This is a genomic window from Aeromonas sp. ASNIH1, from assembly GCF_002934285.1.
Classification (GTDB): Bacteria; Pseudomonadota; Gammaproteobacteria; order Enterobacterales; family Aeromonadaceae; genus Aeromonas; species Aeromonas caviae.
Genome location: NZ_CP026228.1, coordinates 4397723 through 4453155 on the forward strand (window position 1 = coordinate 4397723; position 55433 = coordinate 4453155).

General features: G+C 61.5%; 55 protein-coding genes, 1 tRNA gene, 1 other RNA gene and 1 riboswitch (2 of these 58 running past the window's edge). Of the genes, 31 read left to right on the plus strand and 26 right to left on the minus strand.

The window, feature by feature from the left end:
• Positions 1-663, plus strand: the final stretch of a protein-coding gene (locus C2U37_RS21280; protein ID WP_010674988.1) for a flavohemoglobin expression-modulating QEGLA motif protein. Its footprint begins 675 nt before the window's first position; only the last 663 of its 1338 coding nucleotides appear in the window; its start codon lies beyond the left edge, outside the window; the stop codon is at positions 661-663.
• A 70-nt stretch (positions 664-733) separates the two neighbouring features.
• On the opposite strand, the gene C2U37_RS21285 is transcribed toward C2U37_RS21280, so the two are convergent.
• Both C2U37_RS21285 and C2U37_RS21290 read right to left on the minus strand, forming a co-directional pair.
• Positions 734-1315, minus strand: coding sequence for a thymidine kinase (locus C2U37_RS21285; protein ID WP_010674989.1), 582 nt, complete (start codon positions 1313-1315; stop codon positions 734-736).
• Positions 1316-1400: 85 nt separating this feature from the next.
• Entirely contained in the window at positions 1401-2981 is a 1581-nt protein-coding gene (locus C2U37_RS21290; protein WP_041211545.1) for a Na+/H+ antiporter NhaC family protein, read from the minus strand.
• Positions 2982-3068: 87 nt separating this feature from the next.
• Positions 3069-3240: riboswitch (Lysine riboswitch) on the minus strand.
• A 317-nt stretch (positions 3241-3557) separates the two neighbouring features.
• Between C2U37_RS21290 and C2U37_RS21295 the strand changes: the two genes are divergently transcribed.
• Positions 3558-3956, plus strand: a complete 399-nt coding sequence (locus C2U37_RS21295; protein ID WP_041215041.1) for an H-NS family histone-like protein — start codon at positions 3558-3560, stop codon at positions 3954-3956.
• A gap of 77 nt (positions 3957-4033) precedes the next feature.
• Here the strand turns inward: C2U37_RS21295 and C2U37_RS21300 are convergent, their stop codons facing one another.
• The 6 genes from C2U37_RS21300 to C2U37_RS21325 all read right to left on the minus strand — a co-directional run bounded on the left by C2U37_RS21300 (position 4034) and on the right by C2U37_RS21325 (position 7981).
• Entirely contained in the window at positions 4034-4597 is a 564-nt protein-coding gene (locus C2U37_RS21300) for a cob(I)yrinic acid a,c-diamide adenosyltransferase (RefSeq protein ID WP_104453012.1), read from the minus strand.
• 58 nt (positions 4598-4655) lie between these two features.
• Positions 4656-5606 (minus strand): IS1595-like element ISKpn3 family transposase, encoded by a 951-nt coding sequence (locus C2U37_RS21305; protein WP_005342491.1) that lies wholly within the window; start codon positions 5604-5606, stop codon positions 4656-4658.
• 56 nt (positions 5607-5662) lie between these two features.
• Positions 5663-5863, minus strand: a complete 201-nt coding sequence (locus C2U37_RS21310; RefSeq protein ID WP_104453013.1) for a DUF3820 family protein — start codon at positions 5861-5863, stop codon at positions 5663-5665.
• 1 nt (position 5864) lies between these two features.
• Entirely contained in the window at positions 5865-6536 is a 672-nt protein-coding gene (queE, locus tag C2U37_RS21315) for a 7-carboxy-7-deazaguanine synthase QueE (RefSeq protein ID WP_010674994.1), read from the minus strand.
• 61 nt (positions 6537-6597) lie between these two features.
• Positions 6598-7305 (minus strand): 7-cyano-7-deazaguanine synthase QueC, encoded by a 708-nt coding sequence (gene queC, locus C2U37_RS21320; protein WP_069785129.1) that lies wholly within the window; start codon positions 7303-7305, stop codon positions 6598-6600.
• Positions 7306-7327: 22 nt separating this feature from the next.
• The gene (locus tag C2U37_RS21325; protein ID WP_175429526.1) at positions 7328-7981 is read right to left on the minus strand and encodes a tRNA-uridine aminocarboxypropyltransferase; all 654 of its coding nucleotides are present in this window, start codon (positions 7979-7981) and stop codon (positions 7328-7330) included.
• Here C2U37_RS21325 and rrtA point away from each other — a divergent pair.
• Positions 7947-8525, plus strand: a complete 579-nt coding sequence (gene rrtA, locus C2U37_RS21330) for a rhombosortase (protein ID WP_233768436.1) — start codon at positions 7947-7949, stop codon at positions 8523-8525. The genes C2U37_RS21325 and rrtA overlap by 35 nt on opposite strands.
• A gap of 86 nt (positions 8526-8611) precedes the next feature.
• On the opposite strand, the gene pyrF is transcribed toward rrtA, so the two are convergent.
• From pyrF to cmk, 6 genes are all read right to left on the minus strand, one after another.
• Complete coding sequence (gene pyrF / locus C2U37_RS21335; RefSeq protein ID WP_069785130.1) at positions 8612-9310, minus strand: orotidine-5'-phosphate decarboxylase; 699 nt, start codon at positions 9308-9310, stop codon at positions 8612-8614.
• Between the two features lie 121 nt (positions 9311-9431).
• The gene (lapB, locus tag C2U37_RS21340; RefSeq protein WP_010674999.1) at positions 9432-10598 is read right to left on the minus strand and encodes a lipopolysaccharide assembly protein LapB; all 1167 of its coding nucleotides are present in this window, start codon (positions 10596-10598) and stop codon (positions 9432-9434) included.
• Between the two features lie 9 nt (positions 10599-10607).
• Positions 10608-10892 carry a lipopolysaccharide assembly protein LapA domain-containing protein gene (locus C2U37_RS21345; RefSeq protein WP_104453014.1) on the minus strand — a complete coding sequence of 95 codons (285 nt, stop codon included), beginning with the start codon at positions 10890-10892 and terminating at the stop codon, positions 10608-10610.
• A 156-nt stretch (positions 10893-11048) separates the two neighbouring features.
• Positions 11049-11333, minus strand: a complete 285-nt coding sequence (gene ihfB, locus C2U37_RS21350) for an integration host factor subunit beta (RefSeq protein ID WP_005299934.1) — start codon at positions 11331-11333, stop codon at positions 11049-11051.
• 92 nt (positions 11334-11425) lie between these two features.
• Positions 11426-13096 (minus strand): 30S ribosomal protein S1, encoded by a 1671-nt coding sequence (gene rpsA, locus C2U37_RS21355; RefSeq protein WP_010675001.1) that lies wholly within the window; start codon positions 13094-13096, stop codon positions 11426-11428.
• Positions 13097-13189: 93 nt separating this feature from the next.
• Positions 13190-13882, minus strand: coding sequence for a (d)CMP kinase (gene cmk, locus C2U37_RS21360; RefSeq protein WP_041215039.1), 693 nt, complete (start codon positions 13880-13882; stop codon positions 13190-13192).
• 263 nt (positions 13883-14145) lie between these two features.
• Between cmk and ribA the strand changes: the two genes are divergently transcribed.
• Positions 14146-14739: a GTP cyclohydrolase II gene (ribA, locus tag C2U37_RS21365; RefSeq protein WP_010675003.1), complete on the plus strand. Its 594-nt coding sequence runs from the start codon at positions 14146-14148 to the stop codon at positions 14737-14739.
• Between the two features lie 66 nt (positions 14740-14805).
• Here the strand turns inward: ribA and C2U37_RS21370 are convergent, their stop codons facing one another.
• On the minus strand, positions 14806-15708 hold the full coding sequence (locus C2U37_RS21370) for a LysR family transcriptional regulator (RefSeq protein ID WP_104453015.1): 903 nt from the start codon (positions 15706-15708) through the stop codon (positions 14806-14808).
• Between the two features lie 93 nt (positions 15709-15801).
• Between C2U37_RS21370 and C2U37_RS21375 the strand changes: the two genes are divergently transcribed.
• The gene (locus tag C2U37_RS21375; protein ID WP_104453016.1) at positions 15802-17055 is read left to right on the plus strand and encodes an MFS transporter; all 1254 of its coding nucleotides are present in this window, start codon (positions 15802-15804) and stop codon (positions 17053-17055) included.
• Here C2U37_RS21375 and C2U37_RS21380 read toward each other — a convergent pair.
• The 5 genes from C2U37_RS21380 to C2U37_RS21400 all read right to left on the minus strand — a co-directional run bounded on the left by C2U37_RS21380 (position 17040) and on the right by C2U37_RS21400 (position 22956).
• Positions 17040-17594, minus strand: coding sequence for a VOC family protein (locus tag C2U37_RS21380; RefSeq protein ID WP_199770479.1), 555 nt, complete (start codon positions 17592-17594; stop codon positions 17040-17042). The two genes, C2U37_RS21375 and C2U37_RS21380, sit on opposite strands and share 16 nt — an antisense overlap.
• The gene (locus C2U37_RS21385) at positions 17588-18352 is read right to left on the minus strand and encodes a DNA repair protein (RefSeq protein WP_104453017.1); all 765 of its coding nucleotides are present in this window, start codon (positions 18350-18352) and stop codon (positions 17588-17590) included. Before C2U37_RS21385 ends, C2U37_RS21380 begins: the two co-directional genes overlap by 7 nt.
• Positions 18353-18505: 153 nt before the next feature.
• Positions 18506-19231, minus strand: coding sequence for an oxygen-insensitive NADPH nitroreductase (gene nfsA, locus C2U37_RS21390; protein ID WP_010675008.1), 726 nt, complete (start codon positions 19229-19231; stop codon positions 18506-18508).
• 67 nt (positions 19232-19298) lie between these two features.
• Positions 19299-20861 (minus strand): AbgT family transporter, encoded by a 1563-nt coding sequence (locus C2U37_RS21395; protein ID WP_104453018.1) that lies wholly within the window; start codon positions 20859-20861, stop codon positions 19299-19301.
• 154 nt (positions 20862-21015) lie between these two features.
• Positions 21016-22956: a putative bifunctional diguanylate cyclase/phosphodiesterase gene (locus tag C2U37_RS21400; RefSeq protein ID WP_039038812.1), complete on the minus strand. Its 1941-nt coding sequence runs from the start codon at positions 22954-22956 to the stop codon at positions 21016-21018.
• A 322-nt stretch (positions 22957-23278) separates the two neighbouring features.
• Here C2U37_RS21400 and C2U37_RS21405 point away from each other — a divergent pair, with 322 nt between their 5' ends.
• The 4 genes from C2U37_RS21405 (at position 23279) to C2U37_RS21420 (ending at position 26387) form a co-directional block, all read left to right on the plus strand.
• Complete coding sequence (locus C2U37_RS21405; RefSeq protein WP_223924600.1) at positions 23279-23827, plus strand: DUF2982 domain-containing protein; 549 nt, start codon at positions 23279-23281, stop codon at positions 23825-23827.
• Positions 23828-23910: 83 nt separating this feature from the next.
• Positions 23911-24855 carry a LysR family transcriptional regulator gene (locus C2U37_RS21410; RefSeq protein ID WP_104453020.1) on the plus strand — a complete coding sequence of 315 codons (945 nt, stop codon included), beginning with the start codon at positions 23911-23913 and terminating at the stop codon, positions 24853-24855.
• A gap of 46 nt (positions 24856-24901) precedes the next feature.
• The gene (locus tag C2U37_RS21415; protein WP_104453021.1) at positions 24902-25924 is read left to right on the plus strand and encodes a response regulator; all 1023 of its coding nucleotides are present in this window, start codon (positions 24902-24904) and stop codon (positions 25922-25924) included.
• 31 nt (positions 25925-25955) lie between these two features.
• Positions 25956-26387, plus strand: coding sequence for a PAS domain-containing protein (locus C2U37_RS21420; protein WP_199770480.1), 432 nt, complete (start codon positions 25956-25958; stop codon positions 26385-26387).
• 63 nt (positions 26388-26450) lie between these two features.
• On the opposite strand, the gene ltaE is transcribed toward C2U37_RS21420, so the two are convergent.
• From ltaE to C2U37_RS21435, 3 genes are all read right to left on the minus strand, one after another.
• On the minus strand, positions 26451-27467 hold the full coding sequence (gene ltaE / locus C2U37_RS21425) for a low-specificity L-threonine aldolase (protein ID WP_104453023.1): 1017 nt from the start codon (positions 27465-27467) through the stop codon (positions 26451-26453).
• 86 nt (positions 27468-27553) lie between these two features.
• A complete protein-coding gene (locus C2U37_RS21430; RefSeq protein ID WP_104453024.1) occupies positions 27554-28261 on the minus strand; it encodes a short-chain dehydrogenase in 708 nt (235 codons plus the stop codon).
• Between the two features lie 75 nt (positions 28262-28336).
• A complete protein-coding gene (locus C2U37_RS21435; protein WP_039038703.1) occupies positions 28337-28744 on the minus strand; it encodes a transcriptional regulator in 408 nt (135 codons plus the stop codon).
• 166 nt (positions 28745-28910) lie between these two features.
• Here C2U37_RS21435 and C2U37_RS21440 point away from each other — a divergent pair, with 166 nt between their 5' ends.
• A complete protein-coding gene (locus C2U37_RS21440; RefSeq protein ID WP_103243005.1) occupies positions 28911-29810 on the plus strand; it encodes an aldo/keto reductase in 900 nt (299 codons plus the stop codon).
• A gap of 69 nt (positions 29811-29879) precedes the next feature.
• On the opposite strand, the gene C2U37_RS21445 is transcribed toward C2U37_RS21440, so the two are convergent.
• Together C2U37_RS21445 and C2U37_RS21450 are read right to left on the minus strand one after the other, a co-directional pair.
• Positions 29880-30125, minus strand: coding sequence for an RNA recognition motif domain-containing protein (locus C2U37_RS21445; RefSeq protein WP_010675019.1), 246 nt, complete (start codon positions 30123-30125; stop codon positions 29880-29882).
• Between the two features lie 245 nt (positions 30126-30370).
• On the minus strand, positions 30371-30913 hold the full coding sequence (locus tag C2U37_RS21450) for a hypothetical protein (protein WP_104453025.1): 543 nt from the start codon (positions 30911-30913) through the stop codon (positions 30371-30373).
• Positions 30914-31087: 174 nt separating this feature from the next.
• Between C2U37_RS21450 and mepA the strand changes: the two genes are divergently transcribed.
• From mepA to nuoN, 21 genes are all read left to right on the plus strand, one after another.
• On the plus strand, positions 31088-31831 hold the full coding sequence (mepA, locus tag C2U37_RS21455) for a penicillin-insensitive murein endopeptidase (protein ID WP_069785143.1): 744 nt from the start codon (positions 31088-31090) through the stop codon (positions 31829-31831).
• 42 nt (positions 31832-31873) lie between these two features.
• Positions 31874-32479: a LemA family protein gene (locus tag C2U37_RS21460; protein WP_010675022.1), complete on the plus strand. Its 606-nt coding sequence runs from the start codon at positions 31874-31876 to the stop codon at positions 32477-32479.
• A complete protein-coding gene (locus tag C2U37_RS21465) occupies positions 32476-33207 on the plus strand; it encodes a TPM domain-containing protein (protein ID WP_104453026.1) in 732 nt (243 codons plus the stop codon). The genes C2U37_RS21460 and C2U37_RS21465 overlap by 4 nt, the downstream gene beginning before the upstream one ends.
• A 22-nt stretch (positions 33208-33229) precedes the next feature.
• The gene (locus C2U37_RS21470) at positions 33230-33847 is read left to right on the plus strand and encodes a TPM domain-containing protein (RefSeq protein WP_010675024.1); all 618 of its coding nucleotides are present in this window, start codon (positions 33230-33232) and stop codon (positions 33845-33847) included.
• Between the two features lie 265 nt (positions 33848-34112).
• A tRNA-Ser gene (locus C2U37_RS21475) sits at positions 34113-34200 on the plus strand.
• Between the two features lie 55 nt (positions 34201-34255).
• A non-coding RNA gene (locus C2U37_RS21480) (RtT sRNA) lies at positions 34256-34384 on the plus strand.
• Between the two features lie 665 nt (positions 34385-35049).
• Positions 35050-35808, plus strand: coding sequence for a flagellar motor protein (locus tag C2U37_RS21485; RefSeq protein ID WP_029314677.1), 759 nt, complete (start codon positions 35050-35052; stop codon positions 35806-35808).
• The gene (locus tag C2U37_RS21490; protein WP_010675026.1) at positions 35786-36661 is read left to right on the plus strand and encodes a flagellar motor protein MotB; all 876 of its coding nucleotides are present in this window, start codon (positions 35786-35788) and stop codon (positions 36659-36661) included. The genes C2U37_RS21485 and C2U37_RS21490 overlap by 23 nt, the downstream gene beginning before the upstream one ends.
• A gap of 256 nt (positions 36662-36917) precedes the next feature.
• Complete coding sequence (locus tag C2U37_RS21495; protein ID WP_104453027.1) at positions 36918-37322, plus strand: NADH-quinone oxidoreductase subunit A; 405 nt, start codon at positions 36918-36920, stop codon at positions 37320-37322.
• A 29-nt stretch (positions 37323-37351) separates the two neighbouring features.
• Positions 37352-38026 carry a NuoB/complex I 20 kDa subunit family protein gene (locus C2U37_RS21500; protein WP_010675028.1) on the plus strand — a complete coding sequence of 225 codons (675 nt, stop codon included), beginning with the start codon at positions 37352-37354 and terminating at the stop codon, positions 38024-38026.
• Between the two features lie 2 nt (positions 38027-38028).
• The gene (gene nuoC, locus C2U37_RS21505; RefSeq protein ID WP_041211563.1) at positions 38029-39834 is read left to right on the plus strand and encodes an NADH-quinone oxidoreductase subunit C/D; all 1806 of its coding nucleotides are present in this window, start codon (positions 38029-38031) and stop codon (positions 39832-39834) included.
• 72 nt (positions 39835-39906) lie between these two features.
• Positions 39907-40446: an NADH-quinone oxidoreductase subunit NuoE gene (gene nuoE, locus C2U37_RS21510; protein ID WP_080990002.1), complete on the plus strand. Its 540-nt coding sequence runs from the start codon at positions 39907-39909 to the stop codon at positions 40444-40446.
• A complete protein-coding gene (gene nuoF, locus C2U37_RS21515) occupies positions 40443-41828 on the plus strand; it encodes an NADH-quinone oxidoreductase subunit NuoF (protein ID WP_042016644.1) in 1386 nt (461 codons plus the stop codon). Before nuoE ends, nuoF begins: the two co-directional genes overlap by 4 nt.
• Before the next feature lie 57 nt (positions 41829-41885).
• Positions 41886-44615, plus strand: coding sequence for an NADH-quinone oxidoreductase subunit NuoG (nuoG, locus tag C2U37_RS21520; protein ID WP_104453028.1), 2730 nt, complete (start codon positions 41886-41888; stop codon positions 44613-44615).
• Positions 44612-45577, plus strand: a complete 966-nt coding sequence (nuoH, locus tag C2U37_RS21525; protein WP_010675033.1) for an NADH-quinone oxidoreductase subunit NuoH — start codon at positions 44612-44614, stop codon at positions 45575-45577. Before nuoG ends, nuoH begins: the two co-directional genes overlap by 4 nt.
• Positions 45578-45667: 90 nt before the next feature.
• Entirely contained in the window at positions 45668-46210 is a 543-nt protein-coding gene (gene nuoI, locus C2U37_RS21530; RefSeq protein ID WP_010675034.1) for an NADH-quinone oxidoreductase subunit NuoI, read from the plus strand.
• A gap of 9 nt (positions 46211-46219) precedes the next feature.
• Positions 46220-46759: an NADH-quinone oxidoreductase subunit J gene (gene nuoJ, locus C2U37_RS21535; RefSeq protein ID WP_010675035.1), complete on the plus strand. Its 540-nt coding sequence runs from the start codon at positions 46220-46222 to the stop codon at positions 46757-46759.
• A gap of 79 nt (positions 46760-46838) precedes the next feature.
• Positions 46839-47147 (plus strand): NADH-quinone oxidoreductase subunit NuoK, encoded by a 309-nt coding sequence (gene nuoK, locus C2U37_RS21540; RefSeq protein ID WP_010675036.1) that lies wholly within the window; start codon positions 46839-46841, stop codon positions 47145-47147.
• Positions 47144-48991, plus strand: a complete 1848-nt coding sequence (nuoL, locus tag C2U37_RS21545) for an NADH-quinone oxidoreductase subunit L (protein ID WP_039038714.1) — start codon at positions 47144-47146, stop codon at positions 48989-48991. Before nuoK ends, nuoL begins: the two co-directional genes overlap by 4 nt.
• A 69-nt stretch (positions 48992-49060) precedes the next feature.
• Positions 49061-50578, plus strand: a complete 1518-nt coding sequence (gene nuoM, locus C2U37_RS21550) for an NADH-quinone oxidoreductase subunit M (protein WP_010675038.1) — start codon at positions 49061-49063, stop codon at positions 50576-50578.
• A 43-nt stretch (positions 50579-50621) separates the two neighbouring features.
• Complete coding sequence (nuoN, locus tag C2U37_RS21555) at positions 50622-52085, plus strand: NADH-quinone oxidoreductase subunit NuoN (protein WP_104453029.1); 1464 nt, start codon at positions 50622-50624, stop codon at positions 52083-52085.
• 268 nt (positions 52086-52353) lie between these two features.
• Here the strand turns inward: nuoN and purL are convergent, their stop codons facing one another.
• A protein-coding gene (gene purL, locus C2U37_RS21560) for a phosphoribosylformylglycinamidine synthase (RefSeq protein WP_104453030.1) crosses the window boundary here: on the minus strand, positions 52354-55433 show its 3' portion. Its footprint extends 814 nt past the window's final position; the window shows 3080 of its 3894 coding nt (coding positions 815-3894); its start codon lies beyond the right edge, outside the window; it ends in the stop codon at positions 52354-52356.

Sequence of the window (55433 nt, forward strand, 5' to 3'; positions counted from 1 at the left end):
GAAGGCTGGGTTCACGTCGGCACCACCCTCAACGGCCGCCAGCAATCTTACGCCACCTGGCTCGGCGCCGGCTCGCCCCGCATCACCGCCTGTCAGGAGGGGCTGGCGGTACTCATCGAGACCCTCACCTTCAGCTCCTTCCCGGACAGGGCCAAGCGCATCTCGGATCGGGTCATGGCCATCGACATGGCGGAGCGTGGCGCCGATTTCATCGAGGTGTTCCGCCACTTCGTGGCCAAAGGGGCCAGCGAGCACGACGCCTACAAGATCACCCAGCGGGTGTTTCGCGGAGGCATGGTCGAAGGGGGCGCCTGCTTTACCAAGGATCTCTCCTATGTGAAGGGCTATGTGGAGACGGTGAACTTCATTCGCAGCGCCGTGCTGGAGGGGGTGCCGGAGATCCTGCCCATGCTGTTCGTCGGCAAGGTGACCCTGGACGACATCCCCGTGCTCTATCAGCACTATCTGGAGGGGCTCATCGACGCCCCTCGCTACCTCCCTCCCATGTTTCGCGACCTCACCGGGCTCTACGTCTGGTTCGGCTTCGCCTCCGGCATGTCCCTGGTGGACATAGGCCGGGTACAGCAGCATTTTCGCCAGCTCTTCCACCGCCTGCCGGCGGCAGACCCCATCATCGCCCCTGTGGACATCGAGATCGACTGACCTCCACAGACAAAGAGGGCGCCAGATAGGCGCCCTCTTTGGTGTCCAGGCTGCACGAGCCAGCCACGGGTTACTTGAAGGCACGTCCTTCCAGATAGTGCTTGCGGCAGAGCGACACATAGCGATCGTTGCCGCCGATCTCCACCTGCTCACCGTCGCGCATCACCTGCCCCGCCTCGTTGACCCGCGAGTTCATGTGGGCCTTGTTGCCGCACCAGCAGATGCTTTTTAGCTCCTCGAACTTGTCCGCCAGACAGAGCAGGTGGTAGGAGCCGGGAAACAGTTCGCCGCGAAAATCGGTCTTGAGACCATAGGCGATCACCGGAATGTCCTGCTCGTCGACGATGCGGGCAAGCTGGTAGACCTGCTCACGGGTCAGGAACTGCGCCTCGTCAACGATGAAGACATCGATGTGCCGCTTTGCGTGACGCGCCTTGACCATCTCGAAGAGATCGCAGCTGTCGCTGAACACCTCCACTTTCAGCTCAAGGCCGACCCTGGCACTGATGACACCGGCACCGAAGCGATCGTCGATGGCGGGCGTCATGGCCAGCGGATACATGCCACGCTCCAGATAGTTGAAGTGGGCCTGGATGAGCTGGGTCGATTTGCCTGAGTTCATGGTGGCAAATTTGTAGTGCAGTGAAGCCATGATGGGGTTCCGAAACGGGAGTGATGGGGCGCATGCTAACCAAAGCCCCTGCCAAAACCAAGGGGCCCGCAGGCCCCTTGTTCTCTTATGCGACTGCCACGGCGCTATACGCCCGGGCTTTGCGCAAATGGTAACCGGAGAAGATCAGGAACCAGAGCCCGCTCACGGTGAAACCGGCCAGCGCGGAGTGCATCAGCCCCATCACCAGGTAGCCGAGCGCAGCGCCAAAGGCGATGGCCAGGGCATAGGGCAGTTGGGTCATCACGTGATCGATGTGATGGCAACCGGCCCCGGTGGCAGACAGGATGCTGGTGCTGGAGATGGGGGAGCTGTGATCCCCGAACACGGACCCTGCCAGTACAGCGGCCAGCATGGGCAGCATCAGACTGATGTCGCTGGCGGCCGCCATGTCGCCGGCGAGCGGCAGCATGATGCCGAAGGTGCCCCAGCTGGTGCCGGTGGCAAACGCCATGGCGCAGGAGAGCACGAAGACCACGGCGGGCAGCACTTCCACCGGCAGATTGCCATTGGCCAGGGAGGCCAGGTATTTGCCGGTTTCCACATCGCGCACCACGGCGCCTATGGTCCAGGCGAACAGCAGGATGTTGATGGCGGGCAGCATGGCCATGATCCCCTGCGGAGCCGCCTTCATCCAGTTGCTTGCCCCGAGCTTGAGGCGCATGGCCAGACCGATGGAGACCACCAGGCTGCACAGGGCACCATAGACTAGGGAGGAGCCGACATTGGTGTTCTCGAAGGAGCCGAGCACGCTGAACGGCAGCCCCTTGTCGGCCAGCACCGCAGCCCCGGAGTCAATCATGAAATAGACGGTGGCCAGGGTCAGGGTCAGGATGGGCAGCACCATGTCAATCATGCCGCCATTGCTCTCTTCCGGACTCTCCATGTCGAGCCCGATGGGGCGCCCCTTGGACTCGTCCCACAGCTTGCCCTCCAGTGCCCACTGCTCATGCTGACGCATGGGGCCGATGTCGAGCTGGAAGGCGATCACCACCAGCACCATGATCAGGGTGAACACCGCATAGAGGTTCATGGGGATCATTTCGACGAAGGCGGAGATGGGGCTCTGGTCGGTCAGACCATGAGCCGCCATGATGCCGCCGACGAGGGCGATGATGTAGGCCCCCCAGGAGGAGATCGGCATCAGCACACAGACCGGCGCGGCGGTGGAGTCCAGCAGATAAGCCAGCTTGGCGCGGGAGATCTGGAAGCGATCGGTCACCGGACGGCAGATGGCCCCCACCGACAGGCTGTGGAAGAAGTCGTCGATGAAGAAGGCGAACACCATCAGACCGGTCAGGGACTTGGCACCCTTGCGGGTCTTGGCGCGGCGCTCCGCCCACTCGGCAAACGCCCGGGTCGCACCGGAGACGCTCATCAGGCTGATGAGGCCGCCCAGCAGCAACATGAAGAGGATCATGTTGACGTTGTCACGATTGAGCGCACCGTCGACCCAGAAGATCCTGAGCACGGTATCGAGCATGTAATGCAGGGACGCAAGGGGAGAAAACTGGTTGAGCAGCAGGCTGCCTGCGACTATGCCCACCCCCAGCGACACCAGGACGCGGCGAGTGATGATCGCCAGCGCAACGGCCAACAGGGGGGGAACGACGGACCAACCGGAGTCGGCGTAATGAACGATGTCCATGATCTCTTTGCACCTAAAGACAACAGGTGGAGATCTACCGAGAGGATCAAAGAAACAAAACCCATGGGGAGGGTATACTCCTCAGCCCCTTCAGGTAGCGCTCCATAGTGGATGACTATGGCAGTCCTGCACCTATTAGATGCAGAACCAGCAACCCGGTATGATGGCCTGGTCACTTCGGCGCCGACTCCTTTCATCGAGCATCGCAGGCATCACCCTCCACTCGGTTACTCATAGGCAGCGCGCCTCTACTTAAAGGTATTCGCGGCACATTTTATCGAGCCGCCGGGTGATAGCAAGTTTTTTGATTAAATTTCGAGGTTTCTGAGGCGCCCACATCTTCAAAGATAGTCAAATGGTTCATCAAAGACTCCGCTGGCGATATTTTCATCTGACACGAGCCCATTCGAAGATGTTGGCCCGTCAAAGGGATAAAAATACCCTTCATATCTATTTCAAGACTTAATTTATCAGCCTAATTAATTATTTTGGCAGGCTTGACTTGGTGCCAATCACCCCTATAAATTATCGAAAAACCAGTTCTTCCCTTAATATTTTGCTCGCGTGGTAGCCAATATGAACGAATTTCTGAAAGTGCTGTTGAATATCCGTAGCCTGCGTGCAGCTTGCCGCGATTTGACGCTGGAACAACTGGAAGAAGGCTTGGAAAAGCTCTCCGCCATCGTCGATGAACGTCGGCAAGATGAATCCGCCGAACGCCAGGCCCGTGAAGAGCATCAAAAGAAAATTGCCGAATATGCCGAAATGCTGAAGGCCGCAGGGATCGATCCCGCCGAATTGGTCAACACCGTGGTTCCCGAGAATACCAAGGTCAGCAAACGTGCGCCCCGCCCCGCCAAATATCGTTATCTGGACAATGGCGTGGAAAAAACCTGGACCGGTCAGGGCCGCATGCCCTCGGTCATTGCCAAGGCCGTTGCTGAAGGCAAATCCGTGGAAGCCTTTGCCATCTGACAGCAATATCAGGCCCCTTTCCACAGCAATAAAAAACCTCGCAAGGCGAGGTTTTTTATTGCCGCTTCGAGCGTTGGTCAGCCTCTGTCAGCCGCCTTGACCCAGAGGATCTCCGGGGTACCCGACGATACCAGCAGGTATCGGGCGATGGTGAAAAACCAGTCGCTCAGCCGGTTGAGGTAGGGCAAAACGGCCGGATTCACCCGCTCTACGCGGCTCAACCCAAGCAGCAGGCGCTCGCAGCGACGGGTCAGGGTACGTACCACATGTGCCTGGGCCGCCGCCCGCGAACCGCTCGGCAAAATAAAATTGCGCAGCACCGGCAACCCGGCACTGTAGGCATCGATCTGTTGCTCGAGCCTGTTTGTCCAAGCCTCATTCACCTGCCACAGCGTATCCGTTTGTGATTCACTGGAAAATGCCAGCTCCCCGCCCAGATCAAACAGCTCCTGCTGCAACAATATGAGATCGGCCAGAAGTGTACTCTCCCCGGCGGGTATTTCAGCCATCAACAAGCCTATTTGGGAATTCAGCTCGTCGATGGCACCATAGGTCTCGACACGTTTATCGTCTTTGGCCAGGGAAGTGCCATCGGCCAGTCGCGTGAGCCCCTTGTCCCCTTGCCTTGTATATATTCTCATTCTGACATCCTGTTAATAATGGGAATAATCATGGACTCGAGTCCATTGAGCTTCCTGATTACCCATGACCCTCAGCCAGCTTCAAGAGCCGATATGGCATCGGAGGGCTTGCCACGACTGCATGCCCCAATTCAACCAACATGCTCTTGAGGTCAAAACGATGATTAAACCGGAAGCAGTATTCCGCAAGATGCCTTGGTAAATGCTTCGCTCCGAGCGTATGGCAACTGCCCCGCAGCGAGTTTTTCACATTTCCTATCATCGTGTTTACCCAGTTGAATGCCGGATGATCCAGCCAGTCCAGGTTGCCCCCGGTGACAACACCCAGGTGCTCACAATTGGCCTCCTTGACCGCTTTGAAACAGGCCAATCCATCGGATATCACCGCGCTACCACTGGCAATATGCCGTTTTGCCCAATCAGCAACGGACTTGGTTTTGAAACCATCGACCACCGTCATCCGCATCTTGATTGGATGTCCTTCCTTGTTCAGGGCCACTGCTGCCACAAACGGCGTCTTGCCTGCCGCGCCCCGACCCCGTTTACCACCACGGCGCTCGCCACCCCAGTAGACATCATCGAGCTGAATGATGCCGCTGATGGGCTGCTTGTCATCGGACTCTTTCATGGCTTGCAGCAGCTTGTGCTTGAGCATCCAGGCGGTGTCATATTTGACGCCCAACTGGCGCTTTAGCTCCATCGCTGACAAGCCTGTTTTGGTTTGTGACAACAGGTGCATTGCCAGAAACCACTTGGTCAGTGGGAGCTTGGTGTTTGCGAAAATCGTGTTTCCAGTCAATGACATCTGGTGACGGCAGTGATTGCATTGCCACACACGTGGCCGCCTTCTCAGGCGACAACAGGTCTTGTTGGCACATTCAGGGCAGACAAAGCCGTTAGGAAAACGCCAAGTGAACAGCGCGTTTTCGCACTGAGCCTCAGTGCCATAGTCCTTGAGAAACTCAAACAGGCTGTAGCCTTTCTGGAATTGGATTTTGCTTTTGGCCATGATCTCGCACCTCGATAACTGTACGTAAGATCAGTATAGTTCGTGGTAACTGACTGCTAATCATGGGTAATCAGGTTGAGCTTTATCTCGTAGGCCAGTGCCAGAGACTGGCCCAGGGTATCGGCCAGAAAACCGCTTCGCGCCATCCATACCAGATAGGGTTCGGGAATATCGATGATGCGCCGCCCCTTGTATTTCCCGTAAGGCATCTTGCTGGCCAGCGTCAGCAAGATGCGCTCATCGCTGAGTCCATCCATATCAATCGATATTCAGGTATTTATGGGTCTGGATGGAGAGTCGCCAGTTACGGGCGATGCAGGTCGCCATGGCCAGCTCCGTGGCCCTGGCTTTCTGGCTGATGGGTTGCAGCGCAATCATCACATCGGGGCGCAGCCGGGCGGTGGCCAGCAGGGCATCCAGCTCCTCGATATGGTGCTCGGTGGCCACCGGATGCTTGATCTCGTTGGCCCGTTCGAGGGCAGAGACCAGCACCGGCAACCCACCCTTCATGCCGATCTTGGGGGAAACAGTCACCCAGGTCTGCTCATGGGTCAGCACCTCGCTGGTCCCGCTGGTTTCGATCTGCACCTGATAACCCGATGCCACCAGGGCCGAAGAGAGCTCGCGCAAGTCGTAGAGGCAGGGCTCACCACCGGTCAACACCACGTGACGGGCCCGGTAACCGAGCCGGGTAAAGCTGGCCAGGATATCTTCCGTGCTCATCTTGCTCCAGCCGTCGGACTCATTGGAACGATCGAGCACCTCGCCAGGGGCCACCTCACGCTCGGGGTCCACCACCCAGGTGTGGCGGGTATCGCACCAGGGGCAGCCCACCGGGCAGCCCTGAAGGCGAACGAAGATGGCGGGCAGGCCGGTAAATACCCCCTCCCCCTGGATGGTCTGGAAGATCTCGTTGATTGGGTAATGCATCTTGGTCACGACTTGCTGCAAAAGGGGCGGATTATACCCCAAACCCGGGCTAGGCACAGGCTCAGGATCCGCTTTTCTCGCCCAGTCCGCTCTTCTCGTAAAGTCTGGCACGGATGCCGGTCTTGTCAGCCAGATAGTGATCCAGGCCACGGCGACGCAGCTCGCAGGCCGGACAGGCCCCGCAACCATCTCCCTGGATTCCGTTGTAGCAAGTGAGCGTCTGGTGACGCACGGTATCGAGGTGACCGTGATGATCCGCCAGCGCCCAGGTTTCGGCCTTGTCGAGCCACATCAGGGGGGTTTCGAAGCGGATGGGGCGATCCAGCCCCAGGGAGACCGCCTGATTGAGCGCCTTTACGAAGTCGTCGCGGCAATCGGGATAACCGGAAAAGTCGGTCTCGCACACCCCGGTGATCACCGCTTCGGCGCCCACCTGATAGGCATAGATGGCCGCCAGGGTCAGGAACAGGATGTTGCGTCCCGGTACGAAGGTGTTGGGCAGGCCGTTCTCCTGAAGCTCGAAGCTCACCGGTATGTCGTCCCGGGTCAGCGCAGAGATGGCCAGCTCCCCGAGCATGGTCACATCCATTACCTTGTGGGCGGCGATCCCGAGCGCCGTCGCCAGATGGCGGGCGGTGTCAATCTCCGCCCGATGGCGCTGGCCGTAATCGAAGGTGATGGCATGCACTTCGTCATAGCGGGCCTGTGCCTGCACCAGACAGGTGGTGCTGTCCTGCCCGCCACTGAAGACCACGACGGCTTTTTTCATGTTTTTCACTCCTCTGGGCAACTCAACGGCGGCGGCCTTGTGCAAAGTCATGCCACTGCCGGTTCAAATGGGTAAACAGGGTCATCAGCGGGGCGAAGCGCTCAGGCTCTCCTTCCCACCGGGACAACAGATGGTAGCCCGCTTCCAGGGTGGACAATGCCTCCTCAAAGGGCTTCTTGCGAATGGAATATTGTCCGGCAATGGCGCCGAGGGTGATCCGCGGCAACCCGAGCAGTGCAGGCGAGCTGTGCAACATGCGATAGGCTTTGCGCCAGGTACCATCGAGGAGGATGAAGTGGGCTCGCACGGTGCGTCCACGCCTCAGGAGATGCTCCCTTGCCTGTATCAGGGTCAGGGCCTCCTCATCGGGCCACAGCACGTAGCACTGGACAGCGGGGTCGGCAAGCAGGACATTGAGCCCTTCGTCGTCGGAAAAGTCCTCCCCCACATGGATGCGCACATCGGTCAGGGACGCCGCCAGCAACGCAGCCGTCCCCTTGGGGTGACCTACTTCGGCAGGGTGTTGCAGGATATGGAGCGCAGCCAGGTTCGGCACCCGCTGAATATAATCGCACAGGCACGCTTTGAGGGCCCGGGTACAGCGTGTACAGTATCGGCTCTCTTTGTCGTTGGGCTGCTTCATGTTGTCAGGAAAATCGGGTCTGCTCTGGGTCATCGCGCTTTCGCTCGTCACTGCCTTGCTCTTTTTCACCGTGCCAAATCATCAGCTCGCCTTCGATCGCGACCTGATCGCCCAGGGCGAAGGGTGGCGCATCATAACAGGCAATCTGGCACACACCAATGGATGGCATCTGCTGCTCAACCTGAGCGGTCTGGCCGTGCTCTACAGCCTGTTTCAGGAGTACCTGACGAGATGGCGCCTGCCCGTGCTGTTGCTGCTGCTGGGAACGGCGGTCGGACTCGGCATCTGGTGGGGCTGCCCGCAAACCCAGTGGTACATGGGACTCTCCGGCCTGCTGCACGGCTTGTTCGTATGGGGTGCCATGCAGGACATCCGCTTTCGCCGTCACTCCGGCTGGCTGATGCTGGCGGGCGTCGCCATCAAGCTCGGTGTGGACTTTTACAGTGCCGGCGAGAGCCCTGTCTCCGCCTTGATCGGTGCCAGGGTACACATCGAGTCACACTTCATCGGTGCACTCGCCGGCCTGCTGCTCGGTTTCTTCCCCATTCGTCTGGACGCCCAGGCCGTCCACTCCTGAGCTCCCCATAGGCAAGGCAAGCCCACGGCCAAAATGCAGCAGGCCGGATCTGGGATCCGGCCTGCGCTCATTCGCCCATTACGCCGTTACCGGCAAAGCTCGGCATTGATCGCCCCAAGCACGGCGGCGGGATCCGAGGACTGGGTGATGGGACGCCCGATCACCAGATAATCCGCCCCCGCCTCCACCGCTGCCAGCGGCGTCATGACGCGGCGCTGATCACCGGCAGCCGATCCGCTCGGACGAATGCCCGGCGTCACCAGCTTGAATTCGGCTCCCAGCAGCCCCTTCAGCACACTCGCCTCTTCCGCGGAGCAGACCACACCATCCAGCCCGGCCGTCTTGGCAAGGGTGGCCAGGCGGATCACCTGTTCTGCCGGCGTCACATCCAGACCCAGGGGCGCCATGTCGGACTGCTCCATACTGGTCAGCACTGTTACCCCGATGAGCAGGGGCGCCTTGTCGCCGTATGGCAGCAACGCCTCTCTGGCGGCACGCATCATGCGTTCGCCACCGCTGGCATGGACATTCACCATCCAGACGCCCAGTTCCGCACTGGCCGCCACCGCCTTGGCGACGGTGTTGGGAATGTCGTGAAATTTCAGATCCAGGAAGACGTCGAACCCCTTGGCCACCAGTTGACGAACGAACTGGGGACCAAACAGGGTAAACATCTCCTTGCCTACCTTGAGGCGGCACTGGGCCGGTGAGATCTGCTCAATGAAGGCAAAGGCGTCGGCTTCGTGCTGATAATCCAGCGCGACCAGTACTTTGGGGTCTTGCATGTCACTTCCTATGGATTGTTATGCCACAGCCAGGCACAGCAGAGCCGGGGCCCGGTTGCACGCTGGCATCTGAAATTCTTGGGTATCCGTGCTCGCCCGGGCGTGCTGGCCTCGCTGGCGTTTACTCTCCATCCAGCCCTCGGATCGGCTTGATGGTGCCCCACTGCCGGCAGGAAGGGCATTGCCAGAACAGCGAATGGGTGGCAAAGCCGCACTGGCGGCACTTGTGGGTCGACTTGATCTTGATCTGCTCACCGACCAACTGTTGCAGCAGCTCCAGGCTCTCCTTGGCAGGCCCCTCCTCGGCACTGGCCAACTGGAAACCGACCAGCTGATAAAACCCCTTCATGGAGGGGTGGCGACGCAGTTGGCGCAGCACCAGCGCACGGGCCTGACTCAACCCATCGCGTGCCTCCACCAGATTGGCCAGCGCCAGGGTCACGCTGACCCCCGCATGATCCTCTACCGCTTTTTCAAGCAGCGGGATAAGCTCCTGGCTGCGACCAAGCTGGCGATAGCATTCGAGCAGTTTTGGCATGGCTTCGGAGGCAAAGTCGATGTCCTGCTCGAACACCCGCAGGAGCTCCTTGGCCGCATCCTCGAACCTGCCCTCCTCCATCGCCAGATCGGCCAGCCGCAAGCTGGCGCGGGCACAGGCCGGGTGGGCACCGAGCGCACGCTTGAGCTTGGCGATCCCCGCAGGCTTGTCGCCATCGCGCAAGGCACTCTCCGCCTGTTCGCAATAGAAGTGGGAAATGGGCTCGGCCAGCTTCTTGCCCTGGAATTTCTGCAGACGCACCGCCACGGCGATGGCATTGTCCCAGTCACGCAACTGCTGATGAATGATCAGGAGCTGTGCCAGAGCCGTCTCTTCGAAATCGCTGTCATCACACAGCTCTTTCCAGAGTGCTTCGGCCCGATCGAGCAAGCCGGCAGCCAGAAAGTCACGGGCCAGCTCCTGCAAGGCAAGCTGACGCTGCTCACGGGTCAGCTGACGGGCGACCAGGTTCTGGTGGATCTTGATGGCGCGATCGACCTCGCCCCGTTGACGGAACAAGTTGCCGAGGGAGAGGTGGGTTTCGATGGTTTCGCTGTCGACTTCCAGCAGCTGGATAAAGAGATCCACCGCCTTGTCCGACTCGTCAGAGAGCAAATAGTTGAGGCCCGCCACGTACTGACGGGAAAACTGGTTACTCTGTTGCTGGGTGTCCTGGCGAACACTCCTGCGGCCCATGTACCAGCCATAACCGGCGGCGATGGGCAACAGCAGGAAAAGCAGTTCAAGCATCGAGGGACATTATTCCTTGGCTGTCGACCGGGCAAGCTCCAACTCGCGAGATTGACGACGCATGGTTCGGTTCAGGGTGCGATTTTGCAGTTTGAGACGCAGGAACAGCAGACCAAACACCAGCAAGCCCAGCAGAAAACCGCCGGCGAAGAAGAACCCCAGCAACATGGAGAGCGAGAACTCCCCCTGGGCAATCAGGTAGTTGAACTGCACCAGCTGACCATTTTGAGAACCGATGGCAAGGGTCAGGACAAACACCAGCACCAGTGGAATGAGGGCCAAGATACGCTTCATGGGAGCTCCCTGTCTGTAGCGAATGAGTGACTGATTATCCTTAAAATCACAGGCAGACTCTAGCGCGAATGGGAAAAGAGTGTGAGAAACCCGACAACGGGCAGACTCCAAAACATAAAAATGAAAAAGGCATACTCAGGTATGCCGTTTTCTGCATTATTCGATGATGTTGACGCGTTCGCGCAACTCTTTGCCAGGTTTGAAGTGCGGGACATATTTCCCGGTCAGTTCAACCTTGTCCCCGGTCTTGGGGTTGCGACCCACGCGGGGCGCACGATAGTGCAGCGAGAAACTGCCAAATCCTCGGATTTCAATCCGGTCGCCGTTTTGCAAGGTCGATGCCATCTGCTCAAGGATCTCCTTGATGGCGGCTTCGACATCCTTGGCCGGCATATGCATGCGGCTGGCTGCCAGTTGTTCGATGAGATCTGATTTGGTCATAAGGTTAAATCTCCTTCCCCGATCACATGCAATAATCATTTTGCCAAGATAAAAAAGGGCGGCGCAATGCCGCCCTTTTCTTGCATCAAGGATTACTCACCCTTGGCGGCTTTGAACGCTTCCATCATGGCATTGCTGAACACAACTTCTTCTTGTTGGTTCAGGCTGTCGATGGCAACACGCTCATCAGCCTCGTCCTTGGCACGGACAGACAGGCTTACGGTGCGGTTCTTGCGATCAACGCCCATGAATTTGGCTTCAACTTCGTCACCAACAGACAGCACCAGAGTGGCGTCTTCTACGCGGTCACGAGCAGCGTCGGAGGCACGCAGGTAGCCTTCTACGCCGTCAGCCAGTTCGATCACGGCACCCTTGGCATCAACCTCGGTAACCTTGCCCTTCACAATAGCACCTTTCTTGTTGTCAGACAGGTACTTATTGAACGGGTCTTCTTCGATCTGCTTGACGCCCAGGGAGATGCGCTCACGCTCCGGGTCCACTTGCAGAACAACGGCTTCGATTTCGTCGCCCTTCTTGAATTCACGCACGGCTTCTTCGCCCTGGTTGTTCCAAGAGATGTCAGACAGGTGAACCAGGCCGTCGATGCCGCCATCCAGACCGATGAAGATACCGAAGTCAGTGATGGACTTGATCTTGCCGGAAACACGGTCGCCCTTGGCGTGAGTTTCGGCAAACAGCTGCCACGGGTTGGATTTGCACTGCTTCAGACCCAGGGAGATACGACGACGCTCTTCGTCGATGTCGAGAACCATCACGTCAACCACGTCGCCAACGTTGACAACCTTGGACGGGTGGATGTTCTTGTTGGTCCAATCCATCTCGGATACGTGTACCAGGCCTTCCACGCCTTCTTCGATTTCAACGAAGCAGCCGTAGTCGGTCAGGTTGGTCACGCGGCCAGACAGACGGGTGGTCTCCGGGTAACGCTTGGCGATAGCAACCCAGGGATCTTCGCCCAGCTGCTTCAGGCCCAGGGATACACGGGTACGCTCGCGGTCGAACTTCAGAACCTTGACAGCGATCTCGTCGCCAACGTTGACGATTTCGGAAGGATGCTTAACGCGCTTCCACGCCATGTCGGTGATGTGCAGCAGGCCGTCAACACCGCCCAGATCTACGAATGCACCGTAGTCGGTCAGGTTCTTGACGATACCCTTAACTTCTTGACCTTCTTGCAGGTTGGCCAGCAGGCTTTCACGCTCGGAGGTGTTCTCGGTCTCGATCACGGCACGACGGGAAACAACAACGTTGTTGCGCTTCTGGTCCAGCTTGATGACTTTGAACTCGAGTTCTTTGTTTTCCAGGTGAGCGGTGTCACGGATCGGACGCACGTCAACCAGAGAACCCGGCAGGAAGGCACGGATGCCATTCAGTTCAACGGTGAAACCACCCTTGACCTTGCCGTTGATGATACCGATAACGGTAGCTTGCTCTTCGTAAGCTTTTTCAAGCTGCAGCCAGGCTTCGTGGCGCTTGGCTTTTTCGCGGGACAGCTTGGTTTCGCCGAAACCATCTTCGATAGAGTCCAGAGCCACGTCAACGGAGTCACCTACGTTGATTTCCAGCTCGCCCATGGCGTTCTTGAATTCTTCAGCCGGGATAGCAGACTCGGATTTCAGACCGGCATCAACCAGTACGAAACCGTTCTCGATAGCAACGACAGTGCCCTTGACGATGGAACCTTGACGGGTTTCAACGGCGTTCAGGGACTCTTCAAAGAGTTGAGCAAAAGATTCGATCATTGTTTATGTCACAAATGAAACATCCACTTGCAATCCGGCACAAGCGGGGTTGTTTTAAATTATCTGCGCCATCCTTGGTGCAGACGACTGACATCAGTTTGCGCTGACATCACCAAGTTGTTGCTCTGCATAGGCAAGCACCGTTGCCAGCACTTCATCTATGGTCATGGACGTTGAGTCTACAACAAGAGCATCTTCCGCGGGTTTCAGAGGAGCGACGGCGCGATTTCTGTCGCGATCGTCACGTTCCCGAATCTCGGTTAAAAGACGCTCAAAGTTAACATCAAAGCCCTTATCTTGCAACTGCTTATAGCGGCGCTGGGCCCGCTCCTCGGCGCTGGCGTCGAGGAAAATCTTCACATCCGCCTCGGGGAAAACCACGGTGCCCATGTCGCGACCGTCGGCGATGAGACCGGGGGCTTGGCGAAATGCTCGCTGACGGCGCAGCAGGGCTTCACGTACCCGGGGAAACGCCGCAATTTTGCTGGCCGCGTTGCCCACTTCTTCAGTACGAATGGTGCGGGAAACATCCTCCCCTTCGAGGATCACCTTGACCAGCTCCCCTTCTACCTGGAATTGCACATCCAGATTGGCGGCCAGGGGAACCAATGCGGCTTCGGAATCGAGCTCCACATCGTGATGCAGGGCTGCCAGGGAGAGCACCCGGTAGATGGCACCGGAATCGAGCAGGTGCCAGCCCAGTTTTTCAGCCAGCAACTGGCACAAGGTGCCTTTTCCTGCTCCACTTGGGCCATCAATAGTCATCACGGGGGCCATCTGAGCCATAACGTTTCTCCTGCGCATTCGGCATCTTGACTGGTTGCACACATCCCTGTCGGGATGGGTTAATGGGCGCCGATTATACCCGAATGCGCCGTCGCTGGCAGTTGTCAGGGCACACAATTGCGCAAAAGTCGTCGTGATTGCACCTATTCTGACCAATCGGGTTAACCCACTTCTCACGCAAGGTTTTGTTCTTATGGTTGTTCCGGACAATGCGCGCTAAACTGGCCGCCCTTTTTTAAGCAGCTGTAGTCAGGAGCAACCATATGAGCAGCGTTACCCTCGTGGCCAAATCCAAGTTGCCGACCCCCTGGGGCACTTTCACGCTGGTTGGTTTTCAGGAAACCGGCACTGGCAAGGATCATGCCGCGCTGGTGATGGGCGATATCGCAGACGGCGAACCCGTGCTGGGACGCATTCATTCCGAGTGTCTGACCGGGGATGCCCTGTTCAGTCTGCGTTGTGACTGCGGCTTCCAATTGCAGGCCGCGCTGGAAAACATCGCCAAGGCGGGCCGCGGCGTCCTGCTGTATGTCCGTCAAGAAGGGCGAGGCATCGGCTTGCTCAACAAGATCCGGGCCTATCATCTGCAGGATCAGGGGGCCGATACCGTGGAGGCCAACGTGGCGCTTGGTTTTGCCGCCGACATGCGCGACTACACCATCTGCGCCGACATGCTCAAGGCGCTCGAGGTCAAGTCACTGCGCCTGATGACCAACAACCCACGCAAGTTGAAGGCGATGGAATCCTTTGGCATCCCGGTGGCGGAGCGCGTGCCCCTTCAGGAAGGTCGCAATCCCCACAACGAGTTTTATCTCTCCACCAAGGCAAACAAGCTGGATCACCTGTTCAAGAAATAAGGTTGCATCCACCTTGTCAGCATACGCCTCCAGATTGGAGGCGTTTTTATTGGTGATACCACTGAATCATTCAGTATCTGTAGCGCAATGATGAGACACATCCCCTTGCGCCAGCAAAAAATCCCGCAATGCCCGGTTCGCCATGGAGAGCGGATCCCCCCGCCGCCAGGCTACGCAGAGATCCAGGAAGATGGGGGGTGAAAAAGGGATGCCGGTGAGGGCCGGCTCCTCTTCCAGCGCCATGCGCAGGAAGGTGGTCACGGCGAATCCCTGGCGCACCACCGCCTTGAGCAGCGGGATGAGATTGCTTTCGAACGCGATGTCAGGCTCTACCCCCAGCCCCTGCGCCAACACCTCCATGTGTTCCCTGTGGTAGAAGCCTCGCCGGAACATGGCGAGCTCCTGGCCGAAGAACTGTGGCAGCGAGACCGCCTCAGCGCCACGCAGGGGGTGCTCCTCCCCCACCACCATCAGCATCTCTTCCCGCAGCAGCTGCGCCCCCTCGAGGGCCGGTGGCAGATCGCTGGTGATGAGGATGGCGAGATCCAGACTGCCATCCACCATGCGGCTGAGCAGCTCCCGGGTGCCCGCCTCCTCCACCCGGATCTTCAAACCGGGGTAGCGATGCTTGAACGCCATCAGGATTGGCGGGAAGTAATAGGATCCCATCATGTAGGGGATGCCGATGCGCACCTCCCCCCGCTCCAGCCCCTTGAGCTCGGCCATCTCGGCCTCGGCCTGGTGCATCTGGCGCAGCAGCCGTTCGGCGTGGCGGCAAAGGACCTCTCCCTCCGGGGTGAGGCGCACGCTGCGATCCTGTCGGTCAAACAGCCGCAGATCGAGCTGCTGCTCCAGCTTGGCGATGGCCATGCTGACAGCAGGCTGGGCCACGTTCAGCCCCTGGGCCGCCCTGGTGAAGGAGCCGGCATCGCGCACCGCCAGCAGGTATCCGAGCTGTTTCAGATCCATATCAATTTCATTTATCAGGGTAATAACTTAAATATATTATATTTATACGTTTCGTCGCACTACCCTGCACAAAAGTCGTCGGGACAACTCCATATGATCGAAGTAGGCAGTCGCGAATGGATACGTGCCACCCTGGCTCTCAGCCTGGGCTCCTTCCTGGTATTCCTCAATCTCTACCAGACCCATCCCCTGCTGCCACTCCTGGCAGAGGTTTTCTCCGTCAGCGCCCTGTCCGCCAGCTGGACGCTGGCAGGCTGCACCGCAGGGCTTGCAGGCTCCCTGCTCGTCTGTGCCCGTCTGGCTGATCGGTTCGGACGGCGGCGGATCATGCTGTGGACCCTGGCGGCCGCCATCCTGCTCTCCCTGTGCATCCCCTGGGTCACCCACTTTGATGTGCTGGTGAGCCTGCGCATCCTGCAAGGCGTCCTGCTGGCAGGGCTGCCCGCCACCGCCATTGCCTACATGGGGGAAGAGTTCAGCAAACGTGCCCTCATCGTAGCCGTCGGCGTCTATATCGCGGCCAACTCCCTGGGGGGCATCGCGGGCCGGGTGGTCGGCGGTCTGCTGGCTGGCTGGTTTGGTGACTGGCAGCACACCTTCCTCGGTATCGGGATCATCAGCCTCGCCCTGCTGCCACTGGTCATCTGGCTGCTGCCCGCCCAGCGCTGCTTCGTGGCCGTGGAGGCAGCGCCTGGGCAACTGCGCCGCGCCATCCAGAGTCACCTTGGCAATCCCCTGCTGGTGGGGGCCTATCTCATCGGCGGCCTCAACTTCATGGTCTTCCTGAATCAGTACAGCTATCTCACCTTCCTGCTGGCCAAGGCCCCCTTCTCCCTGCCGACCCAGTGGCTCGGCATGCTGTTTCTGACCTACCTCACCGGCACCGTCGCCTCTTCACTGAGCGGCCGCGGGGCCCATCGCTGGGGAGCACATCGTCTGCTGCTGGCGGGAATAACCTTGATGGCACTCGGCAGTCTGGCCCTGCTGCAGGGGAGCCTTGTCGCCATCATCGGGGGATTGCTTGTCTCGAGCTTCGGCTTCTTCCTGGCCCACGCCTGCGCCAGCGCCTGGGTCGGCCAGCACGTGGAGCACAACCGGGCGCTCGCCTCGTCGCTCTATCTGGTGGGGTACTACCTGGGAGCCAGTCTGGGTGGGCTTTATCTGCACCCCTTCTGGGAGCAGGGGGGGCTCTGGGGTCTGGTGCTCGGCATCGAGCTGGTGTTGATGATCACCGCGGGGTTGAGCCTCTGGCTCGGTCACTTGAAAGGACGTGTGGCGCCCGCTTGTACGTTGACGCCACAGGGTCAGGCTCCCGTCAACGGGCTCTCCCCTCACAGACCGTCATAATAGTCCGCCGGTACCGGCACCACGGCGCCGGTGCAGAGCTCTTCGTCTATCACCTCCTCAAGCGGGCGCAGATGAAACTTGATCTGCCCAGAGGGCAGCATCAATCCTATATCCGGATTGCGTTCGTCATCGATGTTGCCGGTCTTGAAGGGGACATCGGGATGCGTCGCCACCAAGGCCGTGAGCGAGGGCACCACCAGCTCGATATGTTCGAGCCCGGCCTGATGGCTTCGGCCCGCCTTGGGGGCGGCCAGTTCGATGCAGGGGACGGTCACCTGCTCCCAGCAGACAGGCTGGTGCAAGCGATAGGTGGCGATGGGACGACCGCCTATCATCCCCTCCACCAGCAAGACTCCGTGGGCGGCCAGCACCGCTTTCAACTCCAGATATTCCGGCAGGGTGGCGGCGCGGTAGCAGAGGTGATCCACCACGGGGGAGCCATTGACTCCCATGACGGCATGCATTTCCGTGAGTAGTTGACAAACAAATGGGGCCATGGGCCCCAGTGTGGAATCCAGGGGATGTGACATGATCACCATTTCTTCTTGGGTTGGAACAGGACGTCCAGTTCGTCCGTCTCTTTGTCCTTGATGTTTTGCAGCTCCTTCTCGCTGTGCTGCTGCAGGTGTTCTTCCAGCTGGCGCATCCCCTGACGCATGTCCTCTTCCCGCGCCAGCAGGTAGGGATCCTTGTCGGTGACATTGGCCAGCGCCCCCAGCCCCTTGGTGTAGAGCTGGCGGCAGGTGCCGTACTGCCCCTGGATCTGGGCATCCATGGCACGCTTGAGCAGGTTGGCGATGTTGATCTTGAGCTGCATCAGCTCGAGGCGGCGATCCTCCTGGGCAAAGCCCTGGGGATCTATCTTGCCCTTGTTGTGCTCGACCCGCAGCACGGCCCGCATCTTCTTCGCCAGTTGCAGCATCTGGATGGCCTGGCGGTCGGACTCCGGCGTCTTGAAATGCCCCTCGTCCTGGCTGCTGTAATTCTCCTGCACATTCTTGATCTGAAGCAGGACATCGGCGATGCGCTGCTTGACCTGCGCATTGGGCATCACCAGCGCGATGGCGCGGTAGGCATCCAGGATCCGGTGTTGCAACAGCAACACCATGTTTTTGGAAAAGGGCACCAGGTTGACGTTCAGCAACACCTCTTCGGTCTCGTCTGCCACCGCCTTGTGACGGGCAATGGCCTGGCGCTTGTCCGATTCGGCCTTCTGCTTGTATTGCTGCACCACGTTATAGGCGATGACCAGAAACAGGAGTGCGCCGATTGACAGCAATATCAGAGTTAAAATCATAGGGTGTTCACACTCCAGTCCCAATCCAATTGCGAGATCCTACAACAGCTTAGCCTCATAGGGTAGCGCCCAGATCCCGTATTGCCTCACAAGAACGCTCGCAGGCGGTGACCGCATCCGGTGCGTCATGCTCCATATCGCCCGCCGCCCCCATTACTTGAGGCAAAAACCCTTCGACTGCAGGAATCCCAGCATGAAGGGCCTCGCCTCCTTGCCCAGAATCCCCCTGATCTGCCCGCTCCAGGTCTGATCCTTGTTGTTGCTGCTGCGGGCCTGGTAGTAGTCGTGGATCTGCCCGTCGTACCGGGCCAGCAGGGCGCGGTCCAGGGTGGCAGGATAGCGGTTCTCGTGCACCACCAGCGCCCGGGGCAGCCGCGGTTTTTGCTCCGGCCGCTGGGCGGGATGACCCAGGCAAAGGCCAAACAGCGGGATCACCTGATGGGGCAGACCCAGCACCTCGCTCACCTCGGCCGGATTGTTGCGAATGCCGCCGATATAGACCCCCCCCAGCCCAAGTGACTGGGCCGCCAGCAAGGCATTTTGCGCCATCAGGGCGCCGTCGATGGCCCCGATCATGAGCTGCTCCACAAAGCCGGTGCGGGCCTCCGGCACTATCTGGCTATGACGATGGTAGTCGGCACAAAACACCAGAAACTCCGCCGCTTCGACCACATAGGCCTGATGACCGGCCAGCTCCGCCAGGGTGGCCCGCAGCCCCTTGTCGGTGACCCGGATGATGCTGTTGGCCTGGAGGAAGCTGGAGCTCGCGGCGCTCTGGGCGGCGCTCAGGATCTGATCCAGCTGCTCTGCGCTGACGGGCTCTGGGGTGAACTGGCGAATGGAGCGATGGGAAAGAATGAGATCGATGGTCGGGTTCATGGTACCTCCGGGATGAAGGTCACACTCTACCCAAAAAATGCGGGGGGCCCAAGGCCCCCCGTCACCCTCAAGGGGCAGGATAGACATAGGGGGCCTGCAACCCAAGCGGGAACCCCAGCGCCCAGTAGAGCAGCAGGAAGCCCGTCCAGCTCACCAGGAAGGCCAGGGAGTAAGGCAGCATCATGGAGACCAGGGTGCCGATGCCTGTGCTCTTTACATACTGCTGGCAATAGACCACCACCAGGGGGAAGAAGACCATCAGCGGGGTGATGATGTTGGAGGCGGAATCCCCCACCCGATACGCGGCCTGAGTCAGCTCGGGCGAGATCCCTACCGCCATCAGCATGGGCACCAGGATGGGGCTGATGAGGGCCCACTTGGCGGAGGCCGAACCCACCACCAGGTTGACGGTGGCCGTCAGCAGTATGATGCCGACAATGGTCACCTCTCCCGGCAGCGCCAGGGCGTGAAGCACCTCGGCACCGGAGAGCGCCAGCAGAGTACCGAGGTTGGAATCCCCGAACGCCTTGATGAAGAGGGCGCAGAAGAAGGCCATCACCATGTAGGAGCCCATCTTGTTCATGGTGGCCGACATGGCGTCGATCACATCCTTGCCGCTCTTGAAACTGCCAGCGACAAAGCCATAGACGATCCCGGGCAGGATGAAGAGCAGGAAAATGAGGGGCACGATGGACTTCATCACCGGTGCGGCGAAAGTGGTGAGGGAACCGTCCGGTGCCCGCATCGGCGAGTCGCCGGGGGCCAGCGCCAGCCCCAGCAGCACCACGGCCGCCAGCATGGCGAACCCGGCCCAGTTGAAGGCCCGGCTCTCCTGGGCGCTGTAACGACCCATCTCGTCGGCGCTCTCCAGATCCTCGTTGAGAGGCACCTGCTTGAGGCGCGGCTCGACAATCTTCTCGGTGACAAACCAGCCCACGCAGATGATCAGCAAGGAAGAAGCGCCGGTGAAGATGATATTGCACAGGGTGTTGACCATGTAGTCAGGGTCGAACAACTGGGCTGCAGACTGGGTGAAACCCTGAAGCAGCGCATCCCCGCCGGAGGGCAGGAAGTTGGCGGCAAACCCGCCGGAAACCCCGGCAAAGGCTGCGGTAATCCCCGCCAGCGGGTGGCGACCCGCCGCATGGAAGATGATGCCGCCAATGGGGATCACCAGCACATAGCCCGCATCGGCGGCGGTATGGCTGACGATGGCCACCAGGATCAGCATGGGGGTCAGAAAGCGCGCCGGCGTCACCTTGAGCAGCTTCTTGAGCCCGGTGTTGATGAAACCGGACTGTTCAGCCACCCCGACCCCCAGCATGGCCACCAGCACGATGCCAAGGGGAGCAAACCCGGTGAACGTGGTGACCATGCTGGCGAGAAAGTCCGCCAGCCCTGCCCCGGTCAACAGGTTGTTGATGACCACGGCCTCTCCGGTGCGGGGATTGACCAGATCGAAGGAGAACTGGGAGCCTATCCAGGAGCCGACCCAGACGATCAGCAAGGCATAGAGGAAGAGCATGGCGGGATCCGGCAGCTTGTTGCCCGCCTTCTCCACCCCGTTCAGAAAGCGGTTCAACCAGCCGTTGGGAGGGGCCGGACGCTCGTTCACTGCAGCTTGACTCATTATGGTGATACTCCATTACCAAGGAATGAGCGCGCATACTAGCGATAACGTCTAATGGATCCCATGATATGAGACAAAAATTCGATTAATTATGTTTAATTTGGCATCTCGCACTTCATAAATGGGAGATGCCGCACATTTATCGACAACTTGCTCAATGGTTTGCGAGGGGGTAGCGACCCAGTCGGCACTGTACAGCGAACCCCGCCGCCGCCACCTCTTCCGGGGTCATGGGACGGCTGAACAGGAACCCCTGGAAGACATGGCAACCCTGGGTCTGCAGGGCCGCGAGCTCGTGCTCCTCCTCCACCCCTTCCGCCAGGATCCCGAGCCCCAGACTGGTGGCCATGGCCACCGTCGCCCGGATCACCGGCAGGTTGAGTCCCACCACGAAGGAGCGGTCCAGCTTGATGGTGTCGATGGGCAACCGGTTGAGGTAGGCCAGGGAGGAGTAGCCCGTCCCGAAGTCGTCGATGGCGATCTTGATCCCCTGCTCGCTCAGGGCGTCGAGGATCTCGATGCACCCCTTCATGTCGAGCATCAGCACCGTCTCGGTCAGCTCCAGGGTCAGCAGCGCCGCCTCCACCGAGAATGCCTCGAGCAGTTGGGCCACCAGCTCCGGCAAACTGGCAGAGAGCTGGAAGCCCGAGAGATTGACCGACACCGGCACCCTCACCCCGTCCTGTCGCTGCCACTCCCCCATCTGGGCCAATGCGGTGGAAAGCACCCAGCTTCCGATTTCCCGGATGAGCCCCATCTCTTCGGCCAGCGGAATGAACTCCGCCGGCGACACATGGCCAAGCACGGGATTGTACCAGCGTACCAGGGCCTCGAAACCGATGACCCGACCTTGCGCCACATCCACCTGGGGCTGATAGCGCAGGCTGAGCTCCCCCCGACCGACGGCCTTGGCCAGAAACTGCTTCAGGGTCAGCTTGCGATGCAGGCTTTGCTGCATGCTGGGGGTGAAGCGCTGCCAGCGAAGCCGCCCCATCTGCTTGGCCTGGTACATGGCCATGTCGGCACGGGTGATGAGGTTGTCGCCGTCATCCGCGTCGTCCGGGTAGATGGCGATGCCGATGCTGCCGCCGATGGTGACCTCGGGGACACCACTCAGCTGCAGTGGCTTGCTCATCTGGGAGAGCATGAGATCCGCCACCTCCTGGGCCCGATCGCTCGCCTGGTTGAGGGGCACCAGGGCGGTGAACTCGTCCCCGCCAAGGCGCGCCAGCTCCACGTCCCGCGGGCAGATCTGCTTGAGCCGTCCGGCGACCCGCTCCAGCAGGCGATCCCCTGCCTTGTGGCCGTAGTTGTCATTGACCAGCTTGAAGTTGTCCAGATCCATGAACACCAGGGCAAAGCGCCCCCCGAGGCCGCAATAGGCTTCCAGGGATTTCATCAGGCCGTAGCGGTTGAGCAGCCCGGTGAGGGAGTCGTGCCAGGCCAGGTGGCGATGCTCCAGCTCTTCGAGCTTGCGATCCGTGATGTCCCGCATGGTCAGCAGGATCCGTGCCCCCTGCTGGATATGGCGAAACTGGTACTGGAACCAGCGCATCCCCTTCTGGGTGCGACACTCCCCTTCGGCCACCACTTCGTCCAGACGGGAGAGGCGACGATAGAAGGCCTCGTCCGCACCGGAGAAGATCTGGGGCAGCGTCAGAATGCCGGTGCCAAAGCACATGTCGAAGTGATGGTTGCCGCTCTCGAGGCGCCCCTCGTTGTCAAAGAGACAGGCCAGGGTGTCGCCGGTGGCGAGGGAGGACTCCTGATAGAGGGTGTCGGCATCGATGACCGCTTCCGCCATCATCATCTGCCGTCCGGCAAGCTGGATCCCGGAAAGACGCAGATAGACCTGCTTCTTGACCCCCTTGGGTGAGAGGGTCCACCACTCGTTGTAACTGCGCTCCTGCTGGAAATCGCCGAGATAACGCTGCAGCAGCAGATCGATGGCGGCGGCCATGTCGGCGGAGAAATCCCGGGACTTCAGCTCGGCCAGGGAGCTCGCCTCCCAGAGCCCGAGGGCAGCATCGTTGGCCCAGTAAATATGATGACGCTGGATGTCATAGACCCAGACAGGCGTGTGGAGGACATCCATCACGGTGAGCAGGCGTTCGTCTAGCGTATTCATGTTGAGTGATGATTCATGCTGAAAGCTCATGGTCGAACCAGTCGCTTGCGCCCCCTGACAGGAGCATTCACGCTGGTACAAAATCCGTTCCGGCCCATAATCGGATAACAAACGGATGAAAAAAGGCCGAAATCATATGAAAACGCTACATGTGATCCCCATGGTACGAAGAAATGGACTCACACTGGTATTGTTGGGCATGGTGATAACCATTGCTATGATTTTTATACTTTTTTTTCTTCGTGAACAACTACTAATCCCCGCCATTTCCCTCCTCCTCGCGGGCCTGATGACAATTCTTGTCGGGGTTTGGAAACTGGGTGAGCCTCATTTTAGTCTCTCTTTGTGTCAGGACTGCCTGCAATACCATCACAAGTACGGCGGCTGGATCCTGAAATGGAGAAATATTCAGCGAATTGACCAACCACGTATCCATTTGGGGTGGGATCTGGTGGAGCTGCCCTACATCGGTTTGAAAATAAAGGATTACGACGCTTTTTTGACGCTGATCACACCCCGGCTCGCCGTCCGTCTGCTGACCGAGCAGCGCGCCGTGCTGATGCAGGCCATGCGAAGCGAGCGCCCCGACTGCCCGACCGGAGGGTGCGGCAGTGGGCTCCTGGGAGAGGGACTGCTGGAGGAGAGCCGCTTCTGCTCACCCTCCGGCCAGCGCTATGAGGGGGTGATCGCCATGCTCGGCAACCGCATGGCACGGCTGCGGGATCTGCTGGGGTACGATCTGCTGGTGCCCGACAACAGTCTGGACAGATCCCCGAAAGATTTCGTCCATCTGCTCCAGCAATACCAGCGCGAGTCGAATCTAATCCAGATCAATTAAACGCCGGATTGCGCTTGCCAAGCCCGGTGACTCTTCATAAGGTCACTGGCTTGTTACAGCCAGAACACCCCCTAAAACCGCTTATGAAGTACATCGAAGAGTTCTATCTGTTCGTCAAGGTGGTGCAAGAGGGCGGTTTCTCCCACGCCGCCGCTGCGCTGGGCATGCCGACCGGCACCATCAGTCGACGTATCTCCCAACTGGAAGAGCAGCTCGGATGCAGCCTGCTGCACAGATCCACCCGCAAGCTGCGTCTCACCGACGAAGGGCTGCGCTATTACGAGCGCCTCTGTACCCCCCTTGCGGAAATAGAGCAGGCCACCGGCGAAATCCGGGGTGAGGAGACTGACATCAGCGGCCTCATCCGCCTCGCGGCCCCCATCGCCCTCTCCAACACCATCCTGGTCGACATGCTGGCGGACTTCGGCCTGCGCTATCCCGGGGTACAGTTTGACATCCGCCAGTCCAACGATCATGCCCTCCAGGCGGATCAGGACAGGGACCTGGTCTTTTTCAACGGCGAGCTTCCCCAGACCCTGCCCAACGCCCTCTGTCTGGGTCACATCCAGTACGGTCTGTTCGCCTCCCCCCTCTATCTGGAGAAGATGGGAGTGCCCTCCCACCCGACCCAGCTGGAAGAGCACGATCTCATCTACTGCTGGCCCCACCAGCACTGGCAACTGAGCGGGCGGGACGAACAGACGATCTGCATCAAGCGCACACCCCGCCTTTGCATCGACCAGACCCAGGCCGCCGTGCGGGCAGCCCAGCGCCACCTCGGCATCGTCAACGCCCCGCAGCACTACGTGCACCCCTTCCTGCAAGATGGTCAGCTCGTCCCCGTCCTGCCGGACTGGCAGTCGGGAAAACGTCCCTTCTACATGCTCCATTGCCAGCCCCGGTTCACCCCGTTGCGTGTTAAGATGTTCGCCGATTTCGTCGAGAAGCACTCCGAGCGCTATCGTACCCGCCAGCAGAACGATCAATTTTCACCGGCGCAGCCGCTGCCCGTTGCATCTGACGGCTGATGACCCACACTTAGCGCAATCCTCGTTGCACAGGTCGGCTAACACTATGAATGTATTGATATGTGATGACTCCGGGTTCGCGCGCAAACAGCTGGTGCGCGCCCTGCCCGCCGATTGGGGTGTCACCTTGTACCAGGCCGCGGACGGACTGGAAGGGGTCGAGCAGATCCTGATGGGGCACGGGGACCTGATCTTTCTCGATCTCACCATGCCGGAGATGGACGGTTATGGCGTGCTCGAGACCCTCAAGCGAGAGGGGGTGCGCAGCAAGGTGATCGTGGTTTCCGGCGACATCCAGCCGGAAGCCCATGAGCGTGTCATGGCTCTTGGCGCCCTCGATTTCATCAAGAAGCCGGCTTCCCCGGACACCCTCCTTGCCTTGCTCAAGCGCCACGGTCTGTGGCAATCAGCCACCCAGGTGACGGCCATCCAGCCCCAGCCCGTCGCCAGCCACCAGGCTGCCCAGAGCAGCATCCAGTTCACCCCCGAGCTGCGGGATGTCTATCAGGAGCTGGCCAACGTCGCCATGGGCCAGGGGGCGGATCTGCTGGCCCGCCTGCTCGGCGCCTTCGTGCTGCTCCCCATCCCCAACGTCAACGTGCTGGAGGTCTCCGAGCTGCACATGGCGCTTTCGGCCGCCGCCGAGTCGGAGACGCTCTCCGCGGTCTGCCAGGGCTTCATCGGGGCCGGGATCGCCGGGGAGGCCCTGCTGCTGTTCCACGATGCCAGCTTCCAGGACCTGGCCCGCCTGATGAACCATCAGGGGGAGCTGGATCACGGCGCCGAGCTGGAACTGCTGATGGACACCGCCAACGTGCTGATCGGTGCCTTCCTGCGCGGCTACGCCAACCAGCTCGACACCCCTTTTAGCCAGGGTCACCCCGTGGTGCTGGGCCAGCACAGGCCCATTCAGGATCTCATTCGGACTAACCAGAGCCGCTGGCGCCGCACTCTGGCCATCGAGATCAACTATCGGGTGCAGGGCTATGCGGTGCAGTGCGATCTCTTGCTGCTGTTTACCGAAGATTCCATCGCCACCATGAACAACAAGATCATGCACATGCTCTGACCGCCCGCGGCAGCAACCACCAGGAGTGACCATGGACATTCGGGAATTTCATTGGCTGATGAACATCGTCCAGAATCTGGACGTGGGGCTGGTCGTGCTCGACAGGGAGTACCGGATCCAGGTGTGGAACGGCTTCATGGAGAGTCACAGCGGCCGGCTGGCAGGCGAGGTGCGCGATCAAGGGCTGTTCTCGCTCTTCCCCGATGTGGACAAGGCCTGGTTCGAGCGCAAGACCAACATGGTGTTCAAGCTCAACAACCGTGCCTTCAGCACCTGGGAGCAGCGCCCCTACCTGTTGCGCTTCTCCAACTACCGCCCCATCACGGGATCGGCCCCCTACATGTACCAGAACCTGACCCTGGTGCCGCTGGCCGACTTCGCCGGAGAGGTCACCCACCTGGCCATCATGATCTATGACGCCACCGACGAGGCCATGCTGATCACCGGCCAGCGCCAGGGATGACCGACCCTGCCATGACAACAAGGGCGCCCGATGGCGCCCTTGTTGTTGCGATGGGGAATGGCGTCAGCTACTCAGGTACTCGGTGAAGGCGTCGATCACCTCGTCGATGTCATCGTCGGTGATCTGCAGGTGGGTCACCAGCCTGAGCTCCCCGTAGCCGGAGAAGAGAATACCGCGCTCCTTCATGAAACCCAGCAAGGTGGCGGGATCCCCCTGAGTCAGGCGCAGGAATACCATGTTGGTCTGCACCTCACCCATGTTGAGTGTGATGCCTGGCAACGCGGCCAGCCCCTCTGCCAGACGCCTGGCGCGGCGATGATCATCCGCCAGCCGGGCAACATGCTGATCCAGCGCGAACAGGGCGGCCTGGGCCAGGATCCCTCCCTGGCGCATGCCGCCCCCCAGCATCTTGCGCAGCCGTCTGGCGCGGGCGATGAACGCAGCCGATCCCACCAGCAGGGAACCCACCGGTGCTCCCAGTCCCTTGGAGAGGCAGACGGAGATGCTGTCAAAAGGCGCCGCGATGGCGGCCACCGGTTCCCCGCTCGCCACCACCGCATTGAAGAGGCGAGCCCCGTCCAGGTGCAGCTTCAGCCCCTTCTCGTCGACGAATTCGCGCATGGCGCGCAGGTAGGTCAATGGCAACACCTTGCCGTTATGGGTATTTTCCAGGCAGACGAGGCGCGTCTGGACGAAATGGGGATCATCGGGAGCGATGGCCCCCCGCACATCCTCGATGGCCAGGGTGCCGTCCGCCTGCATGGGGACGGATTGCAGGGCTACCGAGCCCAGCACGGCAGAGCCCTGGGCCTCGTAGCGATAGATGTGGGAGGCTGCCCCCAGCACGGCCCCTTCCCCACGCTGGCAGTGACTCATCATGGCCAGCAGGTTGGACATGGTGCCGGAGGGCACGAACAGGGCCGCCTCCTTGCCAAGCAGTTCGGCGCCGCGGCGCTCCAGCGCATTGATGCTGGGATCTTCCCCATAGACATCGTCTCCCACCTCGGCATGCAGCATGCTCTGGCGCATGGCTTCCGTGGGTTGGGTCACGGTATCACTTCGTAAATCGATATAGCGCATGTCATCCTCCTGATGCAGGACGATGACATTAACCAGCCGACACCCGGCTGGCAAGAAACGACAAGCGGGAATGTGAGCCCGGCGGCTCACCAGGGCAGCGACTGACCCTGCAGATCCACGAAACGGCCCGAGTGCGCGGGCGTCAGTGTGGCCATCAGATCCAGCAGGCGGACGGCGACCTCGGCGGGATCCTGCAGCAGGGCGGGATTCATCTCCTGAAGAAAAGGTTGCTGCATGGGGGTATTCATGAGGCCGGGATGCACGGTGATGACACTGGCGCCTGGAAAACGTCCGGCCCACTCACCCGCCAGGATCCGGGATCCCATGTTGAGGGCGGCCTTGCTCATGCGGTAGCTGTAGTGGCACATGGCCTCCTGGCCCCCCTCCTCCAGGCTTCCCGCCCGATCCGAAAGGGTGCAGAGCCAGAGCGTGCTCTGGGGCATCATGCGCCGGCTCAGATTGGCACCAAGGGCCAGGTGGGGCCAGGCATTGGCCAGCAGACTCTCTTCGAGCCATTGGGGGGTCACCTCCTCCACCCGCCGCTCCGGCATGTGGGCAAGATCATGGAGCAGGCCTATGGTGTTGATCACCACCGTCGGCAGGGAGGTGCTGTCATAGAGGGTGAAGAGGGCCTCAAAAGAGAGCGAGTCCACCTCCTGCAGCGGAAAGTAGCAGGCGGGATCCAGCCCCCTGGGCAGTTGCCTGCCCGCCAGCAACCACTCTTCGCCCCGTCTGGCCAGCTCCCGTGCCAGCGCACTGCCCAACCCGCCACTGCCCAGGATCAGATAGCTCATCTGCGTGTCCTTGGATTTGATCACTGCTTAGAGGGTATCAGAAGAATGGCGAACTGCCGGGAGCCACCGTCAGGCTCAGGCCTCGGCCAGATGGCGCCCAAACTCCCGCGCCCGGGCCAGGTCCAGAAAACCGTCCGCCTGCTTGTGGCTGCGCAGGAACTGGTAATAGGCGAGCAGGGTCACCAGTTGCTCCTCGTCCGGCATGGGCTTTCCCGGACGGGTCTCCTGCACCAGCGCCCCCGCCGCCGCCAGCGCGTCCCTGTCCACCACCTCGGCCTGACGATAGAGATACCCGCAACCGGTGGCGAGCCACTCCAGCGAGCAGTTGGCCCCCATGGCAATCTGGTTCGCCTTGCCAAGGCCGGGCTCGGCCCCTTTCAGATACTTGCGGATCAGGGCTTCACTCAACCCCACCTTGCGGGCAAAGGCGCTCACACTCCCCTCCCCGATCAGGCTTTGCAGCCTGGCGGCAAATCCTTCCATCACCCCTTCTCCTCTCACTGACACCGGGATCTTGACCCGTCGGAGTCAGAACCATAGTTCGAATTCGCGAAGGGGGCATTATTGCCTTGTCCGCCGGAAGAGACCAAGATGCTGGCACATGATATTGCCCCTTTCTTTTCGCATTGTTATCTCCAGAGGAGTCTCCATGTCCGTATCCCGTCTGGCCCTGCACGAGCAAGGCCCCACCTTCTCCCGCCTCATCATGGGCTACTGGCGCCTGATGGAGTGGCAGCTCTCCCCCGCCGCCCTGCTGGACCTGATGAAATATCACCTTGATCTCGGGGTCACCACCATCGATCACGCCGACATCTACGGTGGCTACCAGTGCGAGGAGGCCTTCGGCCATGCCCTGCGCCTGGAGCCCTCCCTGCGCGATCGCATGGAGATCGTCAGCAAGTGCGGCATCGCCCTCACCGCCAATCCGGCCCACGCCCTGAATCACTACAACACCGGCAAGGGACACATCGTCGCCAGTGCCGAAGCCTCCTTGCAAAAGCTCGGCACCGATCATCTGGATCTGTTGCTGATCCATCGCCCCGACCCCCTGATGAACGCCGACGAGGTGGCCGACGCCTTCATCACCCTCAAGCAGGCAGGCAAGATCAAGCACGCCGGGGTCTCCAACTTCACGCCCCACCAGTTCGCCCTGCTGCAATCCCGCCTGCCCTTCCCCCTGGTCACCAACCAGCTGGAGATCTCCCCGCTCCATCAGGAGGGGACGCTGGATGGTGCCCTAGATCAATGCCAGCAACTGCGCATCAAGCCCATGGCCTGGTCCTGCCTTGGCGGCGGGCGGCTGTTCCATGCCCCCGACTATGCCCCGCTGCGGGCGGAACTCGAGCAGATCCGCCAGGAGGTGGGCGCCGACTGTCTGGAGCAGGTGGTCTACGCCTGGGTGATGATGCTGCCGAGTCAGCCGCTGCCCCTCATCGGCTCCGGCAAACGGGAGCGGATCGCCGCCGCCGTGGCAGCCGAGTCCATCGAGCTCACTCGCCAGCAGTGGTTCCGCATCCGCAAGGCCGCTCTGGGTTATGACGTTCCCTGAGTCTGCACCAGACCCTGAAAACAAAAACGGCATGGAGGATTCCATGCCGTTTTCCGTTATCGAGACGATTCAACGATGGCGCTGGGGGCGACCACGGGGTGCATCCGTCTTCGGTTTGGCCTGATTGACCGTGATGGTGCGGCCGCCGACCTCGGTGCCGTGCAACTCGGCGATGGCCTTCTCGGCCTCACCATTGACCGGCATTTCAATGAAACCAAACCCCTTGGACTGACCGGTATCGCGGTCGATGATGATATCGACCTTGTCTACCTGCCCAAATTGGCTGAACACGGTTGTCAGTTCGTCGGCCGTCATCCGGTACGACAGATTACCTACGTAAATCTTCATGCCATCCACTCTCGATTCAAGGTGCCTTATCTATGCATCCACCGACCTGGGAGTAAGGGCACAACCCCCCTGCCGGACCAGCCACGGCATCATGCCATGGCACTTCCAGCTTCGTATCCCAAGTCCTTGATCTCTTGGGTTATCAGAGCAGGAAAGATCAAATCGAATCAGAGGCAGTATCTGAGCATTGGGATGAATTGTCGAGAAAATAGTCAGGCCGGGTGCAGCTCGGCCAGCAATGTGCCGAGGGCACGACGCCCATGCCAGGCACGTTTGAACCCGAATCGATAGACCCCGGGGGCCACTTCGTGAGTCCCTTCCCGGGACAACCCGAGCAGGCTGGTGGCCGTCGCCAGGGTCACCTCATCCAGCCCGAGATCCAGGCTGAAATCGAGCCACTGGCCATCGTGTCCCACCTTTCGATCCCGCTCCATGCCCACCAGCACGGCTCTGGGCAGGGCCAACGCCCGGTCTTCGCCACCATTGAGCAGATAGAGATGGCGTTCATCCCAAGCAAGCTCCGCCAGACGCCAGCGCTGCCAGTTGCGCGGCAACACCATCATCACCAGCACGATACCGCCAAAGACCACCCCGACCCAGGGCAGCAGGCCCATGTCGGGATATCCCAGCCAGAGGGCGGCCACCACAGTGGCGAGACTCCCCAGCAACAGGCAGATCATGACCCCGTAAAACCGCCGGGCCGGGGGCATCAGCCAGCGCACGTTCTCTTGCGCTGCCAGCTCACTGACTCTCATCTTCTCTTCTCCTTCTGTGATGCGAACGGCCTTGCCGTCGCTGCGTTGCCGCGCATTGTGCGCGAGCGACGCGCCGCGATGCAACCGCCACCGCGACACGGATGACGGCCAGCCGCCACTCTTGGTATGCTTGGGGCTGTCTGAGCCCGCACTGGGCGCCATCCCGGGAGTCCCATGTTCGCCACCGCCCTGCTCTTGTCCGCGAGCACACTCTATGCCGAGGCCATCGGCGGCTACTCCGCCGGCTGCCTGAAAAATGCCGTGGCCCTGCCCCTCGAAGGCCCTGGTTATCAGGTGATCCGCACCAAACGGCTGCGCTATTACGGTCACCCCGACCTCATCCATTACCTGCAGCATCTGGCCAACCAGACCAGACTGGCCGGCATGCCGGATCTCTATATCGCCGACCTCGCCATGATGCACGGGGGGCCCTTTACCTCAGGTCATCGCAGCCACCAGACCGGCCTGGATGCCGACATCTGGTTCAGGATGGCTGACAGGCCCATCAGCCGCTGGGAGCAGGATGCCCCCAGGGAGTGGGCGCTGATCGACGAACCCAGCTACCGGATGCTACCCGGCCGATTCGGTCCCAGGCAGCTCAATCTGCTGCGCCTTGCGGCTGATCGCCCCGAGGTGGCGCGCATCTTCGTCAACCCCGTCATCAAGGCCGAGGTGTGCAAACAGGCACCCGGTGAAGCCTGGGTCGGCAAGCTGCGCCCCTGGGTCGGCCACTTCAGCCACTTTCACGTCCGCCTGCGCTGCCCGGCAAACAGTCCGGACTGCCAGTCCCAGGCTCCCATTCCCCCCGGCAATGGCTGTGGGGAGGAGCTGGCCTCCTGGCTCAAGGACAAACCCCAGCTGCCCAAGGTGTCGATGAGCTACCGCGCCCCCCTCTTACCCAGGCGTTGTGAGGGCTGACCACAAGCTGTTATGGTGAACCTATTTCCGAGAGAAATATCAATGGAGAACAACAAGATGGCCACTTCACTCTGGCAGCGTGGTACCCGTGCCCTGCTGACCCTGACCCTGCTGCTGGGTTTGACCGGCTGCGGCATGAACACCATTCCGACCCTGGATGAGCAGGTCAAGGCGAGCTGGGGACAGGTCGAGAACCAGTACCAGCGCAGGGCCGATCTCATTCCCAACCTGGTGGCCACCGTCAAGGGGTACGCCAGCCACGAGCAGGAGACCCTCAAGGCTGTCACCGATGCCCGTGCCCGAGTCGGCAGCGTGCAGGTGAGTGACCCCTCCCAGCTCAAGGCGTTCGAGGCGGCTCAGGAGCAGCTCTCCAGCGCCCTCTCCCGGCTGATGGTGGTGGTCGAGCGCTACCCGGATCTGAAAGCCGATCAGCAGTTCCTGACCCTGCAGGCCCAGTTGGAAGGCACCGAGAATCGCATCGCGGTGGCCAGACGGGATTACATCGAAGCAGTACGCCAGTTCAATACCGAGATCCGTACCTTCCCCGGGGTCATCTGGTCCAAGCTGCTCTACTCCGATCTGGAAGCCAAACCCACCTTCAGCGCCAAACCCGGTGCCGATGAGGCGCCCAAGGTCAGCTTCCAATGAACGTGATGAGACGCTGGCTGGCGCTCTGTCTGCTGCTCTGTGCCACGGCGCTGCATGCCGCCCCCGATTTCCCGGCCCTGACCGGGCGGGTGGTGGACGAGGCCAATCTGATGTCCCGCAAGCAGGCCCACCAGCTCGCACAGCAACTGGCCGTCTTCGAGAAGCGCAGCGGCGTCCAGCTGGTGGTGGTCTCCATCGACACGCTGGCGGGGGATACCATCGAAGAGTACGGCTACCAGCTCGGTCGCCACTGGGGCATCGGCCAAAAAGGCAAGAACAACGGCGTTCTGCTGATCATCGCCCAGGACGAGCGCAAGGTGCGCATCGAGGTGGGTTATGGCCTGGAAGGTGCCCTGCCCGACGCCATCGCCGCCAATATCATCCAGACCCGGATCCTGCCCGCCTTCAAGCGCGGTGACATGGTGGCCGGCATCCTCGCCGGCAGCCAGGGCATCATGCAGGCCCTGGCCGGGGAGTATCAGCCCGTGGACAACACCAGCAAGGCCGACAAGCAGGGAGGTCCCTGGCTCTTCATCCTGGTGGTGATTGCGATGATCGTGCTGCACAACCTGCGCGGCGGCGGTGGGCCGGGAGGACGTCGCCGGGCCGCCTACATGGCCGGTGGATTCGGTGCCGGCTCCTTTGGCGGCCGCACTGGCGGTGGTAGTGGCGGTTTCAGTGGTGGCGGCGGCAGCTTTGGCGGCGGCGGTGCATCTGGCGGTTGGTAATCAGGGAAAAAGAGACAACAAGATGATTTCGAAACAGTTTTTCCACACCTTGCAGGCCAGGGTTCGACAGGCCGAGCAGGCCACGGATGCCGAACTGGTCACCGTGCTGGCCCCGGCCAGCGATGGCTATCGCTATATCCCGACCCTGTGGGCCGCCCTGCTGGCCATGCTCACCCCCCTGCTGGTCTTCCAGCTCGGCTTCTGGCTTGGCTGGTACGAGATCCTGCTGGTGCAGTGGTCGGTCTGGTTGCTGCTGAGCCTGCTGTTCCACTGGACACCCATCAAGATGCGGCTCATTCCCAACAAGGTACGCCGTCACCGGGCCGCCCTGATGGCCCGCCTGCAGTTTGTCGAGCAGGGACTTCACCGCACCCGGGACCGGCTCGGGGTGCTCATCTTCGTCTCGGTGGCGGAGCACTATGTGGAGATCCTGGTAGACGACGGGATCGCCCAGCACATCGACAACACCCAGTGGCAGCAGATCATCGACGACTTCGTGGTTCGGGTACGCAACAAGGAGGTCGAGCAGGGGTTTCTGGAGTGCGTGGAGCGCACCAGCGCCATTCTGACCGACGCCTTCCCCGCCACCCGGGATCAGAACGAGCTGCCTGACAGCCTGATCATTCTCGACAAGCCCTGAATGGGCTTAAAAAACCGGCATTCTGTTCAAGGGATAGGCACTCGATAAAGATTATGAAAAATAAGGGGAAAAGTGGTTGACCCAGGCAGCCCTTTCCCCTAAATTACGCCCCGTTCCAGCGCAACGGCGCAGCGGACACGTGTTGGCTGAACACGTTAAATCACAGAGCAGAATTTGGTGAGGTATCCGAGAGGCTGCCCACCGACGAAGTCGGCAAGATGCACGCGCAGCGCGCTTCGAAAACCACTTCAAGCAGTAAAAATTTGGTGAGGTGTCCGAGTGGCTGAAGGAGCACGCCTGGAAAGTGTGTATACGGCAACGTATCGAGGGTTCGAATCCCTCCCTCACCGCCAAATTGTAAAAACCGACCTCAGGGTCGGTTTTTTGCATCTGGTGACATGGCAACATCCGATGCCGATGGAGGGAGGGTGAGAAGCCTCGTCGGGTTCGAGCAGAGCAGCTTGCTGCGATGAACGGCCGCAGGTCGCCCCGAAGGGGTGAGCCACGCAGTGGTGAATCATCCCTCCCTCACCGCCAAATAAAGTAAAAGGCTCCGTCGCAAGACGGGGCCTTTTACTTTATCCGATGATGGGCGGCTCGGTTCGAACCCTGTCGGCAGGCGGGCAGGATAGCCCGACTGGACGGCCAGAGGCCGCCCGCAGGGCGAGCGCCAGGGATGGTGCGAGTCAATCCCGACCCAGCGTACAGATTGAAGAACCGACCTCAGGGTCGGTTATTTTGCTTCAAGGTGTCTGCCAGCCCCCTGGCAGGAGAAACCCGCCATCGGCGGGGGCCAGAAAAAACGGTTTGCTGCGATACTTGGCCGAGTGCCACCCAGCCAATCCCATCCCTTCCGCCTCTCTGCTCGCTGCTCTCTGTCGACAGGGGATATGCCCCGAGGGCAGCCAGCCCTCTCTCGTTGACAGCACATTACACCAAGCAAACAGAAATTGACGATATAGATGACAAATAATCTCTCAAGAAAAGCATGGTATATCGTGATATCACCTGGATAACAGCCTCGTCCTGCCATGCCGGCACCGTCAACCTGCTCTACAGATCAAGCGGCACAGGCCGATGCCACCGGACACTACCGGGTCTGCGCAACCTCTCGGATATTGCTCACCGATTGGATATCGTTTTGAAAAACTGATAGTTAAATGGCTACACTAGCCTCACACATCGCATAGGGATATGGACAAATGAGTCTTATTGGCTTGCTGCTGGCCCTGGCAGCCATTCTGGGTGGCAACATGATAGAAGGGGGGCACCCCAGCGCCCTGCTCGATCTGCCCGCCTTTCTCATCGTGATCGGCGGTACCGTCGGTGCCGCACTGACCCAGTTTCCCTTCTCCGTGGTTGGTAAAACCCTCAAACGCTTCAAGTGGCTCATTACTCCCCTGCGCCTCGACATGCTGGAGCAGGCCCAACTGCTTGAAACCCTGGCGGGCAATGCACGGCGCAGCGGCATGCTGGCACTGGAGGGCATGATCGACGACATCAAGGATCCCTTCCTGCAAAAAGGGGTACAGATGATGGTCGATGGCTACGAGAAGACCAAAATCCACGAGGTACTGGAAAACGAGATCGAGTTCGAGCAGGAAGATATCGAACAGACCGTCAAATTCTACGAGGCCATGGGGGGCTACTGCCCGACCATGGGGATCGTCGGGGCCGTATTTGGCCTCATTCACGCCATGGGCCTGCTGGATGCCCCCGACAAGCTGGGGGGCGCCATCGCGGTGGCCTTTATCGCCACCATCTACGGGGTGTCGGCCGCCAACCTCATCTTCCTGCCCTTCGGCAACCGCTACAAGTCGTTTGCCCACCAGATCCGCCACTACAAGGAGATGACCCTCACCGGCATCCTCTGCATCGTGGACGGCGAGTCACAGCAACGGCTGCAAGTGACCCTTGAGCCTTACCTCGGAGGCCACGGTGGCGAAAAAGAAAAAGGCTGAGGCGCCGGAGAACCACGAACGCTGGCTGGTCTCCTACGCCGACTTTATGACACTGCTGTTCGCCCTGTTCGTGGTGCTCTACTCCTTCGCCATGGCCAAGCAGTCGGAGACTCGCGTGCTCATTCAGGGCTTTATCGAATCTCTTGGCAAGATAGGGCTGGTCTCCCTTCCCGCCGGCTCCCCCGTGATGCAGGGGGGCACAGGCATACTGGAACCCGAGTCCAAGACCACCCCCAATACCTCCCAGAAAGAGCAGGTGCTGGATACCCAGACGCCCGCAGCGGCGGCCGACCCTTTCAACGAGACCATCGGCTCCTCGGAGAAACCTACGGCCACGGAGTCCTGGCCCCACAAGACCAAGGAGCAGGATTGGGTCACAGTCACCAAGCAGAAGCTGGATCAGCAGCTCAAAAGCCAAATCGAGTCCAAAGAGATCGAGGTGGAGCAGCTTGGCAGCCAACTGGTCATCCGCATCGGCGAAAAGACCTTGTTCCCGGCCGACTCCGCCTTCTTGCAGCCCCAGTTCATTCCCCTGGTCAACAAGGTCTCGGACGTGCTGGCGGACATCCCCGGCATGGTGGTGGTCACCGGTCACACCGACAACTCCCAGGCGCCGGTGGAGCTCTATCGCAACAACTGGGAGCTGTCGGTGCTGCGGGCGGCCACCATCACCCACACCCTGCTGACCAACCCCAAGCTGGATTCACGACGGCTGATCGCCCAGGGGGTGGCGGATACCCAACCCCGTTATCCAAACGATACCCCGGCTCACCGCCAGGCCAACCGCCGGGTGGAGATCGTGCTCTCCCAGGGCAAGGCGGCAGAGCAGAGCCTCCCCGTTCTCCAACCCTGAAACAGACCCCGCCATGCGGGGTCTTTTGTTTCCTGCCATCCCCCGGATTTTCAAACTATCCGGTTTTTTTCTGCTACATAAAAACGATTGAAAACAATTCTCAAACGAGAAAGTTGACCCCGCTAGCAAAACACAATTTTCATCCCGTTGATTAATAATTAATCCTTTGAAATGACATGTAAATCAGTACGAAAGTGGCATACTACGTAACATCATTGTTAAGTCACATGATTAATTTGGTTAGGGAAAAACCTATATGTTTGCTGATATTGCCGTCCAGCACTGGGCTTTTACTGTCTATGTCATTGGCGCCATCTGTATCTGCTTGACCATGATAGGCCTGGCGGCCTTGCTGGGGGGACGCGCCTATGGCCGTGCCAAGAACAAACCCTTCGAATCCGGGGTGGATTCCGTCGGTAACGCCCGCCTGCGCTTCTCCGCCAAGTTCTACCTGGTCGCCATGTTCTTCGTCATCTTCGATGTCGAAGCCCTCTATCTCTTTGCCTGGTCCGTCTCCGTTCGGGAGAGCGGCTGGGTCGGCTTCATCGAAGCCACCATCTTCATCACCCTGCTGCTGGTAGGCCTCATCTACCTGTGGCGCATTGGTGCCCTCGACTGGGCCCCGAAAAAGCGTGTCCTGACTGACAAGAAACCAGACTGAACTACCGATTATCTCTTTGAGGTTGCACCATGAAGTACACCCTGACCCGGATTGACCCGGATGCGCCCGTTGAGCGCTACCCCCAGGAACAGCGCCAGACCGTCGATGATCCACTGGCGCAGCAAGCGACCCGCGGCATCATGATCGGGCGCCTCGAAGAGGTGCTGCAAGACACCGTCAACTGGGGCCGCAAGAACTCCCTCTGGCCCTACAACTTCGGCATCTCCTGCTGCTACGTGGAGATGTGTACCGCCTTCACCTCTCCCCACGACGTGGCTCGCTTCGGTGCTGAGGTCATACGAGCCTCCCCCCGTCAGGCTGACTTCATGGTGATTGCCGGCACCCCCTTCATCAAGATGGCCCCTGTCATCCAGCGGCTCTATGAGCAGTTGCTCGAGCCCAAGTGGGTTATCTCCATGGGGGCCTGCGCCAACTCCGGCGGCATGTATGACATCTACTCCGTGGTACAGGGGGTGGACAAGTTCCTGCCGGTCGATGTCTACATTCCGGGCTGCCCGCCCCGCCCCGAGGCCTTCCTGCAAGCCCTGATGCTGCTGCAGGAGTCCATCGGCAAGGAACGCCGCCCCCTCTCCTGGGTGGTGGGAGATCAGGGGATCTACCGTCCCCAGATGCAATCCGAGAAGGAACGCAAGCGCGGCGAGCGGATCAACGTGACCAACCTGCGCACGCCGGATGAGATCTGATCATGAAACTGACTCGAGAATTCCCAAGCAATTACACCATGGCACAGTGGCAAACCGCCGATCACGCCGATGCCCAGGTGGTCGGCGAGCTGTTCGCCCACTTCGGTGCCGAGCGCTTCACCGTGCAGAGCACCCGTACCGGCGTGCCGGTCATCTGGCTCTCCCGGGATCTGCTGCTGGACGTGATGGGCTTCTTGCAAAAGCTGCCCTCCCCCTTCGTTATGCTGTTCGATCTCAGCGCCACCGACGAACGGATGCGCAGCCATCGCCACGGCCTGCCGGAGAGCGACTTTACCGTCTTCTATCACCTCATCTCCATCGACCGTAACGCCGACGTGATGCTGAAGGTGGCGCTCAAGGAGAGCGATCTCCATCTGCCCACCGTCAGCCGCCACTTCCCCAACGCCAACTGGTACGAGCGGGAAGTGTGGGATCTGATGGGGATCACCTTCGATGGCCACCCCCATCTGACCCGCATCATGATGCCCAAGAGCTGGCAAGGGCACCCCCTGCGCAAGGACTACCCGGCGCGCGCCACCGAGTTTGATCCCTTCATGCTCGATGCGGTCAAGCAGGATCAGGAGCAGGACAACCTGCTGTTCAAGCCGGAAGAGTGGGGCATGGCCCGCGGCAACGAGAACGAGGACTACATGTTCCTGAACCTCGGGCCGAACCACCCCTCCGCCCACGGCGCCTTCCGCCTGGTGCTGCAACTAGACGGGGAAGAGATCCGCGACTGCGTGCCCGACATCGGCTATCACCACCGCGGCGCCGAGAAGATGGGCGAGCGCCAGTCCTGGCACAGCTACATCCCCTACACCGACCGGGTCGAATACCTGGGCGGCGTGATGAACAACCTGCCCTATGTGCTGGCGGTCGAGAAGCTGGCCGGCATCAAGGTGCCGGCGCGGGTCGACATGATCCGGGTGATGATGGCGGAGCTGTTCCGCATCCAGAGCCACCTGCTGTTCCTTGGCACCTACATTCAGGACGTGGGGGCCATGACCCCGGTCTTCTTCACCTTCACGGACCGCCAGAAGATCTACACCATCATCGAGGCCATCACCGGAGCCCGTATGCACCCGGCCTGGTTCCGTATCGGCGGCGTGGCCCACGATCTGCCTGCCGGCTGGACCCGCCTCATCCAGGACAACCTGTTGAGCTGGCTGCCAAAGCGGTTGATGGAGTATGAAAAGGCGGCCATGCGCAACAGCATACTGCGGGGCCGCACAATCGGCGTCGCCGCCTACAACACGGCCCAGGCCCTGGCCTGGGGCACCACGGGGGGCGGTCTGCGGGCCACGGGACTCAACTTTGACGTGCGCAAATGGCGCCCCTATTCCGGTTACGATCAGTTCGAGTTCGAGGTGCCGGTGGGCAGCAACGGGGACGCCTACGACCGCGCCACCGTACGCATCGAGGAGATCCGCCAGAGCCTGTCGATTATCGAGCAGTGCATGAAAAATATGCCTGAGGGCCCCTTCAAGGCGGATCACCCGCTCACCACGCCACCGCCCAAAGAGCGCACCCTGCAGGACATCGAAACCCTGATCACCCACTTCCTGCAAGTCTCCTGGGGGCCTGTCATGCCGGCCGCCGAGTCCTTCCAGATGATAGAGGCGACCAAGGGGGTCAACAGCTATTACCTGACCAGCGATGGCTCCACCATGAGCTACCGGACCCGGATCCGCACCCCGAGCTTCGCCCACCTGCAGCAGATCCCCTCGGTGATCCGCGGCCAGATGGTGTCGGATCTTATCGTCTACCTGGGCAGTATCGATTTCGTTATGTCAGATGTGGATCGTTGAGTCCTCTCGCCCCGGCAGCCGGGGCGAAGGGCAAGACGCGCAGTAAAGGGACAAGCCACAAAAGGTCAAGTCATGAGCCAATGTCAGTGTCAGAATAACCAGACCCCACAAGGGCAAGGGGCATGCAGCAGCCAGCAGGGAGATTTCGTCCTGAGCCAGGCTGAGCGCGATGCCATCGAACACGAGAAACACCACTACGAAGATCCCCGTGCAGCCAGCATCGAAGCGCTCAAGATAGTGCAACAGGCCCGTGGCTGGGTGCCTGACGGCGCCATTCACGCCATCGGCGCCGAGCTCGGCATCCCCGCCAGCGACGTGGAAGGGGTCGCCACCTTCTACAGCCAGATCTTCCGCCAGCCGGTGGGTCGTCACATCATCCGCGTCTGCGACAGCATGGTCTGCTACATCAACGGCCACGAGCAGTTGCTTGCCGGTCTGAAAGAGGTCGTCAATCTGGCCCCTGGTCAGACCTCCCCGGATGGCCGCTTCACCCTGTTGCCCGTCTGCTGCCTCGGCAACTGCGACAAGGGGCCGGCCATCATGATCGATGACGATACCTATGGCGGACTCGATGCCGTCAGCCTGCTGAAAACCCTGGAGGCTTACCCATGAGCATTCAGCCAGGCAAGACGCTTGCCTCCCTCGGCACCGCCAACCGCATCCCCCGCACCGCCGAGACCCACCCTCTCACCTGGCGCCTGCGGGACGACGGCCAGCCGGTCTGGCTCGAGGAGTATCAGGCAAAACAGGGCTATGAGGCCGCCCGCAAGGCCCTTGGCCAGATGAGCCCGGATGACATCGTCAGCACCGTCAAGGATGCCGGCCTCAAGGGACGCGGCGGCGCCGGTTTCTCCACCGGCGTGAAGTGGGGCCTGATGCCCAAAGACGAGAGCATGAACATCCGTTACCTGCTCTGCAACGCCGACGAGATGGAACCCAATACCTACAAAGACCGCATGCTGATGGAGCAGCTGCCCCACCTGCTGATCGAGGGGATGATCATCAGTGCCCGGGCTCTCAAAGCCTATCGCGGCTACATCTTCCTGCGCGGCGAGTACGTGGATGCCGCCATCCACCTGCGCCGCGCCGTGGAAGAGGCCAAGGCCGCGGGGCTCCTTGGCAAGAACATCCTGGGCTCGGGCTTTGACTTCGAGCTGTTCGTCCACACCGGCGCAGGTCGCTACATCTGCGGCGAAGAGACGGCCCTCATCAACTCCCTGGAAGGACGGCGCGCCAACCCGCGGGCCAAACCCCCCTTCCCCGCCGTCTCCGGCGTCTGGGGCAAGCCGACCTGCGTCAACAACGTCGAAACCCTGTGCAACGTGCCCGCCATCATCGGCAACGGTGTGGCCTGGTATCAGGGGTTGGCACTGCCGGGTTCGGAAGATCACGGCACCAAGCTGATGGGCTTTTCCGGCAAGGTCAACAATCCCGGCCTGTGGGAGCTGCCCTTTGGCATCACCGCCCGCGAGCTGTTCGAAAACTACGCCGGCGGCATGAAGCCCGGCTATCGCCTGAAAACCTGGCAGCCGGGCGGCGCCGGCACCGGCTTCCTGCTGCCCGAGCACCTGGATGCCCAGATGTACGCTGGCGGCATCGGCAAGGTGGGCACCCGCATGGGTACGGGCCTTGCCATGGCGGTGGATGACAGCATCAACATGGTCTCCCTGCTGCGCAACATGGAGGAGTTCTTTGCCCGCGAATCCTGCGGCTGGTGCACCCCCTGCCGCGACGGCCTGCCCTGGAGCGTCAAGATCCTGCGGGCGCTGGAGCGGGGCGAGGGCCAACCCGAGGATCTCGCGACCCTGGAACAGCTCGTCAGTTTCCTGGGCCCGGGCAAGACCTTCTGTGCCCATGCCCCCGGCGCCGTCGAGCCCCTTGGCAGTGCGATGAAGTATTTCCGGTCCGAGTTCGAGGCCGGGGTCAAGGCCCCCCATGACAATCACAAGCTGTTCAAGGGTATCCAGCCCAACCTGCTGGGCGAGCGCTGGTAAGCGCCAGGACGCATCGGGCAATAGCCGATTTCATAAAACAGGTTTCAGGGAAGTTGTATGGCAACCATTCATGTAGACGGTAAAGAGTACGAGGTAGACGGTGCAGACAACCTGCTGCAAGCCTGTCTGTCGCTGGGTCTGGACGTCCCCTATTTTTGCTGGCACCCGGCGCTCGGTAGCGTCGGTGCCTGCCGCCAGTGCGCGGTCAAACAGTATCAGAATGCCGACGACAAGCGCGGCCGCCTGGTCATGTCCTGCATGACCCCTTCCACCGATGGCACCTATATCTCCATCGAGGATGAAGAGGCGAAGGAGTTTCGCAAGACGGTGGTGGAGTGGCAGATGACCAACCATCCCCACGACTGCCCGGTGTGTGAAGAGGGTGGCGCCTGCCACCTGCAGGACATGACGGTGATGACGGGCCACAACAGCCGCCGCTACCGTTTCACCAAGCGCACCCACCAGAATCAGGATCTGGGCCCCTTCATCAACCACGAGATGAACCGCTGCATCGCCTGCTACCGCTGCGTGCGCTATTACAAGGATTACGCCGGTGGCGAGGATCTCGGGGTCTATGGCGCCCATGACAACGTCTACTTCGGCCGGGTCGAGGATGGCACTCTGGAGAGCGAATTCTCCGGCAACCTGGTGGAGGTCTGTCCCACCGGCGTCTTCACCGACAAGACCCACTCCGAGCGTTACAACCGCAAGTGGGACATGCAGTTCGCCCCCAGCATCTGCCAGGGGTGCTCGGTCGGCTGCAACATCAGCCCGGGTGAGCGCTACGGCGAGCTGCGCCGCATCGAGAACCGTTTCCACGGTGCCCTGAACCACTATTTCCTCTGCGATCGCGGCCGCTTTGGCTACGGTCACGTCAATCTGACCGACCGCCCGCGCCAGCCCCTGCTGCAGGATGGCAGTGACAAGCTGGCCATCACGGTGGATGGTGCCCTGAACCGGGCCGCGGATGCGCTGCGCACCGCCAGCGGCGTCATCGGCATCGGCTCACCCCGCGCCTCCTTGGAGAGCAACTTCGCCCTGCGCGAACTGGTGGGGGCCGCCAACTTCTACTCCGGGGTCGAGCAGAGCGAATGGGAATGCCTGCAGAAGATGCTGGACATTCTGGAGCACGGCGGTGTGCGCACTCCCAGCCTGCGCGACATGGAAGAGGCCGACGCCGTGCTGGTGCTCGGGGAAGACGTCACCCAGACCGCCGCCCGCATCGCCCTGGCCCTGCGCCAGGCGGTGAAAGGCAAGGGGCGCGACATTGCCCGCAAGCTGAAGGTGGATCTCTGGCAGGTCGCTGCCGTGCAGACCCTGGCCCAGAACCAGCGCTACCCCTTGCTCATCACCAGTCTGGATGCCACCCGCCTGGATGACGTGGCGAGCAGCACCCTGCACGCCCCCCACGCGGATCAGGCGCGCCTCGGGTTTGCCATCGCCCATCTGCTGGACGCCAGTGCACCTGCGCCAACGGCTCTCTCCCCCGAACAGCAGGCCCTCGCCGCCCAATGGGCCGACCTGCTTGGCAACGCCAAAAAGCCCCTCATCATCGCAGGCAATGGTGCCCGCAGCCAGGCGCTGATCGAAGCGGCCAGCAACATCGCCCGCGCCCTCAAGGGCCGTGGCCAGGCCGCGGAGCTTGCCCTGGTGGCTCAGGAAGCCAACAGCCTGGGGCTGGCCATGCTGGCCCGGCATGCCGCCCCGCTGGAGTCAGCCCTCGAGCGCATGGAAGGGGAAGAGAGACTTGCCCTGGTCGTTCTTGAGAACGACCTCTACCGCCGAGCCCCCCGCAGCCGGGTGGACGCCGCTCTGGATCGCCTGCAACACCTGCTGGTCATCGACCATCAGGAGACGGCCACCGCGAAGAAGGCGGATTTGGTGCTACCTGCCGCCAGTTTTGCCGAAGGCGATGGCACCCTGGTGAACATGGAAGGCCGCGCCCAGCGCTTCTTCCAGGTCTATGCTCCCGCCTTCTACAACGCCGATATCCAGGTGCGCGAGAGCTGGCGCTGGCTGGATGCCCTGCAAAGGAGCCAGCAACCGCGTTCGGTTCGCTGGAACACCTTCGACGATGTGAGTCGCGATTGCGCCGCCAGCGCCCCGCTGCTCACCACCATGGGTGAAGCTGCACCCAACGCCGGCCTGCGCATTCGCGGCATGAAGCTCGCCCGGGAGCCGCACCGCTACAGTGGTCGAACCTCCATGCTGGCAAACCAGAACGTGAGCGAGCCCAGAGTCGCCCAGGATCCCGATTCGCCGTTCGCCTTCTCCATGGAAGGCTACGCTGGTTCCCGCCAGCCCCTCTCCCAGGTACCGTTTGCCTGGGCGCCGGGCTGGAACTCCCCCTCCGCCTGGAACAAGTTCCAGGACGAGGTGGGCGGCAACCTGCGTGCCGGGGATCCCGGTCGCCGCCTGCTGGAGCCGGGCGAAGGCAACCTGGGCTGGTTTGGCACCATCCCGGCCCCCTTCCAGCCCGCCGCATCCCTGCAGGTGGTGAGCTATGACCAGCTGTTCGGTGGCGAGGAGCTCTCCGCCAGAAGCCCGGTCATCCAGGCTCGCATGGGGGAACCCACCCTGGTACTGAACCCGGCGGATGCCGCGCGCCTGGCACTATCCCCTGACGCACTGGTGGCCTTCTCCTGGGGTGGCAACCACTGGCGCCTGCGTCTTCGTCTGAGCGATGCGCTGGCTCCGGGCCTGGCAGGGTTGCCACTCGGGGTGAACGGCCTGCCGACCGCCCTGCACCATGCCCTGATCGATAACCTGCAGGAGGTCATCGCATGAGCGACTCTCTGATGGATCTGCTGATCGAGGTCGGCAAGGCCCTGGTCGTACTCGTGGGGATCGTGGGGGCTGGCGCCTTCATGAGCTTCATCGAGCGCCGCCTGCTGGCACTGTGGCAGGACCGTTACGGCCCCAACCGGGTTGGCCCCTTCGGCCTGCTGCAACTGGCGGCTGACATGGTCAAGATGTTCTTCAAGGAGGACTGGATCCCGCCCTTTGCGGATCGCCGGATCTTCGTGCTGGCCCCCATCATCGCCTTCACCGCCTTCATCCTGGCGTTTGCGGTGGTACCCATCACCCCCACCTGGGGCGTGGCGGATCTCAACGTGGGGCTGCTCTATATCCTGGCGATCGCCGGGCTGGCGGTCTATGCCGTGCTCTTCGCAGGCTGGTCGAGCAACAACAAGTACTCCCTGCTCGGCAGCCTGCGCGCCTCGGCCCAGACCCTCTCCTACGAGGTGTTCCTTGGCCTCTCGCTCATGGGCATCGTCATCCAGACCGGCAGCTTCAACCTGCGTGACATCGTCGAGGCCCAGGCCGGCATGTGGAACGTGATCCCCCAGATCCTGGGCTTCGTCACCTTCCTGTTTGCCGGGGTCGCCGTCACCCACCGCCACCCGTTTGACCAGCCGGAGGCCGAGCAGGAGCTCGCCGACGGCTATCACATCGAGTACGCGGGCATGAAGTGGGGTCTCTTCTTCGTGGGGGAGTACATCGGCATCGTGCTGATCTCTTCCCTCATCGTGACCCTCTTCTTCGGTGGCTGGCACGGCCCCTGGCTGCCGCCCTTCATCTGGTTCGCCCTGAAGACCGCCTGTTTCATGGTGTTCTTCATCCTGCTGCGGGCCTCCCTGCCCCGCCCGCGCTTCGACCAGGTGATGTCCTTTGGCTGGAAAGTGTGCCTGCCCCTGACCCTGCTCAACATGCTGGTCACCGCTGCCGTGGTGCTGATGAATGCGTGAGCAAAACGAGATGGACATGACGATGATTCGGCCGTCTGCGGCAAGGAAACGCCCAGACGCCAGTGCTGATAAATGTGCAGTGAGGCACCTATGAAAATTACGAGCATTATCAAGGGTGTTGGCACCCAGTTGCGCAGTCTTGGGATGGTCTTCTCCCATGCCTGGCGCCCCCGTGAAACCCTGAGCTACCCGGAGCAGCCGGTCTACGCCGCCCCCCGTTTTCGCGGTCGCATCGTACTGACCCGGGATCCTGACGGCGACGAACGCTGCGTGGCTTGCAACCTGTGTGCGGTCGCCTGCCCGGTCGGTTGCATCTCCTTGCAGAAGTCGGAGCGGGAAGATGGTCGCTGGTACCCGGAGTTCTTTCGCATCAACTTCTCCCGCTGCATCTTCTGCGGCCTGTGCGAGGAGGCCTGCCCCACCACCGCCATCCAGCTGACGCCGGATTTCGAGATGGGGGAGTATCGTCGCCAGGATCTGGTGTACGAGAAGGAAGATCTGCTGATAAGCGGCCCCGGCAAATACCCGGACTACAACTTCTACCGCATGAGCGGGATGGCCATCGACGGCAAACCCAAAGGGGATGCCGAGAACGAAGCCAAGCCCATCGATGTCAAGAGCCTGCTGCCCTAGGAGTCAATCATGGAACTGGCATTCTATGCCGCGGCCCTGGTCGCCGTTTACAGCACGCTGCGGGTGATCAGCACCAGCAACCCCATGCATGCGCTGCTCAATCTCATCATCTCCCTCATCGCCGTGGCCATGATCTTCTTCTGCCTGGGCGCCGCCTTTGCGGGGGCCCTGCAGGTGATCGTCTACGCCGGCGCCATCATGGTGCTGTTCGTGTTCGTGGTGATGATGCTGAACCTGGGGAGCGCCCAGGATCAGGAGAAGAAGTGGCTCACCCCCATGACCTGGGGTGGCCCGGCCCTGCTCTCCCTCATTTTGCTGGGCTTTCTGGCCCACGGCATTCTCGGCGTGACCGGCGGTGAACTGGGTCTGACCGAGGTCAGCGCCAAGGAAGTCGGTATCGCCCTGTTCGGCCCCTATGTGCTGGCGGTGGAGCTCGCCTCCATCCTGCTGCTGGCGGGTCTGGTCACCGCCTATCACCTGGGCCGCGAGGACAAGAGCGGGGAAGTGCTCTCCGTGCCTCGTACCACACAGGAAGGAGGTCAACAATGAGCGACATCCCCGTGGTGATGCATGGCTCGCTGCCGGCAGCCCGCCCCCTTTCCATCCAGCAAGCACAAGGAGCATGGCGATGAGTGGAATTCCCATGGAGCACGGCCTCCTGCTGGCGGCCATTTTGTTTGCCATCGGCCTGTGCGGCCTGCTGATACGCCGCAACCTGTTGTTTATCCTCATGAGTATCGAAATCATGATGAACGCGTCCGCCCTGGCGTTCGTGGTGGCGGGTAGCCGCTGGGCCCAGGCCGACGGCCAGATCATGTACATACTGGTGATTTCTCTGGCGGCAGCGGAGGCCAGTATCGGCCTCGCCCTGTTACTGCTGCTCTATCGTCGTTACCACACCCTGAACGTGGACACTGTGAGCGAGATGCGCGGATGAGCCTCCTATATCTGACTTTCCTGTTCCCGCTGCTGGGATGGCTGCTGCTGGCCTTCTCCCTCGGCCGCCTCGGCGAGCGCACCTCGGCGCTCATCGGTGTCGGCAGCATCGGTCTCTCGGCCCTCACTACCCTGTGGGTCGGCATCGATTTTCTCAATACCATGCCGGAAGGCGGCGTCTATACCCAGACCCTGTGGCAGTGGATGACGGTGGGCGAGTTCCAGCCCGCCTTCCGTCTCTCCCTGGACGGGCTGTCGCTGACCATGCTGGGGGTCGTGACCGGGGTGGGCTTCTTCATCCACCTGTTCGCCTCCTGGTACATGCGCGGGGAAGAGGGGTATTCACGCTTCTTCACCTACACCAACCTCTTCATCGCCAGCATGCTGTTCCTGGTGCTGGCCGATGACCTGCTGTTCGTCTACCTGGGCTGGGAAGGGGTGGGGCTGTGCAGCTACCTGCTGATCGGCTTCTACTACAAAGATCGCAACAACGGCGCCGCCGCCCTCAAGGCGTTCGTGGTGACCCGGGTCGGCGACGTCTTCCTCGCCATCGGGCTCTTCGTGCTCTATCGCGAGCTCGGCACCCTCAACATTCACGAGCTGCTGGTGCGAGCCCCTGCGATGTTTGCCGACGGCTCCCCTGCCCTGTCGTTTGCCTGCCTGATGCTGCTCGGCGGCGCGGTCGGCAAATCCGCCCAGCTGCCGCTGCAGACCTGGCTGGCGGACGCCATGGCGGGCCCGACCCCGGTCTCGGCGCTGATCCACGCGGCCACCATGGTGACCGCCGGTGTCTACCTCATCGCCCGCACCCACGGCCTCTTCCTGCTGGCTCCCGAGATCCTCCATCTGGTAGCGCTGGTCGGTGCCATCACGCTAGTGCTGGCAGGCTTTGCGGCGCTGGTGCAGACCGACATCAAGCGGATCCTGGCCTACTCCACCATGAGCCAGATAGGCTACATGTTCCTGGCCCTGGGGGTCGGTGCCTGGGAAGGGGCCATCTTCCACCTGATGACCCACGCCTTCTTCAAGGCGCTCTTGTTCCTCTCCGCCGGGGCCGTCATCGTCGCGACCCACCACGAACAGAACATCTTCAAGATGGGGGGGCTGCGCAAATCGCTGCCACTGGTCTATGCCTGCTTCCTGGTGGGGGGCTCGGCCCTGGCCGCGCTGCCGCTGGTGACCGCCGGTTTCTACAGTAAGGACGCCATCCTCTGGCAGGTGCAGGCCAGTGGCCAGAGCGCCCTGCTGTGGGCCGGTCTGGGGGGGGCTTTCCTGACCTCCCTCTACACCTTCCGCCTCATCTTCATCGCCTTCCACGGCAAGGCGCAGACCGAGGCGCACAAAGGTCACGGCCTTGCCCACCATCTGCCACTGCTGGTGCTGCTGGTGCTCTCCACCGGCGTCGGCGCCCTCATCGTGCCGCCGCTCGCCGGAGTACTGCCGGCAGGCCCCGGGGATCACATCGAAGAGGGACGCCATGGCCTCGAGATCCTCTCCGGCGTCATCGCCGTGGCAGGCATTGCGCTGGCCGCCTTCCTCTTCCTCGGCGAACGTCGCCTGGCGAAGGGGATCGCACAGAGTGCGCCGGGGCGGGCTCTGTCCACCCTCTGGTTCAATGCCTGGGGCTTTGACTGGCTTTATGACCTGATTTGGGTCAAACCCTACCTGCTGGCGACTCGCCTGCTCGGCAAGGACCCGCTGGACAGGATGATGAACCTGCCCGCCGTGCTGGCCCAGGGGGGGCATCAGCTGCTGGCCTGGACCGTCTCCGGCAAGTTGCGCTGGTACGCAGCCTCCATGGGGATGGGCGCCGCCCTGATCCTGGCCCTGCTGCTGCTCGGCTGATCCATGAGCCCAATATTGTGTGGCAGGCTCAGCGCCTGCCCGACTAGAACCTAGATGAGAGCTGATATCGTGACCTTACTCTGGATCTTGCTAATTCCCTTCATCGGCGGCTTGCTCTGCTGGCAGATGGAGCGGCTCGGCGGACAGTTTGTCCGCTGGGTGGCCCTCGCCTCCATGAGCGCCTGTCTGGTGCTCTCCAGCGCCATCTGGCTCGGTGGTGACTTCACCCTCGCCAACCCCGGCCTCCCCGTCTGGGCAGCCGAGTGGCAACAACCCTGGATCCCCCGCTTCGGCATCTCCCTGCACCTCGCCGTGGACGGGCTGTCGCTCCTGATGGTGATCCTCACCAGCTTCATCGGCGTGCTGGCCATCCTCTGTTCCTGGAAGGAGATCGTCCAGCGCATCGGCTTCTTCCACCTCAACCTGCTGTGGATCCTGGGGGGCGTGCTCGGCGTCTTCATGGCGGTGGATCTGTTCCTCTTCTTCTTCTTCTGGGAGATGATGCTGGTGCCGATGTACTTCCTGATCGCGCTCTGGGGCCACTCGGTCACCGATGGCAAGTCGCGCATCAACGCCGCCACCAAGTTCTTCATCTACACCCAGGCGAGCGGCCTCATCATGCTGGTGGCCATCCTGGGCCTGGTACTGACCCACCACGCCGCCACCGGTGTCTTCACCTTCAACTATCAGGAACTGCTCAACACCCCCATGAGCAGCACGGTACAGTGGCTGCTGATGCTGGGCTTCTTCATCGCCTTCGCGGTCAAGATGCCCCTGGTGCCGCTCCATGGCTGGCTCCCTGATGCCCACAGCCAGGCGCCCACCGCAGGCTCCGTGGATCTCGCGGGCATCTTGCTGAAAACCGCGGCCTACGGCCTGCTGCGCTTCACTCTGCCGCTTTTCCCCGAGGCGTCCGCCGAGTTTGCCCCCTACGCCATGGTGCTCGGCCTCATCGGCATCGTCTATGGCGCCCTGCTGGCCTTTGCCCAGACCGATATCAAGCGGCTGGTTGCCTACACCAGCATCTCCCACATGGGCTTCGTGATGATCGCCATTTACTCCGGCAGCGAGCTCGCCCTGCAAGGGGCAGTGGTACAGATGATTGCCCACGGGCTCTCGGCCGCCGGCCTCTTCATCCTGTGCGGCCAGCTCTACGAGCGCCTGCACACCCGGGATCTGCGCCAGATGGGCGGTCTCTGGGGACGGTTGCGCTACCTGCCCGGCGTGATGCTGTTCTTCTCCGTCGCATCCCTCGGGATGCCGGGGACCGGCAACTTCGTCGGCGAGTTCCTGATCCTCATCGGCAGCTTCCAGGTGGCCCCCGTCATCACCGTCATCGCCACCTTCGGGCTGGTGCTGGCCTCGGTCTACTCCCTCATCATGCTGCAGCGGGCCTGCTTCGGGACGCCCCGTGAGGAGAGCATGCTCAAGGGGCTGGATACCCGGGAACTGACCATGATGCTGACCATCGCCGGCCTCTTGGTGCTGCTCGGTCTCTATCCCCAGCCGGTGCTCGACACCGCCAGCAGCAGCCTCCTGAGCGTGCTGCACTGGTACGCGCTGCCGGGCACGGGGGCGCTGCAATGATGCTTTCTCTTTCGCCTTCCTTGTCCATGTCGGGAGCACTGTCATGACGTTTACTGTTTCTCAACTGCTGGCCCTGCTGCCCCTGTTGCTGACCACGGGGGCCATGGTGGCCCTGATGCTGGCCATCGCCTGGAAGCGCTGTGACGACACCGCCTTCGTGGTCACCATCATCGGCCTCAACCTCGCGCTCTTCTCCCTGCCCATCGTGATGGCCCAGGGGGATCAGGGGGTCACTCCCCTGCTGCAAGTGGACGCTTACGCGGTCTTCTACATGGGGCTGGTGCTCATCGGGGCCCTGGCCACCTGTACCTTCGGTCGCACCTGGCTCAAGGGCTATCCGGACAACCGGGAAGAGTTCTACCTGCTGCTGCTCATCGCCACCTCAGGTGGTCTGGTGCTGGCGGCCTCCCGTCACCTCGCCTCGCTCTTCATCGGGATCGAGATGCTGACCCTGCCCATGTTCGGTCTGGTGGGGTATGCCTATCGCGAGCGGCACTCGCTGGAAGCCAGCATCAAGTACATGGTGCTCTCCGCCAGTGCCACCGCCTTCCTGCTGTTCGGCATGGCACTGCTCTACGCCCAGGCCGGAAGCCTGAGCTTCAGCGATCTCGGTGTGACCCTGGCCCAGAGCCCGGCTCACCATCCGCTGCTGATGGGGGGCTTTGGCCTGATGCTGGTCGGTTTTGCGTTCAAGCTGTCCCTCGCCCCCTTCCACCTCTGGACCCCGGACGTCTATGAAGGGGCGCCGGCACCGGTGGCCACCTTCCTCGCCACCGTGAGCAAGATAGCCGTGTTCTGCGTGCTGCTGCGCTTCTACCTGGCAGTACCCGCCACCTCGGATCCCATGATCCACTGGCTGCTGGCGGCCATGGCAGTCATCTCCATCGTGGTCGGCAACCTCCTGGCGCTGATCCAGACCAACATCAAGCGGATGATGGGTTACTCCTCCATCTCTCACTTCGGCTATCTGCTGGCAGTGGTGGTGGCAAGCCGCCTCGGCGAGATGCCGGTGGAAGCGGCGGGTGTCTACCTGCTGATGTACCTGTTCACCAGCCTGGGGGCCTTCGGCGTCATCAGCATGATGTCCAGCCCCTATCGCGGCAAGGATGCGGACTCCCTGCACAGTTATCGCGGTCTGTTCTGGAAGCGCCCCTATCTGACGGCGGTGATGACGGTGATGATGCTCTCCCTCGCGGGTATCCCCATGACGCTGGGGTTCATCGGCAAGTTCTACCTCATCGGCGTCACCGTCGATGCCAAGCTGTGGTGGCTCAGTGGCGCCATCGTGCTCGGCAGTGCCCTGGGGCTCTACTACTACCTGCGGGTCATGGTCACCCTCTACCTGCGTGAACCCGGCATGCAACTGCGCGATGCCAGGGCCGACTGGGCCTTCTCCTCCGGGGGCCTGGTGGTGCTGCTCTCCGCCATTCTGGTGGTATTGCTCGGCATCTACCCCCAGCCCGTCATCAGCCTGGTGCAGGGCTTCCAACACGTGGTGCTGCGCTAGCCTCAGGTTCAGCTCACACAGCAAAACCGGCCTCCGTGGCCGGTTTTTTTATGTCCGCCAAGGCTCGGTCCGGCTTGCCCGTCTGGCAGGCGATACCAGATCGGCTCCCTCAATCCATCCCATATCCTCCAGCAAGCGGCTGGCGGAGCAGCGAGCTGAAGACGGCCTCGCCCCCATCGTGCTCGTCCTCTCCTGCCCTCTCCATTCTCAGATCCACGCCCATAAAAAAACCGGCCACAAGGGCCGGTTTTTGGTTTCTTGCTGACGCTTAGCCCAGACGGACCCGAGCATTGCGGAACATGCGCATCCAGGCGCCATCCTCGCCCCAGTTGTCCGGGTGCCAGGAGTTGGCCACGGTGCGGAACACCCGCTCCGGGTGCGGCATCATGATGGTCGCGCGACCGTCCGCACTGGTCACCGCGGTGATACCGTCAGGGGAGCCGTTGGGGTTGGCCGGGTATTGCACGGTGACGTTGCCGCGGTTGTCCACGAAACGCAGCCCCACCAGACCGCTCTGTTGCAGCGCAGCCAGGTGAGCGGCATCGCGCACTTCCACACGCCCTTCCCCGTGGGAGACGGCAATCGGCATCACGGAGCCCGCCATCCCGGCGAAGAAGGCGGACGGGGAGTTCTGCACTTCCACCAGGCTAAAGCGCGCCTCGAAGCGCTCGGAGCGGTTGCGCACGAAGCGCGGCCAGAGATCCGCCCCCGGGATGAGGTCGCGCAGGTTGGACATCATCTGACAGCCGTTGCACACGCCCAAGGAGAGGGTATCGCCGCGCTCGAAGAAGCGCTGGAACTGCTCACGGGCGTTGTCGTTGAACAGGATGGACTTGGCCCAGCCTTCGCCCGCCCCCAGCACGTCGCCGTAGGAGAAGCCGCCACAGGCCACCAGGGTCTGGAAATCTTCCAGCTTGATGCGCCCCTCGAGGATGTCGCTCATGTGCACGTCGACAGCGGTGAAGCCGGCGCGGTCAAAGGCGGCCGCCATCTCCACGTGGGAGTTGACCCCCTGCTCGCGCAGCACCGCCAGACGGGGAGAAACCCCGCGAGCGATATAGGGCGCGGCCACGTCGTCGGACGGGTTGTAGGTGAGCCTGGCCTGCAGACCCGGGTCGGTGGCGTCCTGGCGGGCGGCATGCTCCTGATCGGCGCACTCCGGGTTGTCCCGCAGGCGCTGCATCTGCCAGCTGGTCTCGCCCCAGATGGTGCGAAGGGCGGTGCGGCTGGCGCGATACACTTCGCTGCCGGCACGCTGGAACAGGATGAGGTCGTCTTCGCGCACCGTGCCCAGCACATGGGAGCAGGCTGCCAGACCGTGACCGGCCAGCAGGGTCAGCACCGCCTCCTTGTCTTCGCGACGAACCTGGATGACGGCACCCAGCTCCTCGTTGAACAGGGCCGGCAGCAGGTCGCCACCCACGCGATCGAGCTGGATGTCGAGGCCGCAGTGACCGGCAAACGCCATCTCGGTCAGGGTGACGAAGAGGCCGCCGTCGGAGCGGTCGTGGTAGGCAATCAGCTTGCGATCCGCCACCAGCGCCTGGATGGCGTTGAAGAAGCCCTTGAGCTGGACCGGGTTGTCCAGATCCGGAGCGCTTTGCCCAAGCTGGCGATAGACCTGGGCCAGGGCCGAGGCGCCGAGGCGCTGCTTGCCGTTGCCAAGGTCGATGAGGATAAGGTCGGTCTCACCGAGATCGGTGCGCAGTTGCGGGGTCACGGTATTGCGCACGTCCTCGACCCGGGCAAAGGCGGAGATGAGCAGGGAGAGCGGCGAGGTGACGCTGCGCTCCTCGCCGTCCTGCTGCCAGCGGGTCTTCATGGACATGGAGTCCTTGCCCACCGGGATGGTGATGCCAAGGGCCGGGCAGAGCTCTTCGCCCACCGCTTTCACGGCTTCGTAGAGACCCGCATCTTCCCCCGGGTGCCCGGCTGCGGACATCCAGTTGGCGGAGAGCTTGACCCGCTTGAGGGAGCCGATATTGGCCGGTGCCAGGTTGGTCAAGGCCTCGGCCACCGCCATGCGGGCGGAGGCGGCATGAGAGAGCAGCGCCACCGGGGTGCGCTCGCCCATGGACATGGCTTCACCGTGGTAGCTGTCGTAGGTCGCGGCGGTGACGGCGCAGTCGGCCACCGGGATCTGCCAGGGGCCGACCATCTGGTCGCGGTTGACGAGGCCCGTTACGGTGCGATCGCCGATGGTGATGAGGAAGGACTTCTCCGCCACCGTCGGCAGGCGCAGCACGCGCTCGGCGGCGTCGCTGAGGGTGATGCCGTCCAGTTGCAGCGCCTTGCCCTGAGCGGGCAGGCTCTGCACGTCGCGGTGCATCTTGGGCGCCTTGCCAAGCAGCACGTCCAGCGGCAGATCGATGGGCTGGTTGTCAAAGTGATCATCAGAGAGAGTGAGATGCTTCTCTTCGGTGGCGGTGCCGATGACGGCATAGGGGGCGCGTTCGCGCTCGCACAAGGCCTTGAACAGAGGCAGCTTGTCCTGGGCCACGGCCAGCACATAGCGCTCCTGGGATTCGTTGCACCAGACTTCCAGCGGGCTCATGCCCGGCTCGTCATTCGGAATGGCACGCAAGTCGAAGCGACCACCGCGCTCCCCGTCGCTCACCAGCTCCGGCATGGCGTTGGAGAGACCACCGGCGCCCACGTCGTGGATGAAGACGATGGGGTTGTCGTCCCCCAGTTGCCAGCAGCGGTCGATCACTTCCTGGCAACGACGCTCCATCTCGGGGTTGTCACGCTGCACGGAGGCGAAGTCGAGATCTTCGGCAGACTGACCTGACGCCATGGAGGAGGCGGCTCCGCCACCCAGGCCGATGTTCATGGCCGGACCACCCAGCACGATGAGGGCCGCCCCCACCGGGATCTCCCCTTTCTGGACGTGCTCGCTGCGGATGTTGCCGATACCGCCCGCCAGCATGATGGGCTTGTGGTAGCCGCGCACCTCGACGCCGTTGTGGCTCGGCACCTGCTCTTCGAAGGTACGGAAGTAACCCAGGATGGCAGGGCGACCGAATTCGTTGTTGAAGGCGGCGCCGCCAAGGGGCCCTTCCTGCATGATGTCAAAGGCGCTGACGATGCGGCTCGGCTTGCCGAAGTCCTGCTCCCAGGGCTGCTCGAAACCGGGGATGCGCAGGTTGGAGACGGAGAAGCCCACCAGGCCCGCCTTGGGTTTGGCGCCACGGCCTGTCGCACCCTCATCGCGGATTTCGCCGCCGGAGCCGGTGGCGGCACCCGGGAAGGGAGAGATGGCGGTCGGGTGGTTGTGGGTCTCCACCTTCATCAGGATGTCGACGCGCTCCTGGTGATACTGGTACTCACCGTTGGCGGGGCTCGGGA

What these genes read in the sequence shown, in the direction of transcription:
- C2U37_RS21440 (WP_103243005.1), top strand. Translation starts at nt 28,911, where the DNA reads ATGTCCGTATCCCGTCTGGCCCTGCACGAGCAAGGCCCCACCTTCTCC.
- rrtA (WP_233768436.1), top strand. Translation starts at nt 7,947, where the DNA reads ATGTTGTCAGGAAAATCGGGTCTGCTCTGGGTCATCGCGCTTTCGCTC.
- C2U37_RS21485 (WP_029314677.1), top strand. Translation starts at nt 35,050, where the DNA reads ATGAGTCTTATTGGCTTGCTGCTGGCCCTGGCAGCCATTCTGGGTGGC.
- ribA (WP_010675003.1), top strand. Translation starts at nt 14,146, where the DNA reads ATGAGCAGCGTTACCCTCGTGGCCAAATCCAAGTTGCCGACCCCCTGG.
- pyrF (WP_069785130.1), bottom strand. Translation starts at nt 9,310, where the DNA reads ATGCAAGACCCCAAAGTACTGGTCGCGCTGGATTATCAGCACGAAGCC.
- rpsA (WP_010675001.1), bottom strand. Translation starts at nt 13,096, where the DNA reads ATGATCGAATCTTTTGCTCAACTCTTTGAAGAGTCCCTGAACGCCGTT.
- mepA (WP_069785143.1), top strand. Translation starts at nt 31,088, where the DNA reads ATGTTCGCCACCGCCCTGCTCTTGTCCGCGAGCACACTCTATGCCGAG.
- C2U37_RS21405 (WP_223924600.1), top strand. Translation starts at nt 23,279, where the DNA reads ATGACAATTCTTGTCGGGGTTTGGAAACTGGGTGAGCCTCATTTTAGT.
- C2U37_RS21495 (WP_104453027.1), top strand. Translation starts at nt 36,918, where the DNA reads ATGTTTGCTGATATTGCCGTCCAGCACTGGGCTTTTACTGTCTATGTC.
- nuoK (WP_010675036.1), top strand. Translation starts at nt 46,839, where the DNA reads ATGAGTGGAATTCCCATGGAGCACGGCCTCCTGCTGGCGGCCATTTTG.
- nuoE (WP_080990002.1), top strand. Translation starts at nt 39,907, where the DNA reads ATGAGCCAATGTCAGTGTCAGAATAACCAGACCCCACAAGGGCAAGGG.
- C2U37_RS21380 (WP_199770479.1), bottom strand. Translation starts at nt 17,594, where the DNA reads ATGGTGATCATGTCACATCCCCTGGATTCCACACTGGGGCCCATGGCC.
- nuoH (WP_010675033.1), top strand. Translation starts at nt 44,612, where the DNA reads ATGAGCGACTCTCTGATGGATCTGCTGATCGAGGTCGGCAAGGCCCTG.
- C2U37_RS21465 (WP_104453026.1), top strand. Translation starts at nt 32,476, where the DNA reads ATGAACGTGATGAGACGCTGGCTGGCGCTCTGTCTGCTGCTCTGTGCC.
- C2U37_RS21395 (WP_104453018.1), bottom strand. Translation starts at nt 20,861, where the DNA reads ATGAGTCAAGCTGCAGTGAACGAGCGTCCGGCCCCTCCCAACGGCTGG.
- C2U37_RS21295 (WP_041215041.1), top strand. Translation starts at nt 3,558, where the DNA reads ATGAACGAATTTCTGAAAGTGCTGTTGAATATCCGTAGCCTGCGTGCA.
- C2U37_RS21430 (WP_104453024.1), bottom strand. Translation starts at nt 28,261, where the DNA reads ATGAGCTATCTGATCCTGGGCAGTGGCGGGTTGGGCAGTGCGCTGGCA.
- C2U37_RS21460 (WP_010675022.1), top strand. Translation starts at nt 31,874, where the DNA reads ATGGAGAACAACAAGATGGCCACTTCACTCTGGCAGCGTGGTACCCGT.
- nuoG (WP_104453028.1), top strand. Translation starts at nt 41,886, where the DNA reads ATGGCAACCATTCATGTAGACGGTAAAGAGTACGAGGTAGACGGTGCA.
- C2U37_RS21375 (WP_104453016.1), top strand. Translation starts at nt 15,802, where the DNA reads ATGATCGAAGTAGGCAGTCGCGAATGGATACGTGCCACCCTGGCTCTC.
- nuoN (WP_104453029.1), top strand. Translation starts at nt 50,622, where the DNA reads ATGACGTTTACTGTTTCTCAACTGCTGGCCCTGCTGCCCCTGTTGCTG.
- nuoC (WP_041211563.1), top strand. Translation starts at nt 38,029, where the DNA reads ATGAAACTGACTCGAGAATTCCCAAGCAATTACACCATGGCACAGTGG.
- ihfB (WP_005299934.1), bottom strand. Translation starts at nt 11,333, where the DNA reads ATGACCAAATCAGATCTCATCGAACAACTGGCAGCCAGCCGCATGCAT.
- C2U37_RS21310 (WP_104453013.1), bottom strand. Translation starts at nt 5,863, where the DNA reads ATGGATGGACTCAGCGATGAGCGCATCTTGCTGACGCTGGCCAGCAAG.
- C2U37_RS21435 (WP_039038703.1), bottom strand. Translation starts at nt 28,744, where the DNA reads ATGGAAGGATTTGCCGCCAGGCTGCAAAGCCTGATCGGGGAGGGGAGT.
- C2U37_RS21420 (WP_199770480.1), top strand. Translation starts at nt 25,956, where the DNA reads ATGGACATTCGGGAATTTCATTGGCTGATGAACATCGTCCAGAATCTG.
- C2U37_RS21450 (WP_104453025.1), bottom strand. Translation starts at nt 30,913, where the DNA reads ATGAGAGTCAGTGAGCTGGCAGCGCAAGAGAACGTGCGCTGGCTGATG.
- C2U37_RS21445 (WP_010675019.1), bottom strand. Translation starts at nt 30,125, where the DNA reads ATGACGGCCGACGAACTGACAACCGTGTTCAGCCAATTTGGGCAGGTA.
- nuoJ (WP_010675035.1), top strand. Translation starts at nt 46,220, where the DNA reads ATGGAACTGGCATTCTATGCCGCGGCCCTGGTCGCCGTTTACAGCACG.
- C2U37_RS21500 (WP_010675028.1), top strand. Translation starts at nt 37,352, where the DNA reads ATGAAGTACACCCTGACCCGGATTGACCCGGATGCGCCCGTTGAGCGC.
- lapB (WP_010674999.1), bottom strand. Translation starts at nt 10,598, where the DNA reads ATGCTTGAACTGCTTTTCCTGCTGTTGCCCATCGCCGCCGGTTATGGC.
- C2U37_RS21415 (WP_104453021.1), top strand. Translation starts at nt 24,902, where the DNA reads ATGAATGTATTGATATGTGATGACTCCGGGTTCGCGCGCAAACAGCTG.
- ltaE (WP_104453023.1), bottom strand. Translation starts at nt 27,467, where the DNA reads ATGCGCTATATCGATTTACGAAGTGATACCGTGACCCAACCCACGGAA.
- cmk (WP_041215039.1), bottom strand. Translation starts at nt 13,882, where the DNA reads ATGGCTCAGATGGCCCCCGTGATGACTATTGATGGCCCAAGTGGAGCA.
- C2U37_RS21285 (WP_010674989.1), bottom strand. Translation starts at nt 1,315, where the DNA reads ATGGCTTCACTGCACTACAAATTTGCCACCATGAACTCAGGCAAATCG.
- C2U37_RS21410 (WP_104453020.1), top strand. Translation starts at nt 23,911, where the DNA reads ATGAAGTACATCGAAGAGTTCTATCTGTTCGTCAAGGTGGTGCAAGAG.
- C2U37_RS21470 (WP_010675024.1), top strand. Translation starts at nt 33,230, where the DNA reads ATGATTTCGAAACAGTTTTTCCACACCTTGCAGGCCAGGGTTCGACAG.
- C2U37_RS21300 (WP_104453012.1), bottom strand. Translation starts at nt 4,597, where the DNA reads ATGAGAATATATACAAGGCAAGGGGACAAGGGGCTCACGCGACTGGCC.
- C2U37_RS21290 (WP_041211545.1), bottom strand. Translation starts at nt 2,981, where the DNA reads ATGGACATCGTTCATTACGCCGACTCCGGTTGGTCCGTCGTTCCCCCC.
- C2U37_RS21345 (WP_104453014.1), bottom strand. Translation starts at nt 10,892, where the DNA reads ATGAAGCGTATCTTGGCCCTCATTCCACTGGTGCTGGTGTTTGTCCTG.
- nuoI (WP_010675034.1), top strand. Translation starts at nt 45,668, where the DNA reads ATGAAAATTACGAGCATTATCAAGGGTGTTGGCACCCAGTTGCGCAGT.
- queE (WP_010674994.1), bottom strand. Translation starts at nt 6,536, where the DNA reads ATGCATTACCCAATCAACGAGATCTTCCAGACCATCCAGGGGGAGGGG.
- C2U37_RS21305 (WP_005342491.1), bottom strand. Translation starts at nt 5,606, where the DNA reads ATGGCCAAAAGCAAAATCCAATTCCAGAAAGGCTACAGCCTGTTTGAG.
- C2U37_RS21400 (WP_039038812.1), bottom strand. Translation starts at nt 22,956, where the DNA reads ATGGATGTCCTCCACACGCCTGTCTGGGTCTATGACATCCAGCGTCAT.
- nuoF (WP_042016644.1), top strand. Translation starts at nt 40,443, where the DNA reads ATGAGCATTCAGCCAGGCAAGACGCTTGCCTCCCTCGGCACCGCCAAC.
- nuoL (WP_039038714.1), top strand. Translation starts at nt 47,144, where the DNA reads ATGAGCCTCCTATATCTGACTTTCCTGTTCCCGCTGCTGGGATGGCTG.
- C2U37_RS21325 (WP_175429526.1), bottom strand. Translation starts at nt 7,981, where the DNA reads ATGACCCAGAGCAGACCCGATTTTCCTGACAACATGAAGCAGCCCAAC.
- nfsA (WP_010675008.1), bottom strand. Translation starts at nt 19,231, where the DNA reads ATGAACCCGACCATCGATCTCATTCTTTCCCATCGCTCCATTCGCCAG.
- queC (WP_069785129.1), bottom strand. Translation starts at nt 7,305, where the DNA reads ATGAAAAAAGCCGTCGTGGTCTTCAGTGGCGGGCAGGACAGCACCACC.
- C2U37_RS21385 (WP_104453017.1), bottom strand. Translation starts at nt 18,352, where the DNA reads ATGATTTTAACTCTGATATTGCTGTCAATCGGCGCACTCCTGTTTCTG.
- C2U37_RS21370 (WP_104453015.1), bottom strand. Translation starts at nt 15,708, where the DNA reads ATGGATCTGAAACAGCTCGGATACCTGCTGGCGGTGCGCGATGCCGGC.